This is a genomic window from Aquimarina algiphila, from assembly GCF_007489275.1.
GTDB lineage: Bacteria > Bacteroidota > Bacteroidia > Flavobacteriales > Flavobacteriaceae > Aquimarina > Aquimarina algiphila.
Genome location: NZ_VLNR01000046.1, coordinates 57,672 through 112,380, shown reverse-complemented (window position 1 = coordinate 112,380; position 54,709 = coordinate 57,672). Strand labels below are relative to the sequence as shown.

Here is a 54,709-nt window from a genome sequence, read left to right as displayed (position 1 = left end):
AGGAGAGTCGATGAGAAGAAAAAGAAAAAAATCGTAATTTTAACACTGAAATAAACACGCTTTTGGGAACTGTTTTGCTATGCTCTATTTAAACAGGAATACCCGGGTCAATTTCATAGGAATCTCCATAAAGATCATTATATTCAGGGTGAGTTATTCTTGGGAACTGAGTTTTTTCATTCCAATCTTCTATGGCAGAATATCCTATTGTTTTTCTTCTGGTTGTTTTATAGAAAAGAATTATTTTAATGGGATACAATCCATTTGTATCTCCATCATTTTTATATATTTTTACTGTGGCCTTCATAGAATGAGCGTAAACTGTCGTAAGTTTTTCGTAAGTTTTTAGCGCAAATTAGCAATTTTTTGCATATTTTAGCAATGAAGATGCTCTTAATTATTTTATGAAAACTAACCCCTATGCTAGATGCAAAGGGGTTTTGGTGAAGTGGAGAAGATGGGACTCGAACCCACGACCTCTTGACTGCCAGTCAAGCGCTCTAGCCAGCTGAGCTACATCCCCAATTGTTTTAGTCAGCACCTCGCAACACCAGCAGAGGGATTCTACTATCAAAATCTTTCTTTAGCACCGTATTTTCTTCCCAAAGCTTAGAAAAGAAGCCTCTTTTGCGTCTGAAAACACAAAGGAGGTCGGGATAATTTTCATTAAGATGCTCCAGAACCCCTTGAAACAATGTTGCATTTTCTGAAGATTTATACGATGAAACAATTTCACCTAAATCATTATGAAACTCAGAATCTTCAGGTAAAAATCCGGCAGTTTTTACTTGAAGTAATTTCATTTTAGCATTGAACGTATCTAATACTTCTTTTATAGGAATCAAGGCATTGTTCTTGTTTATGATACCTGATTTAATGGCCATAAGGACATTGTTAATCGGTTGAAAAGTATACATTTCAGGAATGATAAGTACAGGTATTTCAGTCTTTTTTACTAAACTTCCTGTAATTTCACCCAGAAAATAAGGAACCTTAATATCACTTATTTCAGCCCCCAGAATAATTAAATCAATAGCGTGTTGTAAATTAAACTTTGGGATAGCTTCTAGAATTTCTTCTTCTAACGGCAATGCAATAATATCAACACCTTTTTTATCAATTTTTGCAATTTCTTCTTCAATCGTAGATGCCTTAATTTCTTTTAATGCTTTATTTACAGAAGGCAAACTGCCTGATCTTGGTAGTTCCTTAAAAACCTCTACAACATATACTGTCGCATTAAGTTCCTTTGCAAAATCAATAGTATATTGTAACCTTGCTATACTTACAGAATGTTCAGATAAGCCTAGAGGAACTAATATATTCTTCATATACTATTTTGATTTGTGATTTAGCCTATAAAATTACGACTTTAGTGCTTTTACCAAGTAGGTTTTTTGATAAAAAATAAAAACTAAATATTCTAAGGATTTAGAGCGCATTTTAAAAAGATAAAATAAATCTATTTCTTAAAGTTTATTTAAATGTTTATTTGAATAGAATCGAAAGGTGCTAACTGAAATATAAAGTTAGTACTTTTGACTGATGATTCGTAAAGCATTTCTTTCTGATCTGGATATTATTTATCAGCTATCCCAAGCATGTGCTAAAGAGATGATAGCAAATGGTATCTATCAATGGAACGAGGAGTACCCTACTCTAGAGCGTTTTAAAAAAGATATAGAGCTCCATGAGTTATATGTTTTAGAAGAAAAAGATATTAAAGGGATTATTGTACTCACCGAGTTGATTGATGAAGAGTATGTTCCTGTTAAGTGGTTAACCGAAAGCAAGAATAATCTATATGTTCATCGCTTGGCAATCCATCCACAATTTTGGGGACAAGGATATGCACGACAATTGATGGATTTTGCAGAAGAATATGCAAGAGACTATGACTATCAATCTTTGCGGTTAGATACATTTAGCCAAAATAAAAGAAATCAGAAGTTTTATGAAACTAGAGGCTATAAGCGTTTGGGAGATATATACTTTCCAAAACAAAGTACGTATCCGTTTCATTGTTATGAGCTCATTATATGAGTAAAGTAATCGGTTTTAAAAATATTAATCGCTTAGCTGTCCCGGCTATTATCGCTGGTATTGCAGAACCTCTCTTATCCATAACAGATACAGCGATAGTAGGAAATATCCCCGAATATGGAACAGAATCTCTGGCGGCAGTTGGTATTGTGGGGTCTTTTTTGTCAGCACTAATATGGATCTTGGGACAAACCCGAAGTGCTATATCTGCTATTATTTCGCAATATTTAGGAGCAGGTAAAATAGAAGAGGTAAAAACACTACCGGCACAAGCTATTTTCTTTAATGTGTCTTTAAGTATTTTGGTATTAGTGTCTACTGTGTTTTTTGTTGAAGAAATTTTTAAATTATACAATGCCTCAGGATTGATTTTGGAGTATTGCGTGGTATACTATGATATTAGGGTCTGGGGATTTCCACTAACATTATTTACATTTGCCGTTTTTGGTATTTTTAGAGGCCTGCAAAATACATTTTGGCCAATGATTGTAGCTGTTATTGGCGCAGTAGCAAATATTGTTTTAGACTTTATTTTGGTATATGGAATTGATGATTTTATTACTCCAATGGGAATTAGTGGTGCTGCTTGGGCAAGTTTAGTTTCTCAATTTATAATGGCCGTTATAGTTTTTGTATTATTACTAGTTAAAACAGATGTTAGTCTTAGGCTACGTTTTCCACTAAATAAAGAATTAGGTAGATTGGTAACCATGAGTCTTAATCTTTTTGTGCGTTCAATAGCCTTAAACACAGCATTATATTTTGCAACATCTCATGCTACCGATTATGGAGATGAGTATATAGCTGCATATACGATAGCGATGAATATATGGATGTTTACAGCCTTTTTTATTGATGGATATGGTGGTGCAGGTAATATTTTAAGTGGAAAATTATTAGGAGCAAAAGATTATAATTCGTTATGGAAATTAGGAAAACGTGTAAGTTCTTATGGGATTGGCGTTAGTCTAATTTTAGCAATATTTGGATTTATATTTTATTATAAAATAGGAGAAGTATTTACTAGCGAGGTTATTGTACTGGATACATTTTATAGTGTCTTTTTTATTGTTTTAATCGTACAGCCGATTAATGGTTTGGCTTTCGTATTTGACGGAGTTTTTAAAGGCCTGGGTGAGATGGGGTATTTAAGAAATGTGTTACTGGGAGCAACATTTTTAGGGTTTATTCCTACCCTCTATCTATGTGACTATTTTGATTTAAAATTGTACGGAATTTGGATTGCATTTACTGTATGGGCTCTTTTTAGAGGGGTAGCACTCGTCATAAAATTCAGAAATAAGTTCCTGCCTTTAATTGCTTCTAATAGAAATTAAAAAGAAGCATATACAATAGTAAAGGAGCATATATAAGAATTAAAAAAATTCCAATTCGTAATCTGTTTTTTTCAAAAAATTGTTCCATCATCATCAGTTTTTAGTAAGATCCCCATTTTAAAGTAAAAGACGAATTCTATTACAGATAGTTGCGATTGATTACGTATCTGTAATAAAATATTATCTATTTTTATAGAAAAGTAGTAACAAAAATGATACCAGAATCCATAGGAAGTCTCTATACACATATCGAAAATACTGTTGCAACAATAGAATTTGGTCACCCTGCCAGTAACTCTTTTCCGTCAGAATTATTAGTAAGATTAGAAAAGGCTTTTGATGAATTATCTAATGATGAATCGGCTCATGTGATTATTCTTAAATCAGAAGGAGACCGAGCTTTTTGTGCAGGGGCCTCGTTTGACGAATTAATTACTATTGATAATCTTAAGGAAGGAAAAAAATTCTTTTCTGGCTTTGCGAATGTAATTAATGCTATGCGAACATGCAAAAAACCTATCATTGGTAGAATACAAGGAAAAACCGTTGGAGGAGGAGTAGGATTAGCCGCTGCTTGTGATTATTGTTTGGCCTCAGAATCTGCATCGATTAAATTAAGTGAACTAACTATTGGGATTGGTCCATTTGTAATAGAGCCTGCAGTATCAAGAAAAATTGGACTTGCAGCTTTTGAAGCACTTGCATGGGATGCTTCACAATGGAAAAATGCATATTGGGCTAAAGAAAAAGGATTATATTCCAGAGTTTTTGAAACCGTAGCAGAATTGGATAAAGAAGTACAGATGTTTGCAGAGAGACTTGCCAAGTATAATCCCAAAGCAATACAGCAAATGAAAGAAACGTTATGGAAAGGAACAGACCATTGGAGTGAATTGTTAATAAAGCGTGCAGAAATCTCAGGTGAACTTGTACTATCTGAATTCACAAAGAAAGCATTAGAAAAATTCAAAAAATAAATAATGGAGATATTAAATTTTTTAGGAGGAAATGGATTGTTTCTTATTTTGGGAATCATATTAGTAGTGGTTTACTTTATAAATAAGAGAAAGAGAAGGTAATCTTCCGTAACTTTGCCAAAAATTACAAAGTAAGTGATGAGTAAAATTCGTATCACCAAACAATTTTCTTTTGAAACAGGTCATGCCTTATATGGATATGATGGCAAATGTAGAAATGTTCACGGACATAGTTATAAGTTAAGTGTTACCGTGATTGGAACACCTATCTCTGATACATCACATGTTAAGCTAGGCATGGTAATTGATTTTGGGGATCTAAAAAAAATCGTAAAAGAGGATATAGAAGATGTTTTTGATCATGCTACAGTGTTTAATAAGAATACTCCGCATGTAGAATTAGCAAAAGAACTTCAGGATAGGGGGCACAATGTTATTTTAGTAGATTATCAGCCTACCAGTGAGAATATGGTAATTGATTTTTCTAAAAAAATAAAGGCTCGATTACCAGAAAACATTAAACTACATTCTCTCAAGCTTCAGGAAACAGAGACTTCGTATGCAGAATGGTATGCCTCAGACAATCAATAGATAATATGTCTTGTGATGCTTTTCTTATTTTTACCTTTAAATTAAAATTATGAACCTTCCAGAAGGGAAAAAAATATATTTTGCCAGTGATAATCATTTGGGAGCTCCAACAACAGAAAAGAGTTTTCCCAGAGAACAAAAGTTTGTAAAATGGCTAGACGAGGTTAAAGAAGATGCTGCAGCTATTTTTTTATTAGGAGATCTATTCGATTTCTGGTTCGAATATAAAACAGTGGTTCCTAAAGGTTTTACCAGAACATTAGGGAAACTGGCAGAAATTACAGATTCTGGAATACCTGTATATTATTTTGTTGGTAATCATGACTTATGGATGAATGGATATTTTGAAGAGGAGTTAAGTATCCCGGTGTATCATAAACCCCAGGAATTTACATTTAATGAAACAACTTTTTTTATAGGGCATGGTGACGGTTTAGGGCCTGGAGATAAGGGATATAAACGCATGAAAAAAGTATTTACTAATCCTGTGGCTAAATGGTTCTTTAGATGGTTGCATCCTGATTTGGGAGTAAAACTAGCACAATATTTATCAGTTAAAAACAAATTGATTTCTGGTGATGAAGATGTTACCTTTTTGGGAGAGGATAATGAATGGCTAGTGCAATATTGTAAAAGAAAATTAGAGAACAAACATAGGGATCATTTTATATTTGGGCATAGACACCTTCCTATGGAAATACAATTAGAAGAAAACTCAAGATATACCAATTTGGGAGATTGGATTATCCATTATACTTATGCCGTTTTTGACGGAAAAGAATTGAAATTAAGTACGTTTAAATAATAAAAAAAGGGAAGTATCTTAAAAATTACTTCCCTTTTTTGTATTATAATAACATGCGTTTATTCTATCATTATTTGTTTTACAATAGAGTTTTCGCCTAATTTAACATTAACTAAATACAAGCCTCTTACATTAATAGAATTTCGTAGTTCGTTGAGTAAGATAGATGTAGATCCTTTTTTTAGCATTCCTAAATCCTTTTTTTGGATGCTTTTCCCATTTAGACTCATAATTTCTATGGAGCCATGAACGTCTGCTGGAACATCTATTTGTAGACTTAGGTTATCAGCAATTACAGGGTTGGGATATAGACTGATACTTTGCTTAGTGTCACTAGCTATTTGTAGGCTATTGGTTTTGTTATTAAGACCTTTGATAATGAATTTTTCCCATGAACCAATAGCATTTCGATTACAGAAAATTCCCATATCTCTTCCATTCTCATGACTTACATATTTACCGTTATTACCTTTTATTGCATATAGATCTCCTCCTAGCGATTCTAACGTAAATTTTTCCCAAGCTCCTACAGCATTACGATTACAGTTCATAGCTTTGTTTCCATTTTCAGAACTTACATATTTACCATTGTTACCTTTTATACTTACAGTACCATTCCCAGAGGATTGTACAGTAAATTTTTCACCTGCGCCTGCAGAATTACGATTTGCTCGCATTGACCGAGAACCTCCTTCAGAGCTTATAAATTTATTAATACTCTGCCCATTAAAAGTAACATTACTACCTCCTGTTGGTGGATTTGGAGGGTTTCCGCCACCACCAAACCTTGGTCTGGATGATAACCAATTGAGGTCAAATCTTGGTCCTTTTTGGTTACATCCATTAGGTCCTAAATCAGTACGTCCTGGACATCCTGCTTCGTCTGGAGCATCATTTGCCGGACCATTTCCACATTGGATGTCATTATATGGGGCATCGCCATTTCTATAAGCTCTGTATTGAGGATGTTTTTTTAGCTCGTCACATACAGCACGAAGGTTTCTCTTAACCCCGTTAATAGTAACAGAAGCAACATTAATATCATCTAGATTGTGATCAAAAGTAGTATCACACCAGCAAAAGCCATTTGCAGCATAACTGTCTGTCCAACTAGGATGTCGGGGATTCCATTGCATTTTTGAATTATTTTCTTGCTGAGTTGATTGGGATATTGCAAGATGTGTCGTAAGACAAGCAATTAGAAATGTTAGAATACATAGTTTACGTTTCATAATAATATCTTTAAGTTAGTAACTTTAAAGGTCATATTATAAAAGCAGGTTTTAAGGTTTGTAAGGGGTACATTAGGAGTACAAAACAATAAAAGGGAATACATAAAGCATACTTTGCCTTAAAAAAAGATAAACGATAATTTAACCATTTACTTCGGGTTATAGTGCATCAGAAAGCCGAATACCGATCATTTCTGTTGCTTTAAGTTCAGAATGATGTTCAAAAAATATGATGGTATCACGCAAAACTGCTTCAATCAGATAATGGTTTCCTTTAAAATACGAATTTTTTACCCGTGCTTTTAATTTAGCATTGGTATCAACTAATAGTTGATGTGGGTAAACGAGAATGATATCTTGACTTTCTGAATTTGTAAACCAAGAGGTTTGTATTTGGTTTACTTCTCCAAAAAGAGAGGCGATGTAATAGTTAGAAGGGTTTTTATATAAAGAGATCGTATTTTCTTTAGTCAAGATTTCACCTTGATGAATCACGATAGTTTCATCTGCAAAAGATAGAATATCTGTCTTATCATGAGTCGCGGTAATACTGGTAATTTTGTTGCGTTTTAGATATCTAAAAAGGTTTCTTCGTAAAGAACTTCGTCTAAAGTTATCGATATTGCCAAAAGGTTCATCAAGCAATAATAATTCTGGTCTTTTTGCCAGAGCTTTTGCCAAAGCAACTCTTTGTTTTTGCCCTCCGCTTAAATTTTCAACTTTAATGTCAGCAAAATGAGTCATCTCTACAATTTCAAGTAATTCATTTACCCGACCTTGTTTGAGTTCTGGTTCAAAATTAGAAAGATATTGACCAATATTTTCTGCAACACTTCGATAGGGTGATAATTCAAAACCTTGAGAGAGATATTTCATATTTTCTTCTCCCGGAACTAAATTGAAAAGAGGCCCTAATATTTTTTTGTCATTCCAGGATAATTCTCCTTCTTGGACGTCCAAAAGTCCATAAATGATTTTTAATAAGGTACTTTTACCACAGCCACTTGCTCCAATCAAAGCAATATGCTGCCCTTTTTTGATAGTGAAACTAACATTTTTTAAGACAGGTAATTCGTCATAAGCAAAGGAAATATTCTGGACTTTAAGCATATTCAAATATATTGACTCTTGACCAAATAAAAAACCCACTTTTAGTTTATAAAAGTGGGTAGATAAAAAAATATTTGTTGTAATAAGACTCAGTCAATTACTTTTGAGGATTTAATATTAAAAACAATTGTATTTTGATAAAATTTATCCTTTTACTTTTTTATTAATTTTTTCAGGTAACACTTCATATCCCATATTGTATAAAGTAAAGCCAAAAATATCAGCGTATTGCTCGATGGTTTTACTTACAGGTGTTCCTGCACCATGACCAGCATTCGTCTCAATTCTAATTAGTGTTGGATTATCGCCAGATTGTTTTTCCTGAAGTTCTGCTGCGAACTTAAAAGAATGAGCAGGTACAACACGATCATCATGATCTCCTGTTGTTACCAATGTGGCAGGATAGTGTGTCCCTTCTTTTACATTATGTATAGGAGAGTATCCTTTTATATATTCGAACATCTCTTTATTATCCTCAGCTGTACCATAATCGTATGCCCATCCTGCTCCTGCTGTAAAGGTATGATAACGTAGCATGTCTAATACACCAACCGCAGGTAAAGCTACTCTCATCAAATCAGGGCGTTGTGTCATTGTTGCACCAACTAATAACCCTCCATTAGATCCTCCGCGAATTGCAAGGTAGTCACTCGAGGTATAGTTGTTTTCTATTAAATATTCTGCTGCTGCAATAAAATCATTAAAAACATTTTGCTTTTGTAGTTTTGTACCTGCAACATGCCATTTTTTGCCATATTCGCCACCACCTCTTAGATTCGGGACAGCATAGACTCCTCCTTGCTCCATCCATACAGCATTTGCAATACTAAACGCAGGAGTTAGACTTATATTAAACCCTCCATAACCATATAGTATTGTTGGATTTTTTCCGTTGAGTTCAATACCTTTTTTATAGGTAATAATCATAGGTACCTTTGTACCATCTTTGGAAGTGTAAAACACTTGCTTACTTTCGTAATGATCTGGATTAAAATCTATTTTTGGTTTTCGATATAATGTTGAAGTACCCTCTGCAATGTTATATTTATAGATGCTACTTGGTGTTTTATAATTAGTAAAAGAATAGTATAATTCCTTTTCTTTTTTCTTCGTGCCAAATCCATTAGCGCTTCCGACTCCTGGCAATTTTACTTCTCTGATTAATTTACCTTCATAATCATATTGTAATACTTTAGATACTGCATCCACCATATATTCTGCGAAGAAATATCCACCTCCTGTATTGGGGCTAAGTACATTTTCGGTTTCAGGAATAAAATCTACCCAGTTTTCTGGAGTAGGATTGGCAGCATCTACTGCTACTATTTTTTGATTAGGAGCGTTTAGGTTTGTAACAAGATAGAGCTTAGATCCAACATTTTCTATAACATAAGTGTCACTATCAGTGTGATCTAAAATGGTAATTAACTTACTATCTGGTTTTGTTAGGTCCTTAATGAATAGTTTATTTCCTGATGTAGATACACTTGCAGAAATGATAAGATAGGCATCATCTTCTGTTACACTGGCTCCAACATATCTGTGTTTCTCTTCTGGAGTACCTCCAAAAATCAAAGCATCTTCTTTTTGAGTAGTTCCTAGTTTATGATAGTATACTTTATGCTGATCTGTTTTGGCAGAAAGTTCACTTCCTTCTGGCTTATCATAACTAGAATAATAGAATCCTTCATTTCCTTTCCATGACATTCCAGAAAACTTAACATCGATAATAGTATCTTCAACAACTTCTTTGGTCTCAGTATTTTTAACTATTATTTTACGCCAGTCGCTTCCTCCTTCAGAAATAGAATAGGCTACTAATTTTCCATTTTTAGAAAAATTTACACCTCCGAGAGAAGTGGTCCCATCTTTGCTAAACGTATTTGGGTCTAGAAATACTTCTGGTTCATCACCTTCATTCTTAAAACGATAGATCACATATTGATTTTGAAGGCCGTCGTTTTTGTAAAAATAGGTATACTCACCTTCTTTAAATGGTGAGCCTACTTTTTCATAATTCCATAGGTCAGATAGACGTTTTTTCAAATCTGATCTAAAAGGAATATTTTCTAAATACCCAAAAGTGGTTTTATTTTGATTAGCGACCCAATTCTCGGTCTCTTCACTTCGATCATCTTCCAGCCAACGGTAAGGATCTTGTACTTCGATACCAAAATAAGTATCAACGGTATCCACTTTTTTAGTTTCAGGATAATTCAATGCAATGGTAGTTTTTGTGGTTTCTTCTTTAGTTTCATTTTTACATGCTATCATTAGAACTACGATAGATAATGCAAAGAGTGTTTTTCTCATGATGTGTTGTGTTATAATAATTCACAAATCTATCAAAAGAAGATGCTATAAATGCTAAATAAAATATAAAAAAGACTGCTCTGTACAACCTGTGAAGAAACTAAGGGTTTTCTTCCGCATTGCTTTGGGGTTTAGCGACACGTAGGATAACTATACAAGAGCAGTCAGAATTTTCTGTAAGAAACGAAAAATTTTGCTTTTAGAAAAGAGTTTTATACGTGCTCCAGGATTTAAAAATTAAGAAGGCGTTAGCGACAAAGACAAATGCTCCTGGTCCTATGTTTGCAGGATCCAAAGTAGCATGAAATAGAATAATATTTACTGAAATTGGTGCAAGTAGAATTAAAGCAAATGGTACAGCCTTTTTTGTAAGCAACAAAAGTCCGACAAGTACTTCTATAATTCCTACAGTTTTAAGCACATAGCTATCAGCAAGAGCACCAAAGAAAATACCAGCATCAGGATTAGCAAATTCAAAACCGGGAATAAATCCAATAAATTTATTACTTCCAAAAACGACAAGCATCGCTCCTAATACTATTCTTAACACTAAAATTAATGTATTCATTTGTTCTGTTTTTTTGGGATTAAATTGCTGTATTAGAGGAAGAAATGTTAAAAACCTTACAAATGTCAAGGAAAACCAGAGTTAAAAAAATACCTTTCGTATCTGTAAATACATAAAGTTGATTTGTTTCTATATTGAGAAACGATGTCAAGAATTTTTATGGGGCTAACCTTATTAATTATTTTAAAACTAATGAAACTATTACATCTTTTAAGACTTACTTTTTTTGCTTGTATTTTATGTGTTCCTTCTATCAAAGCACAAGACTATTTTTTTAAAGACAAAGCACCTTTTAACCCAGAAATCCCTTCTCCAGAGGAATTTCTTGGATATGCTATCGGAGAACAACACACACGTCACGATCAAATCGTAGCGTATTTAACTAAACTTTCTGAAGTTTCTGATAGAGCTACTATTACCAGTTATGGAAAAACCCATGAAAATAGAAAACTAGTAATTCTTACGGTTTCTTCACCGGAAAACCTTAATAAACTTTCAGAGCTTAAACAACAACATTTGGCATTTACAAAACCATCTGAATCACCTACGAATTATGATGAAGTACCCATTTTTGTTCAGCTTGGATATAATGTTCATGGTAATGAACCATCTGGTTCTGAAGCTGCTATACTAATGGCATATACCTTGGTAGCTTCTAATAGTCCTGAAGTAAAAAATTATATAGAGAATGCTGTACTATTTATTGATCCTACCATTAATCCTGATGGTCGTGATCGACATACGCAATGGGCAAATCAGTATAAAGGAAACCCTTTGGTGAGTGACGGATATGATGCTGAGCATAACGAAGCTTGGCCTCGTGGGCGCACCAATCATTATTGGTTTGATCTTAATCGAGATTGGTTATTAGGGATTAATCCAGAAAGTCGGGGAAAATTAAAATGGTACCATGAGTGGTATCCTAACGTGGTAACTGATTTTCACGAGATGGGAACAAATAGCAACTATTTCTTTGAACCTATGAAACCGATTGGTTCTCAGGATCCTATTATGCCTAAGGAAAATTATGAAGGTTTAAACGATTTATTCGCTCCATACTTTTCTAAAGGATTAGATAATATAGGCTCATTTTATTTTACTAAAGAAGCCTTTGATGGAACATATCCGGGGTATGGTTCTTCTTATCCTGACCTACAAGGAGGGTTGGCATTATTGTTTGAACAGGCAAGTTCTAGAGGGCATTTACAAGATACTGATTACGGAACCATATCGTTTCCTTTTACTATTAGAAATCAGTATATCTCTAGCATTGCTACGGTTAAAGCAGCTGTAGAAAATAAAGGACGATTACGTAAATATCAACAGGATTTTTTCAAATCTGCTGTTGAGAATACTTTAAAAAAGGGAAGTGAAGCCTATGAGTTTGGAGATGCTTATGATCAAAATAGAAATAAAGCGTTTATTGATAAATTATTGCTTCATAAGATTAAGGTGTATAAAAAAGGAAATCGATTTGTAGTTCCTGTAAAACAGCCTCAACAACGTATGGTACAAACTGTTTTCGAAACATATAATAAGTATCGGGATAGTGTGTTTTATGATGCTTCGGCTTGGAGTTTGGTGAATTTTTATAATATAAAATATCAAGCTACAAAATCTAGTGACTTTGGTGAGGAAATCACTTCAACAAATGGATTGGTAAATGTTTCTACGGTCCCGAGGTCTAATTATGCATATGTTATGGATTGGGATGATTATAATGCTCCTGCAGCTTTATATTTTATGCAATCAAAAGGATTAAAGGTTGCATCGGCTTTTAAACCTTTTAGTAGTATAACTTCAGAAGGAAATAGAAGTTTTAATTATGGTAGTGTCATGATACCTGTAAGTAAACAAAAGAAAACGAGTGATGAGGTATATGCTATTATTAAAAAGGCGCAAGCTAAGTTTGATGTACCTATATATTTTGCTAATTCAGGTTTTAGTGCGTCAGGGATTGATTTAGGAAGTCAAAATTTTAGAAAGTTGAATACTCCCAAAGCTCTATTACTGGTAGGAGAAGGAGTAAATTCTTATGAGGCTGGCGAAGTTTGGCACTTATTAGATACAAGAATGCATATGCCTATTACCAAATTAAGAATGAATAGATTTGGAGCTGTTCCCTTAAAAAAATACAATACTTTGGTTATGGTGTCGGGTAGGTATAGTCAATTGGATTCTCTTAAACGGAAAAAAATAAAAGACTGGGTCTCCCAGGGAAATACTTTGATAACTATAGCCGGAGCATCAAAATGGGTAATTGATAAAAAACTGGTAAAAGAGAAATTTACCAAAAAAGAGAAAGACACATCCAATACTAAAGCAGTAAAAAGGCTGCGATATGCTGATGCTCAAGAAAATATAGGGCGAGAAGAGTTAGGAGGTGCCATTTTTGAGGTTGATTTGGATATTACACATCCTCTGGGTTTTGGATATCGAGATTCTTCGGTTCCTGTATATAAAAATAATGAGGTATTTCTTGCTCCTAGTAAAAACCCATATGCTACGGTAGCAAAATATACCGATGATCCACATATTGATGGATATATTTCTACTGATAACTATGAAAACTATCTAAAACCTTCTGCATCATTAATTGTAAGCAAATTAGGAAGAGGACGTGTAATTATGTTTGCCGATAACCCTAATTTTAGAGGGTCATGGTATGGAACCAATAGATTGTTTTTGAATGCGTTGTTTTTAGGGAATCATATATTTGTTCCTAAAATAAAAGAGTAATTAGAATTATTAGGATGAATTAAAAATAAAACCTCCTTGCTTTATTGAAACAAGGAGGTTTACTATATCATTATAATGCTTATTAGCCTATAAGATTATGTTCAACAAGATGCTCTCCTATTTGAACTGCATTGGTAGCAGCACCTTTGCGAAGATTATCTGCAACAATCCACATATTTAATGCATTTTCTCTAGAGTGATCTCTTCGAATTCTACCTACGAAAACATCATTTTTGCCTTCTGCATAAATTGGCATCGGATAGGTATTAGTGTCTGGATTATCTTGTACAGTAACCCCAGAGGTTTCATTAAGAACCTTTCTAACATCGTTTTCATTAAAGTCACTATCAAATTCTAGATTGACACTTTCACTATGCCCTCCTACTACAGGAATACGTATCGCAGTTGCAGTAACTGCAATTGTACGATCATCAAGGATTTTCTGAGTCTCATTAACCAATTTCATTTCCTCTTTGGTATATCCATTCTCCTGAAATACATCACAGTGTGGAATCGCATTACGGTGAATAGGATAAGGATATGCCATTTCTCCTTTTTCACCAGCATATTCGTTTTCTAATTGCTGTACCGCTTTTACTCCGGTACCTGTGATAGATTGGTACGTAGAAATAATGGCACGTTTTATTTTATATTTATTGTGTAATGGTCCCAAAGCCATAACTAACTGTATGGTCGAACAATTAGGGTTAGCAATAATCTTATCTTCTTTTGTAAGTGTTTTGGCATTAATTTCTGGAACTACCAATTTTTTTGTAGGATCCATTCTCCAGGCAGATGAGTTATCAATAACCGTTATTCCAGCTTCTGCAAATTTTGGTGCCCATTCTAGAGAGGTGTCTCCTCCTGCAGAGAATAATGCTACATCAGGTTTCATTTCGATAGCAGTAGTAAGACCTACTACAGAAAATGTTTTGTCTTTATAAGAAATTTGTTTTCCGATAGATCGTTCTGATGCTACAGGAATTAATTCTGTTACTGGGAAATTACGTTCCTCTAATACTTTTAACATTACGGTTCCTACCAGTCCGGTAGCACCTACAACGGCTACTTTCATAATTCGATTGATTTTTGGCTTTTGCTTATGCAAAAATCGTATAAACTCTTTTAAACTCTGGCAAATGTGCGTAATATTTCTAATATGACAAGTGTTTATATATAAAAATACTAAAATTTGCATTATTTGTTATATATATAACATTTTGTAAAAAAGAACCACCCGATCAAGGGTGGTTTAGTTAGAATATGTAGTATAGCGGTAGCTATAGAAAAATCATGTTCTTTTAGAAATTATTTTTTAAGTAAATCTCTAATTTCTGCAAGTAGCTCTTCTTGTGTTGGACCCGCTGGTGGTGCAGGAGCTGCCTCTTCTTCTTTTTTCTGACTTCTTTCGTAAGCTTTTAATACCATAAAAATACAAAATCCAATAATGATAAAATCGATTACTGTTTGTACAAAAGAACCATAATTTATGGTTACAGGAGCAATTGCCTCTCCAGCTTCATTTACAGCAGCTTCTGTAAGTTGAAATTTAAGATCGGTAAAGTTCACTTTGCCTAATAGTAAACCAATAGGAGGCATTAATACATCGTTAGTAAAGGAAGTTACTATTTTCCCAAATGCTCCACCTACGATTACCGCGGTAGCTAGATTTATAATGTCACCTTTTAATAAGAAAGATTTAAAATCTTTTAAAAACCCCATGTTTAATTAGATTTAGATAGTTAGTAGATGTCTAATTTAACAAAAAAATAAGAGATCGATTAAGATTACAAGTGTTATTCCTATGAGGTTTTCGATGAAAATCAATTATCATCGATAACAATACGTTTTACTCTTGGGGAAATAGCGGTAAGTAACTCATAGGAAATTGTTCCGGAGTTTTCGGCTACTTTTGATGCACTATACTTAGTATCAAAAATAATAACTTCATCTCCTTCTCTGCAGTTGATATTAGTAACATCCACCATGATCATATCCATACAGACATTGCCAATAATATAGGCTTGGGTATTGTTAATGGTAACGAATCCTTTTTTATTACCATATTGTCTGCTAATGCCATCAGCATGTCCAATGGGGATGGTGGCAGTTTTTGTATGTTTTGTAGCTATAAATGCTCTATTATACCCTAGTGATTCTCCAGATTCTAAATTATGGATTTGCGAAATTACAGATTTTAGACTAGCCACAGGTTTTAATTCAGGGTCATATTTTGCATCATTCCCATAACCATACAACCCTATTCCGGCTCTGACCATATCAAAATGTGCTTCAGGGTAGTTAAGAATTCCAGAAGTGTTAGATTGATGAAGAATAGGTTTATACCCTAATCTATCATTCATTTCTGTAGTAATTTTTTTAAAAGAATTAATTTGTTTTAAAGTAAATTCCTTTTCTGAGAGATCTTCGCTGGCAGCCAGATGAGAAAGAAGAGCAACTACTTTAATCGCAGTAGTATTGTTAATAGTTTCAAGAATATGATCGACATCATCTTCAGAGAAACCAATTCTATTTAATCCAGTATTAAATTTGATATGAACAGGATATTCTTTTTTACCTAATGAGTTTGCTGCTGCTGTAAAGGTCTTAAGTACTCTAGAGCTGTAAAGGCTGGGTTCTAACTGGTTCTCTATTAATTTTTGAAAATTTACTGGTTGAGGGTGCAGTACCAAAATTGGAGTTGTTATTCCAGATTCACGAAGCGCTATTCCTTCTGCAACATAAGCAACTGCAAAGTAATCTGCTCCTACTTTTTCAAGATGTTTAGCAATTGCTCCAGCATCACTACCATAACCAGAAGCTTTTACTACAGCTAACATCTTCACATTAGGATTGACCTTGCTTTTTAAATAGTTAAAATTGTGAGTAAGGTGTGCCAGATTAATTTCCAGAACCGTTTCTTTTACGTTACTCATTAGATTTATGTGATTTTTTGGATACTTCTTTAGGATCTGTAACATCCATTTGTTTTACTTTTTCTTTGAGCATTGCTTTGTAATATGCTGCTCTACTAAGAGGTTCATACTCATCGGTTTCTCCCAACAAAACCAAATCGTCTTTTGTAGATTTTCTATAGCTGAATTGGGCTAGGTTTCCTGTTCTGGTACAGACAGCATGTACTTTGGTTACATATTCTGCGGTAGCCATTAGTGCCGGCATTGGACCAAAAGGATTTCCTTTAAAGTCCATATCCAATCCTGCAACAATAACCCTAATTCCTTTATTAGCCAAATCATTACATACTGCAACGATTTCGTCATCAAAGAATTGAGCCTCATCAATTCCGACTACGTCACAGGTATCTGCCAGGATTCTAATATTAGCAGCTGCGGGAACTGGAGTAGATCGAATTTCATTTGAATCATGAGAAACAACCATTTCATCGTCATACCGAATATCGATAGCGGGTTTAAAAATTTCAACATTTTGTTTAGCAAATTGAGCGCGTTTTAACCTGCGAATCAATTCTTCAGTTTTACCTGAGAACATAGAACCACAGATTACCTCTATCCACCCAAATTGCTCCTTATGATTTACTGTATTTTCGAGAAACATTTTGTATTTTTCAGCATCAATTAAAGAAATCCCTTCTCCTTAAAACCAAATGAATTTTAAAATGATTGATGAAAGCATAGTCACCCATTTATATCTTTATTTGGTATTACTCTAAAGATGAGGTAAATTTATTAAAAAACAAAAAGCAGTATCACAAACGAATAAGAAAGTTATGAAGAAGAAATTGGAAGCGGAGCTTATAAGTATTGCTCATAGAATACTACAACTTAAAGATAAAACTACTTTACCTCAGCTACAGGAAGAGGCAAGGATACTGTATGAGAAGTTGACTATCCTTAATTTTTCTGAAACTCATTTTGCAGGACCACAACCTACCATTGGCCAGATTAAGACAGCTTTAGATACTGATGAATCAGAAGCATTAAAAGAAGTGCGACAAAAAATAAAAGCAATTATAGAGCCAGAGCCTGTAGTAACAGAAACAATAGAAGAAAAACCAGAATTAGACCAACCGCCTGTGCAGGTTGAGAACCAAGAACAGGAAAAGAAAGAAGATATTTCTGCTTTAGAGCATAAACCAGAACTGGTAATTGAAGAGATTAATGCCCGGGTTACCGAAGATCTTTTTGTTCCCGCAACAACTCCAACAGAAGAACATAGTTCTTTTTCAGATGCTTCATCATCTCAATCCGCCTATGAAAAAAATGACAGAGAAGAAAGCATATCTACTATAGGTTCTGATCCATTTGATAAAATAGATGATGATAAACCTAAATCACTTAATGATCAACTTAGAAAAGAGATTCATATCGGATTAAACGATAGATTAGCTTTTATTAAATATCTTTTTGAAGGGAGTGCATCCGATTATAATCGTGTTTTGTCTCAACTTAGTACATTAAGAAATAAGAGTGAGGCAGAAGAATTCATTGCAAATATGATAAAACCAGATTATCATAACTGGGAAGGAAAAGATGAATATGAAGAACGATTTATGGATATTGTTCTTGGTAAATTTGATCACTAAATATAAAATTATAAACATATGAAAATTGTATATTGGATTGCTACAGTGGCTTTATGTGCTATTATGTTGTATTCTGCTCAGATGTATTTTTTTAAAACAGAAATGATAAAAGGTTTCTTTGAAAGTTTTAATTATCCAACATATATTGTAATTCCGTTAGCAGTAGCTAAATTATTAGGAATAGCAGCTATCCTTACCAATAGGATAAAATGGATTAAAGAATGGGCATATGCAGGATTTTTCTTTGATTTGGTATTGGCAAGTTTAGCACATCATTATGCCGGACACGGTATAGGGCTATCTATATACGCAATCATAATTCTTATTATTTCTTATACTATTGGTAAAAAGGTAAGACCATAATTAATCCTTTAAATGAAATGTATTTACCAAAAGCACTGCTATTTGGTTTTTAATATACGATATGTCTAAACTATACCTTGTCCCCACACCTATCGGAAATCTGGAAGATATGACTTTTAGAGCTATTAATGTGCTAAAAGATGTAGACTTGATTCTTGCTGAAGATACCCGTACCAGTGGGAAATTATTAAAACATTTTGAGATCTCAACTCCTATGCAAAGCCATCATATGCATAATGAGCATAAAACTATAGATCGAGTTATCCAGAAGTTAAAAAGTGGCGATGTTATTGCGTTAATAAGCGATGCAGGAACTCCAGCGATCAGTGATCCCGGTTTTTTATTGACAAGAGCTTGTGTAGAAAATGGAATAGCAGTAGAATGTTTACCGGGTGCAACAGCCTTTGTTCCAGCATTGGTGAATAGTGGACTGCCAAATGATAAATTTGTTTTTGAAGGGTTTTTACCGGTAAAAAAAGGAAGACAAACTCGGTTAAAATTTTTGGCAGAAGAAACCAGAACTATGATTTTTTATGAATCACCACATAAGTTAGTAAAAACACTAAGTAGTTTTATGACATATTTTGGTGAAGATCGCCAGGTTTCTGTATCCAGAGAGTTGAGTAAATTATACGAAGAAACCATTCGAGGGACAGCTAAGGAGGTAACTCAACATTTTGAAAATAAACCTCCAAAAGGTGAGATTGTAATCATCGTAGAAGGTAATAAATAGTAATAAAAGATAAATTTAATAATGACAATTACAACATTTGTTGAAAAGCTAAAACAAGAACCTAAAACAGTCAAATTTGAAGAAACCATTGCTGTGATTGACACTCACTACGATTTTACTCCAACGTTATTTGTCAATGGTAATATCACAAATCAAGCAGGTGAGAATTCTGGCTCTTGTAAAGTGTTCTCTTTTGCAAAACTGCATCAACTTAATGAAGAAGAGACATTGTCTTGTTTTGGAAAATATTATCAGGATGTATTAAACACTCCAACAAACAATGATCATCAGAATATCAGGAACTTTATAAAAACAGGATGGGAAGGAATTTCATTTGAAGGTGAAGCATTACTCAAAAAGTAATAACACCAAGTTATTTATAAACGTTTTTATAATTTTAAATACCGTTATTTCGTTCTATCAACTTAATAATGCTTTATACACTAAACTATAAAACGTTTGAAACAAAAACCATTACTTGCTGTTATAGGTACTAGCTTGCTTGTTTTTTTGCTATGGCAACTACCCTATTTTGGATATATACAATATCCATTGTTATTATTAGGGACCTGGTTTCATGAAATGGGCCACGGACTAACCGCATTATTGCTTGGGGGAGAATTCATTTATCTGGAGATTTATGAGAACGGAGGAGGTGTAGCCTATTCTAATGTTTCATCGAGTTATTTACCATATACGCTTGCCAGAGCACTAACTGCTGCAGGAGGGTTATTAGGACCCGCTATCTCAGGAGCTATTCTTATTGCTTCTGCCAGAGACAAAGTCAGTTCCAAAATTACCTTGTGGTTATTGATTATAATCATGGTATTATCGCTGTGCCTTTGGATTCATGCACTGTTAGCATTAATCATTTTGAGTGTTTTTGCTGCGATTTTGTTTTTTATCGCTATTCTTAGAGTAAGAAATCTTGAAGCGTTTACACTTTTGTTTCTTGGGACACAATGTGTGTTGAGTACCTATTTACAAATAGGATATTTGTTTACAAAACAATTTGAACGTGATGGAAAAATCCAGTATTCAGATACACAGATGATTGCAGCTCATTTGCCAGGTGTCTATTGGATGTGGGCCATCTTAATTCTTTTGATTACCATCTATCTGTTATATAAAAGTTATCGGTATTATTTAAAGAAATAAGGACTATGATTGGAACTTCATTTTAATTTTAGATTCATTTAGATGCATACGTTGTGAGGGTAGACTTTGAAATAAAATATCTTAAATGTCAGAAATAAAGCCCGTGGTAAATACGTGTTTTAATACCATATAGTACTTGTTAACATGTTGGTAATTAGTTATGAGTCGTTTTTTTGATTAGCTTTAGTATTTATATTAGTAAACCACTAAACAAACACAAAATGAAAGACGTAATCACACAAAAAGACGAAGTAATCACTCCAGAGATTTTCGAATCAAGAACCGAAGAGTGGTGCAGAGAAGATGTATTGAAATTAGCACATCATTTTCACAAATTTGAAAAAGCCAAAGGGCAATATCATCGCGTAGCGCGTTTTGATATGAAACAAGGAAACCTAGAAGAATTTAAAGCCATCGGAAAAATTGAAAAACTCACCGTGTTTTTATCACTTAAAGAAGGATATCGAGAGAAACTTACATTTAGCCCCATTCTTAAAGTAATATATGATGGAAATAAAAGTAAAGAATATGAGCTAAAACCTAAAACAAAATTAGATATTGAACGAGAAAGAAGAGAAATAGGAGGAGGAAAGATAGCTGCAGAGATTGTGCCTGATACCTTTAAAGAAATGATTTGTAAAAACTGGGAAGATGCTGAGATACATATCATAGATGATCTGTTTCATTGCTGGGGTAAAAAAGACCAATTAGATGAAGAATCTATAATACGTGTAGAACGTTTTGAGATAGACAGAATGGTAGAGTATATTGATGGGTTACGAGATAGTTTATTGGGTGTTAGTCTCTATCCCGGAATTGACATGAATAAGTTTAATAAGAAAGAAATGATTTCTTTTACCCCGGTACTAGGATTTCAAATAGATGGGTCTCAAAATAAAGAAAAATCAGGATTTGGTCTTAAAGGAGTTTTTGAATTTGCATCGAATGAGATTTTTGCCGAATATCTTAGTCCTTGTCCTCCAACTTGTACACAAGAATGAGCGTATAATTATTTGAAAATATTGATTTCATGAGTGAAGAGTTGTTCGAAATTATTAGATTAATCTCATTATTGATTGTAGGGCTTCCATTTATAGTTGCACTATTTAAATTCAAAATATTGAATAAGACACAAATTGTCTTATTCTATTTACTATTAATTATAATTTTAGTTGAGATTATTTCTCTTTTCTTTTGGTATAAAAAAATAAATAATTTACCAATATATCATTTATATACAATAATAGAGTTTGCTATTATTTCCAAGATTTATGCTGAAGAATTGAAATCAATATTTTCAAAGAATTTTTTTTTAGTTTTAGTCTTAATGTTTGCGGTATTTAGTGTTTTAAATACTTTGTTTTTTCAAAACATCTTTACGTTTAATTCTAATGCTATTACAGTATCTGGCTTAATCGTTATCTTTTTTGCATTAAGTTATTTTTATGCATTATTAAAAGAAGTAAAATATAGAACGCTGGAAAGCAATCCTATGTTTTGGATCAATTCGGGGTTCTTGATTTATTTTTCCAGCAACCTGATTCTGTTTTATATGAATAATACTTTATTTAAAGGAGTAACAGAAGCTAGTTTAATCCTTTGGGGGCTTCATGCTATTGTTAATATCGTTCTTACTATTTTCTATACAATTGCATTATGGGTAAATCCAAAGAAACAGAATACATAAAGTTTCAATTGATGAGGAGATATCCCTCTTTATTTTGAATTATATTTATATACCTTTTAAAACCTAAAATTATGAAAACAAATCATGTAGTATTTATAATCCTGTTAGGATTAGTTATGGCTTGTCAAAAAGAAGAAACTCCTAATACCTTGGAGCAACAAGATTTGACGTTAAACTGGAAAACTGTGAACCCAGAAAAGGTTTTTGGCAATCCAGAAGATGGATTTAATATTTCTAAAGATGCGTTAAAGCAAGCCTTAAGTTTACCTAATGTATCTACCGTTCGTTTTATTTTGGAAGTAGAGGATGAACAGCTACAAATTCGGGTAGCAGGGGTGAATTCCAATGGGGATATTACAAAAGGGGTGTTAGCAAAACCAGTCTCAGTGCAAAAAGAAGTGCATAAACTATTTACAGAGAAATCAAAACAGTTTGAAACAACGGCATTATCCAAAGCAGTAGCTTCTCATGTTTTACAACCTGGTGATGCAGTAGATTTCGTTTTGACCTGGCAACAAAAAATAAAAGGAAAATCGCTGCAAGAAACAGTTGCTTATGATGGGGAACGTATTCAATATTTTAGTATGCCTGCTGAAGCAATAGAGCATATGCTAGAAAGTAGATCTAAGAGTATAAACCTGGTTTGGGGAGTTAATCCAAAAGGAAAGTTTACCACAGTATTTTTACCAGAGTTTACAGAAGGGAAGGCGTTATTGAAATCAGGAGAGTTTATTTATGAGTATTCAAAGCCTTGTCCACCAACTTGTACGCCACCTGAGTAAACTAATTTTGATATGGTGCTTTGCTAGTTTATAAAATCACTTTATGGTAGAATCAGAACAAGAAATAACCTTAAAGATTATAATCATTGGTATGGTAGTGATTTTTTTACTATCCTTATCGGTGATTATATTCTTTATTCTCTACCAACGTAGATTATTGGCACAACAACAAAAACATCAAAAAATAGAATCTGATTATCAAAAAGAATTACTAAAAACATCTATCTTAAGCCAGGAAGAAGAACGTACCCGAATTGCCAAAGAATTGCATGATGATGTGGGAGCGATGTTAACCACAACCAAATTGTATTTTGGACAGATCACCCCAGAGTTACCTCCAGACGAACTTAAAGATATTGCTAAAAAAACAAGTGGTTTTTTAGACGATATGATCCATAGTGTACGTAGTATTTCTCAGGATTTAAGACCAGTAGTTTTAGAAAAACTGGGACTTATTGAGGCAATACAAAGTTTGGTGCAAACCATCAATGAGTCTGGGAAAATTTCTGCTGGTTTTCAAAATAATACAGTAAAAACGATTATCAAAACAAAAGAACTCAATATATATCGTATTGTTCAGGAGTTGGTTACAAATACACTAAAACATGCAGAAGCAACAACGATAAAAATCCAATTAAAAAATGACAAAAATGTATTGGTAATTCTATATGAAGATGATGGAAAAGGATTAAAAGGAGAAAATATGCTGCATAAAAAAGGATTGGGACTTAAAAATATAGAAAGTAGGTTATCTGTACTCTCAGGAACATCGCAATTTATAAATAAGAGTAAAGGAATGAAGGTTAAAGTCGAGATACCGATTTAATCCCTCATAGAGGGTTCAATTCTCTTAGGCTTGTCTCAAAAACAAAATATATTTTCAGAAGCATACCCTGTGAGCTTGCTCCGAGGTTGTTGATGTAAAGAGAATATAACAGCAATGACTAAATAACATTAATTATACACGATCATGGAAACTATAAAACTAGGACTGATTGATGATCATAACTTATTTCGGGAAGGAATAAAATCATTATTAAAAAAAATGCCAGGGATTACCTTGGTATTAGAAGCTGTTAGCGGTAAAGATTTATTGGCACAACTAAACAATGTGGTTCCAGATGTTATCTTATTAGATTTGGAGATGGAAGATATGAATGGAGTAGATGCAACGCTTAAGCTACAGGAGCGATATCCTGATCTTAAAATCATTATTCTTACTATGCATAAAGAAGAACGAATGATATCGTATTTGATGGAAGTAGGCGCTAATGGATATTTGTTAAAAGATACCAATCAAGAAGAATTAGAAACAGCAATACGATCGACATATGAAAAAGGCTTTTATTTTAATTCTTTTGTATCAGAAGCATTGTTAAAAGGACTAAAACATAAAACGACCAAACCCCCTGCTATAGGAAAAGATTATCATCTTACCTCTAGAGAATTAGAAGTTTTAGAAGGAATTACTCATGAGTTTACCACATCCGAGATTGCAGAACAACTTTTTCTAAGTGTTAGAACTATTGAAGGACATCGAAAAAACTTAATGAATAAATTAGGTGTAAAAAACACAGCAGGATTGATTGTTAAAGCTGTAAAAGAGAAGATTATTTCGGTGTGATACCATCAAAAATAAACCTCGCAGGTTTTTAAAATCAGCGAGGTTTACTATTCATATTTTAAACATGCTTTCCTTTTTCCCAACCATGTTTACCAAGATATTGTTCGCCAGATTCGATAGCACCTTCTTCGACCATAGTACCCATAGAATCGTTCCATCGATTTAGATACCCAAATAAAGAAATCACTCCTAGCATTTCTACAATCTCTCCTTCATCCCAGTATTTATATAACTCTTTTTTGATGTTATCATCAACAGCGTTAGGAATGACAGATGCTGCAAGCGAAAAATCAAGCGCTATGCGTTCTGCATCACTAAAAGCAGGGTGAGTTTTATATTCCCAAATATTATCTAACTGTTCTTGTTCTGCCCCATAACGCTCTGCAGCACGTATAGCATGTGCCTGGCAATATCGACACCCTGTAGCGTTACTACTTACCCAGGCAATCATACGTTTGAGGGCAGAAGTTACTCTCCCTTCATTAGCCATTACAGCTTTATTAAGGTTAATAAATGCCTTAGAAATTGCTGGCCTTCTTTGCATGGTAAGTACTGAATTGGGGCAAAAACCTAAGGTCTCATTAAAAAATTCTGCTAATTCTCTGGTTTCTGGATCGTGATCAGCAGACAATGGTGTTACTAATGCCATGTGTATATGTGTTTTGAGTTTAAATGTAAAATTTTAAGCGAGACAAAATACAAAACTAATGTCAAATCAAGAGTGGTCAAGATGTTTTTTGTACTTTGGATTTTTTAATATCGGAATTTACCGCACTAATGAGATGGACACTACAACCAAAACCGGATACAACAACAATACAACATTTGGCTGAAGCCCTTAATGTAGATACTATTATAGCTTCTTTACTGATACAAAGAGGGATAGAAACCTTTGATCAGGCTAAAAAATTCTTTAGGCCCTCTCTGGATGATCTTCATGATCCTTTTTTGATGAAAGATATGGATCTGGCGGTTTCCAGAATCCAAAAGGCACTTGCAGAAGGTGAAAATATAATGGTATATGGGGATTATGATGTAGATGGAACAACCTCAGTGGCATTATTATCATCTTATCTAAAAACATTATCAGAACAAATTGCAACTTATATCCCAGATCGATATGAAGAGGGGTATGGGATTTCATATAAAGGTATCGACTATGCTCATGATAATGATATTTCTTTGATTGTAGCCTTAGATTGCGGGATTAAGGCGATCGAAAAAGTAGCGTATGCCAAAGAAAAAGGAATAGATTTTGTTATTTGTGATCATCATAGGCCAGGAGATAAAATTCCTGATGCTATCGCAGTTTTGGATCCAAAACGTGAAGACTGTGAATATCCATATAAAGAATTATGCGGTTGTGGAGTAGGTTTTAAGTTGATTCAAGCCATAGCAGAGGGACAAGATCAAACCATAAATGATTTATTACCATATCTAGATCTAGTGGCTACTGCAATAGGAGCAGATATTGTGCCGGTTACTGGAGAAAATCGTATACTAGCATATTATGGTTTACAAGTCATTAATACAAATCCAAGGATAGGGTTTAAAGCAATGTTATCAGAAGTCAAAAAAGAAACATTGACAATAACAGACGTTGTATTTATGATCGCTCCAAGAATTAATGCTGCAGGGAGAATGAAACATGGATTGCATGCGGTAAACTTATTAACTGAAGAAAATCTTGAAACGGCATTACAATACGCTTCAGAAATAGAAGCCTATAATAGCGATAGGAAAGATGCAGATAAAAAAATTACTCAGGAAGCATTAGCACAAATACTGGAAAATAATGAACAAGATCGATATACTACTGTAGTGTATGAGGAAAATTGGCATAAAGGAGTAATAGGTATTGTAGCATCTAGATTAACAGAAACATATTATCGCCCTACATTGGTGTTTACTAAAAGTGGTTCAAAACTGGCAGCTTCTGCGCGATCAGTAAAAGGATTTGATGTCTATAATGCTTTACATGCCTGTTCTGATTATATAGAGCAATTTGGCGGACATAAATATGCTGCGGGACTTACGTTATTAGAAGAACAGTATCCATCTTTTAAAAATAAATTTGAAGAAGTTGTATCGACAACTATTGATAAAAAGATGCTAATTCCGGAGATCACGATTGATACGCTGTTAGAATTAGACCAAATTACTCCCAGGTTTTATAGGATATTAAAACAATTTGGGCCGCATGGTCCAGGAAACATGACGCCGGTTTTTATGACCGAAGGAGTAAAAGATACAGGATATGGGAAATGTGTGGGAGCAGATGAAAAACATCTGAAATGTAAAGCGCAAAAAAATGAAGTTGCAATAGGATGTATTGGTTTTGGTCTTGGACCAAAGTATAATCTAATTAACCAGAAACAATATTTTAAGACGGCGTATACTATTGATGAAAACGAATGGAATGGAGAAGTATCACTTCAATTAAAACTGAAAGATATAAATTAACTTATTTTTATTTAGATTTATTATAAATAGTTGTTATTTTTGATGTAAATATGTATCGGGATGAGTGCTATAGATAAAATTTACAGTAATGAGTTAGGTATTTCTTTCTTTTGGAAACAAGAAAATCACATTTCAATACCCAGAGTTCAATTGGTGTTTAAGGATATTGGTTTTTTACTTTCTCTAAATGAGCTAAAAGATTTTTCTAGTGCTTGTATAACCACTCTTCAATCCCAATGTTGTAGTCAATGTAAAGATACTCAACATTGCAGATCTTTATTATTAAATACACCTTCGGATAAAATAGATCTTGCCGTAAATAAGGAAGAACTTCTTCAAATACAGGAACTCATTAATGGGACTATCTATAAAGTAGAGCTGCAAAACTGGATGAATAATTTGCCTCTTAACTGATATTTTAGTCTTCTTTAGTTAAGAAATTGACAATTTTATATGTAATTTCTTTTGCTTTGGTTTCCTGTAAAAAATGTTTCTCATCTATAAAATGGATGTCTTCACTATTCACTTTTAACGCATTAGCCGCTCTGGTCTGTTGTGGAGGCCATTGTAGCATAGTGTCATGTATTCCCCATATTACAGATACGGGAATATCGATATTTTCAAAAACGTCTGAGTAATCAGGTAAATCATTGCATGTTTGACTAAAAAAGTAGTACATAGCATTGGTTTTACCTTCTAGAAGAGGTGTTTTATATCCTTCGACATCTAATTGATTTAAGGTATTCTCCTTTAGGCCCTGATCAAATAAGTTTTTTAATAACGTATTAGTTGTTACTCCATTTCTATAGCCCCACATTGCCGTCTTGGCCAGACCACCTGGTTTCATACGTACAGGAGGATAAAACCCTGCTTCATAAATAATGGTATTAAGGACAATAAGGTTTTCAATTTTCTCAGGAGCTTGTTTCATTAATTCCCAGGTCCATAACCCTCCGGCATCATGCATAACATGAGTCCAGGTATCCTCTCCTAATGCTTCCATAAGTTGTAGTAAGCGTTTTGCATGATTTTCTGCATTATAAATCTCAAACCCCTCTGGAGAATCACTCGATCCATATCCAAGCATATCTGGAACGATTACGCGATATCCGTTGGCAACTAATGGATCTATCATTTTACGATATAACCAACCCGATGTAGGAACCCCATGTAATAATACAATTGCAGGTCCTTTTCCTCTATCTATATATTTTATTAGACCATCATCGGTAGGGTATAATCTTTGATCTGCCCTAAAACCTTCATAGGTGATCTGGTTTTTTCTAACTTCAGTGTTTTGATAAGGTTTACACGAAAAAAGTAATATCCCTATAAGGACTAATACTGAAATCTTTTTCATAGCATTCATGATTTATGAGGTAGCAATTTAATTAAAATCCTTTTTGTATGCTATTTCTTAGAAGATTTGATCAAAAAAAGTAAAAGACCTGTCTAAAAAAATGTTTTTTGGATAGGTCTTTTTATGAAGATTCTTTTAATTAGTTATTTTATATGTTTCTTTATCGTTTTTAATGATAAATAAACCTTTTGGTAGTTTGCTAATGACCTTTTTTTCTTCAATTCTATTTCTTACTAAATGAGTTGATTTTAAAAGACCACTAAATGTGTAAACTCTTACTATATAAGAGTTTAAAGGGCTTTCGTTCAAGAAAAAACTATTTTTACCTCTACCAATACCCGATTTCACTTCCATAGGAATACTTACAAAATTATTACTATTGTTAGAATCGTTGCTTTCTGGTTCTACATCAATTACTAAATAATATTTACCTGGTTGACGACCGAAATCCGATATTGTAAATATTGGATTAACAATAAATTCATCACCAGATTTTAAACTTGGCAGATTTATTGTTTTATTATTTGCCTTAATACCGAAAAGACTATTGTAATTATCGGAAAGATAAAAATTAATTTTAGTTGGTTTAGATGCTGTTCTACCAACATTTTTAATTAAAAATTGGGTCTGAACGGTATTTCCTTCTGTAGTCATTAAATGTTTATTGATAGGAAATGTTCCTCCTGCAAAGTTAGGGTTTAATATGTTTAATTGCGAAGGACATGTTACGCAAGAGCTGTAAACAAAAACATCAGAATCAAGAAGTTGTAGATTGTAATCACTAGTATCTACAGGATCAGGGCCACCACCATTATCATTACAAGTTATTGATATTGGTCCAAATACTTCGGGGCTTCCAGTTGCGTAAGGTGAAAACTGATTAGCAATACTAGAGGCACTCTTTACATTCCAATAATAAGTTCCTATACCTCGTATATTCATACGGTAAACCCTTTCTACTTTCAACTGTACAGGTGACAATAGATTAATGTTTTCTACTAATGGATTAGAGTTTTTACATTGATTGCTTATAGCACTTTCCTCTGTCTCCCCCCTTGGTTCGAGCAGATATTTCTTAAAACCATCAAGATTACACCTAAATAATTTTAAATCTTTACGCCAACTAGCACCGCTGGAAATACGTTTTCGATAAGCTACAACCTTAATATCATAGTAATTAAAGTCAGAAACATTAATTACAGGTGTGTCATAAATACTAGCTCTATGTCTAAAAGAATGTTGGTAAATAGGTATAAGAGTAGGGTTGTCACCAGCAGTTTCAAGCTTATTTCTAGTAACGATGATATCAACTCGTTGTACTCTCCCATCGTTATTTTTGATTCTAATTTTGAAACTCTTTTTACAAACCTCATTAGATTCAAATACTTCATCAATGATTTGAATTTCTTGAGAATAATTATTTAGACTAATGCCAAATAATAATAAAATAAATAGTAGTTTTTTCATAATAATTAGGTTTTAAGATTAGTAAGTAAATCTAATTATTATGAAAAAAATTAACTGAATTTATATGTTAAGAATGTGTGAAAAATAGTACAGTTTAGCCCAATGTTTTTGGTCCTATTATTTTACCTCAAAAATGAATCTGTAAAGAAAGATGTTACAATTCATCTTCTGATAATACAACTAAAAAATCATCTTTATCCAACTCAATAACTTGGTTCTTATCCAGATTTAAGGTTACCCCAAAATTCTCATCTGCATTTTTACTTTGATTACCTTTTCTAATTCCAAGGCAAATTTCATCACGCAAATCGGCTAATCCAATCAAGTCACCAAAAGTTGTTTTAAGGGGAAATTGATTAGTATATAATTGAATGGACTTTACATAAATCTCACTTCCGTCTTCAGAAAATATATCTTCGTAGAATTTCATAATCAAAGGCTCCTCACTCAATTGTGCCAAAATCATGGTGATTAACTTATTACTAATGATAAAATCATCTACATCAGTTTGTGTAATGATTTCCTGATTGTCAGAATTAAGAACCTGTGTGATAATTTTTGTATGCACATCTGGCGTAGCCATTTTAATTTTTCTTAAGAGTAAAAGAATAATCAGGGTATCAGAATCAATTCTGTCTGCTCGTTGTTCATTAAACTCTTGTGATAGAATGATAATATTATCATAATCAAATGGATTAGTTGCCTGAAGGCTATCCATTAATAACGGATCTGCATCGGTTAGGGTAATTTTAAATTCTGAATATATTGTTTTGAGCTCCTCTACACGATTGATAAATTCCTCATTTGGATTCTTGAAATAGATATCAAAAGAAGATCCTTCTGTAAGATAATCGGCAGATTCACTGATAAATATCTCTGCTACACTATGCCAACCTAATATTAGAATAGACTTTTGACCCTGCTCTAATTTGGTGTCTATTAGTTCAATTTTGGAAAATTCATGAATCGATTGTGTTTCAAAATTGATAGTTGAATCGTCTTCTGCAAGAATAATGATCTGATCTTCTGATTTCATTTTGTAATCTCTTCCAGGGCGAAGTGTCATTCCGTCTTCTTCATTATATACCCCCAAAGGAATTCCGTCCTTAAAGTGGAGTGGCAAATCACCAAAACTGATGTTATTCCAATTACTTTCATAGAAATAAATTTCACAACCATCAAATGATAGAATTTCATTATATACCATTTCAAGACCACTAGTCAATGAGGTTTGTACCAATAGTTTACCCATAATTTCCCAGGAGTCCAAAGCAATAATATTTTCGTCATGAAAATAACCAATGAGTTCTCTTTTATCCTCATTAAAAATTTCTGCAATGATTGGTAATTCGTTTTTCCCGTCCTGACATGAAATAATAGCCATTATAGATTTTACTGACTGGACATCAGAATTTATTTTTTCATCCTGAAAAGCACTTTCTGAACAGTTTGCTAATAAAATAACAGATTTTGCGGCTTTTATACTAACCCTTTTTAATTCATTGATATTAGCATAATCCCCGGTGGTGGTGATAATACTTGTTGTCTTTTTATCTGGAATTCGTTTAGCAATTAAATCGTCCATTTCTTCCTTATCCTCATCAGAAAGAATAACTATAGAGGCATAGCTTTCGCTTTCATTTGCCAGAATTAATTCTCTTATAATATCTACTACTCTTTCATTCCAACCCAGTATTAAGGTATGATTCTCTTCTATTACTTTTCCTCTACCTTTTCTAAAATTGTAGAATACTTTTTCTAAGGCTGTTGTAATAAAGGCAATTAACATCGATAAAATTACTACTCCAATAACTCCCGATAAAATTGTAGTAATTTTTAACCAGGTTGGAGCAACATTGTCCTGATTCATATTACCGGGATCAGTCATCTGTAACCAAGTAAGCCAGATGTCATCAAAAAAACTATCTGTATAAGCTAATTCTGGCCATAGGGATATCATAATCCATCTTAAAAAGACCATTAGGGTGAATAGGACTATAAAAACTACAAATAAACTTACGAAAATTGAGGATCCCCCTCGGTTAAGATACTTCTCAAAACGGTACCTTAGTTTGTCTTTAAAATTTGCTTGCATGGTATATGTTAGAATGTTTTTGGTTGGTGTTTTTAATAACAACAAAAAGTAATTATCTCATGACTACCAAAGTAAACAATAAAAATGAAAGAAATAAATTGCTGGGGTAACCGAGATTATGGTTATGTTATTTCTTTATTAAGAACGGCTGATATTAATAGACTTTTGCTATCAAAACTTTACTTCCATTAAAGCTAAAGGTGTCCCCAATAGCTTTTCCCAACAGCAATTTTCCGATGGGTGAGTTGGCTGCAATTGCATAATAGGATTTGTTTTCTACAGATAACTTTCCAACAGAAATACTTATAAAATAATGAGCTTGAGAAGTCATCACTAAGCTTCCTAATCGAATATGTTCTGAAGAAGAAAGGGTAATTTTTGCCAAAATTTCTTGCAATTTTTGCACTTCTGCTAATTGCGCACCTGCTTTTTCACGTTCTAATTGTAACATAGCGCGACCTGTTTCGTGTTTATCTCCAGCAGTACTTTTGGTTTCAGAAGTTAGAGATTCCTGAATACCTTCAATGGTTTTTTGAATACGATGTAATCGCTCATTTACATAGTTTTGACATTGATCTAATAGTACTGATTTAATCCGGTTAGCAATCATAATGTATTCTGATTTTAATCAATTTTGGGTTTTAATAGAAAATAAAGAGGGTAGCTAAGCATAGGGGGGTTCGTCAAATATCTCAAATAGACCTTTTACTCATCTTTAAGCACTAAAGTACCATAATTACGCATTTGTATAGTAATCCATCGTTTTCTTTTTTGAATATATCCAGAAGCTGGATTTGCTAGAAATTTTATTGGATTAGGAAGGATTGCTGCAATTGCAGTTGCCTGATCTCGATTAAGTGCAATGGCAGAGGTATTAAACCAAAATTGTGACGCTGCTTGCGCACCATAAATCCCGTTACCCATTTCGATGCTATTAAGATATACTTCAAGGATACGTTCTTTACTCCAAAAGGTTTCAATTAAAAATGTAAAATAGGTTTCAAACCCTTTTCGTACCCAACTGCGATGTGGCCATAAGAATACATTTTTGGCAGTTTGTTGAGAAATAGTACTGGCACCACGTAATCGTTTCCCTGATTTATGCTCGGCCATCGCTTTTTCAATTGCTTTTTTATCAAAGCCATTATGTTCAACAAATCGTTGGTCTTCACTGCAGATAACAGCCAATTGTAAATGAGTAGAAATTTTTGATAATTGTACCCATTGATGTTTAATGACATATTCATTGTCGGATTGCCATTTTCGTATGACCATTAATGGAGTGGCAGGGACATTAATCCATTTATATATCAGTACCCAGAAGACACTTAGTATAATAAATGCCATACTGCTTTTAACGATAAAACGGAGTGTTTTTTGCATAACTCAATAAATTTAACTTATAAAAGATCTGCTAATTCTGTGCCAACTAGACTCCCTATAGCAACACCCATTCCGCCTTGACGTACACCACAAAAAACATGCTGTGATAATGGTTTGATTATAGATTTTTTTTGATCTCCAACTCCCATAATTCCACTCCATCTACGATCAATCTCAAATTTGGTATCAGGTAAAATAACCTCATGTAAAATCTCTTCTAGCTTCTGTTGAATCAATTGGGTTTGGCCTAAATTGGTAGTCTCTTCTGTCTTAAAATCTAAGTTGCGACCTCCTCCAAATAGAATTCTGTTATCTATATTTCTAAAGTAATAATAGCCTTTATCAAGATGAAATGTCCCTTTGATATGCAGGTTTTACTTGCTTAATTCCTAATTGTGAAGCAAAACCATTTGTAGCAATTAATAATTTATGAGTAGAAAATGTAAATTTATCAGTTTTTATTTCAACAGCAGTATTATTATCCTCAAAATTTGTAACGGTACAATTATTAAGAATTTTGATATTAGAATTTTGTGCTTTTTGCTGTAATGCTTCCATCATTTGCCCGGTATTGATCTGACCTTCGAATTGATTAAGAATGTATTTTGGTTGAATGTTATTAAAGTTGAAAATATTCTCTTTACTGCAGAAAACATCACTTTTAAAAATAGGTTTTAATAGGCTGTTGATTTGTTCTATTTTTGAAAGGCAATCTTCATACAATATTTTGTCATGTGTGGTAAAAAGTTCATATCCTCCATATTGTACATAATCAATAATTTGATCTCCTAAGTGTTGGCGTAATAACTGAAGCCCCTGATATCTTTTTTGGATAAGCCGAAGTACTTCTGCTTCAGTATGTGAATTGAGATCATCCAAAATTTCTGATAGACTTCCAAAACAAGCAAACCCTGCATTTTTTGTGCTGGCTCCATTGGGTAACATCCCACGTTCTAAAATCAAGATTTTGGCTTTAGGGAATTTGGTTCGTAACCTTAAAGCACAGGATAATCCAACAATTCCACTTCCTATAATGGTAAAATTGATATTGGATAACCAGGTCTTATATTCCCAATAGCTAAGATTCGTCTCGTTCATGCTTTACTTTCGATATGATCAAAAGTACGTCAAAAATGTTCACATATTTTATTTCTTGTTTTAATATTGTTTGCTATTCCTGAAATGTTGTAGAGTATATCAGATTCTAAGAGTAAAGGCTATGTTTCAATATAAGTTCTTGGGTTAAGAGACTTAATTTTATAATTTATGGTGTCCTAAAATTCTGATTAATTTTTCTAAGTTATTATTTTTACCTTTCTCTAAGATATTTTTACCATAAGTGGTCCAGAAGTCATGGTTTTCAAGAAATTCTTTATTAATCATATACCATTCAAAATCATTGATATGGTAGTTGAAATAGATACCCCATTCTTTTCTTAACAATGGGTTTCTATAAAAAAAAGAAGGAGTTCCAATATGCATTAAATCAGCATCGCAAAGTACTTGTGCTAATTTGGTCTTAGGTATTTGAGGTACTTTTGTAGCTTCAATACAATTGCAAATTGTATCAATATGTTTTTTTGACATTCCTTCTTTAATCAAAAACTTTTTGGCAATATTCATGCTTTCTTTTTCATGGTTTTTATAACAAATACTATATCCAGTATCATGAAACCATGCAGCTATGGTAAGCCATTCAATTTCTTCCTCAGTAAGTTTTAATTCTCTAGAAATAAGCAGCACATTTAATACTACATCTTGTGTGTGTTCCAGATTATGAAAAGGTAATTGTTTACAATTTTTTTGTAATATTTTTTCACAATATGCTTCAACTCTTTTTATCATAAGGAATACTTTATATATGTTGTTATTGAAGAAATGGTTACTTTATTTAAGACCCCGAATATTTTGCTCGGGGTCTCTTATATAAGGTATTTTTAGTTATTCCAGAACCGGGATTTGTAAGTATGATTTATATTTTCCTCCCGTATAAATTGTGGTATTCCCCTTGTTTAATATTCCTTTATGTTCTTCTTGTGATTCTACGATATCATTTCCCTGTATCACTAATCTCAATATTTCTCCTGATTTAAATTTAACAGTGGTAGGCCATATCTCTACTTGTACCTCTACAATTTCGTTTGGACTAATTTTCTGGATATGATCATGCGTGTGAAATGGAATCTCTACTGTAGATTTGTTTTTGTCTAATGCACGATGAGATACGCGTAGCCAACCTGAAGCAATCTGACCTTTCTCTTCAGCGGGCCCTTGAAAATGTATGATTTCTCCAATAGTGTTCTCTTTTTGGATACCTACAAACAAATCTATATCATCTGCTATATCAGAACTTACAAATAAATTTAGTTTTATGCTTCCAACAATATCCGTATCTTCATTAAAGTGATACTTAAATATGACCCTTTGTTTTTCTGTAATTAGTTCTGGTTCTTCAATTACTGTTGCATCATAAGAGGTTGTGTTTTCATTAATATTGGGATGCGTACTCATAGTCATTGTTTCTGCATTGAGATACATTTTGGTTAACTCTCTTCCTAGAATAGGCCATTCACTGGCAGTTTTAACAGATCCTTTGTAAAATGCTTCTCTCAATTCATAGCGAATAGGAGCTTGATTTAAAATACCAGAATCTTCATCTTTTAAAAATTGATCAAAGAACATTTTTTGTCTCGAAGTTGCGTCTTCAGAATAGTAATATTCCCATTTTTTTCTCCCAAAGAGTTCTAACCATTTATTAGGTGATCCGATTTTTTGGAACCCATTGATTGTACCTCTTGTATGAAGCCCATGATCCTGAATACTTACCGCAACATATGCAGGAACTTTAATTTGTGATAGCGTGCTCCCTAAATCCAAATCTTGATAAACCTGTGCTGTTGACAATGGATTTTTATTAATTTCATTTTGCAAGTGTCTATACCCTGTGTTTTCTGAGGAAAGATTACTAAGTATTCTATAATTAAACCAAAGATCAATAAACGTGCTAGAGATACCACCATGATATGTTGCATCACGATATATATCTGTGAACCCTTCATAAGGCATAATAGCTTTAAGATGTGGAGGGTTCATTGCAGCTACTCTCCATTGAGATAGACCAAAATATGAAACTCCATTTAAACCAACTTTTCCTGAAGACCAATTCTGAACTCCTGCCCATTCAATAGCATCATAAAAATCTTGTGCTTCACCACTTTCTAATAGAACAACTGTACCAGGGGATTTACCAGTGCCTCGACTGTCGACAGCAATAACTACATAACCATTTTTTACCCAATATGCAGGATCAGGGGTTTCAAACGCTGCATATTCTGAAACTTGAACATTACCGTCGTCTTGCGGATCATATTCTGCAGGTAAGTCATCCTTGCCGTAAGGACCTAAAGACATAATTACAGGAAATTGACCTTCTGCATCTGGTCGATACACATTAGCAGATAAAAAGATACCATCTCTCATTTTTATCTGGACATCATTTTCAATTAACATTTTGTATTCGATAGGTGGTATTGGATTACCGGTAAGGTCATCTTCATAGGTACAATTACTTGCTAAAAAAATAAAGACTGTTATTATTAAAAATTTTAATGTGCTTTGTAACATAATAGTGGAGTTTAAATTCTTTTGAGTTTATTTTTGATTAAACTTGGTTACTGTAGTGCACTATTGGATCCAAACAGAAACTAACTTTATGAAAACAAAGTTATTAGAGTGGGTTAAGACATTATGCCTCTAAAAGGTAATTAAATGCTCCAAAAAGCCATAATTGAAGATGGTGAGGTATTAAGCTTTATTACTGTTCACTTCACTGGGGAGAAAATTATATTTCTTTTTAAAAATTTTTGAAAACTGACTGAGATTTGAGTATCCAACAATATATCCAATATCAGAGACAGAATATTCTTTTTTTTGAAGTAATTCAAGAGCCTTTTCCATTTTGAAGTTTAAATAATATTGATACGGGCTATCTCCAAAAACCTGTTTAAATAATTGTTTGAACTTACTTAGGCTCATGCCTGCTTGTTCTGCTAATACCGCGTTAGAAGGTTTTTCGTGCCAATTATGCTCTATTGTTTTTCTAACTCTTAACAAGTTTTCCAAATCTTGGGGATTAATATATGCGTCTTTTCCTATAACAGATCTTGCTTCTATTTTCTTGAAAAAGTTAGCTAGAAGTCTTAATACATTAGAGAATAAGGATATTTTATTAATGTTTTCTGAAGATTGAGTAATTTCTTTTAAAATAGTATTAAAATTAAAATCTAAATTTTCATATAAATAGATAGGACCTTGCTTGCCAAAAAACTTTTGGAGATTATTTGCCTTATTTTCTGCGCCCAAAACATTTTGATGCAGCCATTTTTTTGAGAAAGTAATATTGAAAATGCTGACAGGAATATTTGCAGGTATAATTGATTCAGATTCAGTCATTGAAGAATATAGCATAATACTATAAAAATCGAATCCTAATGATTGAACCATAGTATCTATTTTCTCTTTTATGTTTATACTGGAAAAGTAAAAATTAAGTATAAAATGGTCATTGGTTTTTGTTGCTATCCTCTTTAATTTTAGATTACTGGCTAAGGTTACGTTTATAAATGTAATAGCAAGCCCTTCTTGAATATTAACAACGTCAATAGTACCTTTGCCAGATTTTTCTTGTAAAATCAACTTCTTTCCTTTCAATTTTGAAAACGTATTCTTATGGATAACCTCTTGCCATTTTTGAGGGCTAGTTATGCTATAGACTATTTCGTTTTTCAAATCCAAAGCTTTTTTAATAAGTTAAATTACAGATACAATGTCATGTCAGACAGGATCAAATGGTAAAAAAAAGCCTCATTTCTGAGGCTTTATATTTGTAGTTATTTTGGATCTTCCATTTCGAAATCTTCCATAAATTTCGTTGTATAATTACCTGCAACATAATCGGGGTGATCCATAAGTTGTCTATGAAAAGGAACGGTGGTTTTTATCCCTTCTACAACAAACTCATCTAATGCTCTTTTCATTTTATTGATCGCTTCTTCACGTGTTTGTGCAGTAGTGATCAATTTAGCGATCATAGAATCATAATTAGGTGGAATGATATATCCACTATATACATGAGTATCTACTCGTACCCCATGTCCTCCAGGAATGTGTAAATTGGTGATTTTTCCAGGTGAAGGTCTAAAATCTTTATATGGATCTTCTGCATTAATTCTACATTCTATAGAGTGTAGTTGTGGGAAATAATTTTTACCAGAAATAGGGATTCCGGCGGCAACAAGAATTTGTTCTCGTATTAAATCATAATCAACAACCTGCTCTGTAATTGGATGTTCTACCTGGATACGAGTGTTCATTTCCATGAAGTAGAAATTTCGATGTTTGTCCACCAAAAATTCAACTGTTCCAGCACCTTCGTATTTTATGAATTCAGATGCTTTTACAGCAGCTTCTCCCATTTTCTTACGCAATTCATCTGTCATGAATGGCGAAGGAGTCTCTTCAGTAAGTTTTTGGTGCCTACGTTGTACAGAACAATCTCTTTCTGATAAATGACATGCTCTACCGTTGCTATCTCCTACGATCTGAATTTCTATATGACGTGGCTCTTCAATGAGTTTTTCCATGTACATACCGTCATTACCAAAGGAAGCTGCAGCCTCTTGTCTTGCACTATCCCATGCTTTTCTTAGTTCTTCTTTTTCCCATACGGCTCGCATACCTTTTCCTCCACCTCCTGCAGTAGCTTTGAGCATTACAGGATATCCCATTTCATCAGCAAGTTTTTCTGTTTCTTCAAAAGAGTCCAGAATACCTTCACTTCCAGGAATGGTTGGCACCCCTGCAGCTTTCATAGTGGCTTTTGCAGAAGCTTTATCACCCATTCGGTCTATCATTTCTGCACTAGCACCGATAAATTTTATCTCGTGCTCTTCACAAATTTTAGAGAATTTAGCATTCTCAGAAAGAAAACCATAACCGGGGTGTATAGCATCAGCATTTGTGATTTCTGCAGCTGCAATGATGTTGGACATTTTAAGATACGATTCACTACTGGGTGCAGGTCCTATACAAACCGCTTCGTCTGCGAAACGTACATGTAGGCTTTCTGCATCTGCAGTAGAATAAACTGCAACGGATTTTATACCCATTTCTTTGCAGGTTCTGATTACTCGCATGGCAATCTCACCTCTATTTGCAATTAGAATTTTTTTAAACATAACTTTTAAAATTTAAAAATCTCAAATTCCAAGTTCCAAATTCCAGTATAACCGGATTTTGGGATTTGTATATTGGAATTTTAAAATTGGGTTATGATGGGTCTATTAAGAATAGTGGTTGATCGAATTCTACTGGAGAAGAGTCGTCAACTAATACTTTTACAATTTTACCAGAAACTTCACTTTCAATTTCATTAAAAAGTTTCATAGCCTCGATAATACAAAGTACATCTCCTTCTTTTATAGTGTCGCCAACTTCTACAAATGTTGGTTTGTCTGGAGATGGTTTCCTATATAGAGTTCCTATAATAGGAGATTTAATAGTTAGGTATTTTGAATCATCCTCTGAAGGACTACTTTCTGTTGCGGCAGGAGTAGTTGCAGGAGGTGTTGTTTGCACAGGTGTTACGGCCTGAGGAGTAACAGGGTTACTAACAGGTAAATGCTGTACAATTGTAGTTTCTTTGCTTTCGTCTGATGCAGTCTTGATGGTGATTTTAATGTCGTCCATCTCTAACTTTACTTCGCTTGCGCCTGATTTGGCCACGAATTTAATTAAATTCTGAATTTCTTTTAAATCCATAATGTGGGTATTGTGTGTTTTAGTTGTTTAGGAGTTATAGGCCCATTTAAGATAAATAGAACCCCAAGTAAAGCCTCCACCGAATGAAGCAAATACTATGTTATCCCCTTTTTTGAGTTGTTTTTCGTAATCGTGTAATAGTAGTGGCAACGTTGCTGAGGTAGTGTTACCATATCGTTGAATATTCATGAGTACTTTACTCTGATCTAGTTCCATTCTTTTGGCAGTAGCATCTATAATACGTTTATTAGCTTGATGTGCAACAAGCCAATTAACGTCCTCACCAGTAAGGTTATTACGTTCCAGAATTTTTGTACTGGCATCTGCCATATTAGAAACAGCATATTTAAATACCGTTTTTCCATCTTGTTGCACAAAATGTTGTCTTTTGGCAACAGTTTCTTCTGTTGGAGGAAGGATAGATCCTCCTGCTTCAATTTTAAGAAACTCCCTTCCTATACCATCAGTACGCAGATATTCATCTTGTAGCCCCAAACCTTCATGATTTGGTTCAAAAAGAGCTGCTCCACCACCATCTCCAAAGATAATACAGGTAGTTCGATCAGTATAGTCAATAATAGAAGACATTTTATCTGCTCCTATGAGTAGGACCTTCTTATATCTTCCGGATTCTATATAACTGGCTGCAGTAGACATTCCATATAAAAAACTGGAACAAGCTGCTTGTAGGTCATAAGAAAATGCATTGACAGCTCCAATTTGAGAAGCGGTATATGCTGCTGTGGCAGCAACAGGGAGATCAGGTGTTGCAGTAGCAAAAATCACCATATCGATTGTTGCAGGATCAAGATTTTTTTTGGAAATCAGATCTTCTGCCGCTTTAATACCCAAGTAAGAACTTCCTTTGTCCTTGTCTTTTAGTATTCTTCGCTCTTTTATACCTGTACGACTGGTAATCCATTCGTCGTTAGTTTCGACCATTGTTGCTAATATATCATTAGTTAACACATAGTCTGGCACGTATGCGCCTACAGCTGTGATAGCGGCTGTGATTTTACTCATATCTTAGTTTTAGTTTCACGAACTACAGCACAAAAATGCCCAAAAAGTCGTTGAAATTACTAAATTATACACAAATATGGCGCAAAATAATTGGATTTTGACACATATTCAACTAAAAACAAAAAAACTCTCACATTTGTGAGAGCTATCTTTAAAATTTTAACAGTATTGTTATGCTACTTCTTCCTCAGTATTATCGATAACAATCTGACCACGGTAATATAATTTACCTTCATGCCAGTGTGCTCTGTGATATAGGTGTGCTTCTCCTGTAGTAGGATCAGTAGCTATTTGAGGAACAGTAGCTTTATAATGCGTTCTTCTTTTATCTCTTCTGGTTTTCGATATTTTTCTCTTAGGATGTGCCATTGCTTAGCTATTATTTATCGTTTAATAAGTTTTTTAATTTATCCCAACGAGGATCCGTTTCCTCATCGTTATCTACTATTGTTTTTTCTTTCGGACTTAATTCTTCTAGTTTTTCGAGTATGTCAGATTTTAATGTACCATTTTCTACACCAGGATGAACTCTTTTAGGAGGCATTGCCAAAACAATGAGTTCATAAATATATTGTTGAACGTTTATTTCATATTCTCCATGCGGTAGAATAAGAATGTCTTCGTTTTCATCATTATATTCTGAACCAAACTTCACTACTAAAAACAATTCGTTTTGAATAGGTAAATCAAAAGGTTCGTTGGTGAGATCACAATTTACATTAACAGTTCCTGAAGCTTTAAACCGAAGCTCAAACATAGTTGTCTTCTTGTTAAACTCCAGATCAGCTTTTATTAAAGCCGAATTAAAGTCATCATACTCAAAATGTTCAAAGAACGTGTTTTCAATTTGATACTCAAACTGGTGTAATCCTTGCTTCAGCCCAACGAAAGGAATGGTATACTCTTTAAGTTGTTTCATTTCATCATCAGTTTCAGACGCCTATCGATTCGATAAAGGCGGGTGCAAAGATAATAAAAATTCGTTATGAAAGTATTTTTGTAAACAAAATTATATCAGATTGTTAGTGATTAATCTGGTTTTGGGTTTTAGGGAATAGATTTTAGGATTTTTTAGGTTTATAATTTCTGCTCTCTCCCTGCTTTATTTTGTGGTTTACGAGGTTGTTTCTTTAATGGGTTTTTGGTCAATTCATTATATTCATTTCTGTTTTTAAAAATTTTAAGTGCAGCGAATACAGCTTCTTTAAAAGAACTGTTATCTGCTTGATTTTTTCCTGCAATCTCAAAAGCAGTGCCATGATCTGGTGAAGTACGTACTTTATGTAATCCTGCAGTATAGTTTACCCCTTTACCAAAAGAAAGTGTTTTAAAAGGAATTAAACCTTGATCATGGTAAGAAGCCACTACTGCATCAAAAGCTTTGTAGTTATTAGATCCAAAAAAACTATCTGCAGCATAGGGGCCATATACTAATTTACCAGAATCATTGATTTTTTGAATAGTAGGTTTTAAAACTTCTTCATCTTCTTTACCAATAACACCATTGTCCCCGCTATGCGGATTAATACCCAGTACAGCGATCTTTGGTTTTGAAATACCAAAATCTTGTCGAAGTGCATTATGGATAGTACTTATTTTTTGTTCGATAAGTTCTGGGGTTATGGTTTCAGCAATATCTTTTACTGCAACATGATCTGTAAGTAAACCAACCTTTAGATCATCAGTGATCATAAACATTAAGCTGTTTCCGTTTAATTCCTGATCCAAATAATCAGTATGTCCTGGAAATTTAAACTCTTCTGACTGGATACTATGCTTATTAATTGGTGCTGTTACCAATATGTCAATATCATCATTTTTTAATGCCTTGGTGGCCGCCACAAGTGATTTAATTGCATAACTTCCCACCTTTTCGTCTTCCTGTCCAAAATTAATACTTACTGATTCTTTCCAAACATTCAATACATTGATCTTTCCGTCAAGGATTTGAGAGGTTTTATCGATGCCATGTAAATTGGTATTACTTTTATAGTGTTTCTTGAGAAAAGAAAGAATTTTTACAGAGGCAAAAATTACCGGAGTACAGAAATCTAACATTCGCGAATCTTCAAAAGTTTTGAGAACCACCTCGCTTCCTATGCCGTTAAGATCACCTATCGAAATCCCTAATCTTATTTTTTCTTCTTTCTTCATTATATAAACTACTTTATCAGTATTTTTGAATCTTAAAATCAAGACTCAAACTTCAAGCCACAAATTTAACTAAATAATTCGCATTTATGTTTACAGGAATCATCGAAGAATTAGGAACGATTACTTCTCTACAAATAGATAAAGAAAATCTGGATATTACTGTGCGTGCAAATTTTACTTCAGAACTCAAAATTGATCAAAGTGTAGCGCATAATGGAGTTTGTTTAACGGTGGTATCGATTAAAGAGGATACATATACAGTAACAGCAATCAAAGAAACATTAGATAAAACTAATCTTAATGATCTTACTCAGGGAGCGATTGTAAACCTAGAACGTGGAATGAAGCTTGGAGCTCGGTTAGATGGACATATAGTGCAGGGACATGTAGATCAAATAGCAGTATGTACTGCTGTCGAAGAAGCAGATGGAAGTTGGTATTTTACTTTTACATACGATGCTGCTTTACATAATATTACTATAGAAAAAGGCTCGATTACTGTTAATGGAGTGAGTCTTACTGTAGTGAATTCTAAAAAAAATGAGTTTAGCGTAGCTATTATCCCTTTTACTTATGAACATACAAATTTTAATACGTTCGAAGTAGGAACTGTAGTTAATCTAGAGTTTGATGTTATTGGGAAATATGTAAAAAGAATTACAGAATTAGGGGTTTAATAACTATTATGGCTATAATAAAAGGGTATAAAACAGATGAAAAATTATTTTCTTTTTATTGTATGTACATTTCTATGGTGTTCTTGCACAAATAATACGATCCTTTTTGAGGATGATTTTGAAAACCAAAGTATAGGTAAATTACCAGGTCATCCTTGGGAAAAAACAGGAAATGGTAGTGTCGTTGTAGATACCTTAAGGGCATTTAGTGGTAAAAAATCAGTACATTTTACTTCAGGAGAAGGGTATAAGAATAGAGCTTTTATAGGGATAGATCATATTTTTCCGGTACAGGAAAATCGCTTTTATGGTCGGCTAAAAATGTATGTAGAAGAAGCTCCCCGTGATGGTATTCATTGGACCATGATTCAAAGTTCAGGAAAAGTGAAAGATCATGATTTTTCATCTGAAATAAGATATGGAGGTCAACATCAGAAAAGGTTAATGGCTAATTATGAAACTCAAGGAGTAAAAAGTGATTGTTGGCAACATTCTCAAACCAAAATTCCAGAAGAAAAGTGGTTTACTCTACAATGGATGTTTGATGGAGAAAAGGATACCATGAAATTATGGCTTAACAATGTATTGATCGAGTCTATTATTGTAGTTGATCAAGGAGAAGGTTGCGTGTCGAATGAAATCGATGGTAAATGGAAGTTCCCTGTTTTTGAAAATATGCTCATCGGATGGGTTGATTATCAAACTGGAGGAGGGACCCGGAGCATTTGGATAGATGATGTAGTTTTATCTGAACGTATGATTTCAGACAAGTAGATAGAATCTATTGCTTCTCGTATTTGGCATAGAACCATAATTTAGGTGATTTTGAAGGGTTGTCATTTTGGTAATATCCCCACCCTATAATTTCATAAAACCGGTCAGAGACAGTTTCTTTAAAATACTCAATTTTTTGAGGAGTTTTTTCATTGCGTTCCCAAATTATAGTATTATCACCTTCAGTATTTCCTGCATGTATTACAGTTTCGTCTGGTTTTCTTACAACGCACCACATCTGTCCATTCTGGATTTTATTTACACCTTTACTCACTATTTTTTGTCCAGAATCGGGATAAAAATCGGTAATAGTTACTTTTTGAAAATAAGGAGTTTCTGAAGAGTATACTTGCTCTACTTTTATACTATTAATTTGTTTAAGCTGCCTTTTTTGTATGCTGGATAAAGAAATATGTTGTAGTTCTAATTGTTCTTTGGGGACAGGGTTTTGATCTTCAAATATTAAGAAATCTCCTTTCCAATGGCCATCTAATATGCTAAAAACATTGGCGTAACTTTTATCTTCTTTCGTGACCTTGGGAATATCTTGAATGTTATCAATAGTAGTATCATTTTGACAACTACTGACGATCCAAACTAAAAATAAAATATAAGTGAGATGTACTTGTTTCATATAGTAATAAAAGATATGATTTTATACTAAAATAGAAACAGAAGGGTTATAGTAAAGTGTTGAGAAGTAGAATTGTAATTATACCAATTCTACTTCATTAAATTTAAAAAGTGAAACCCTGTTTCTTTCAATTTTTAAGAGTACTCCTCCTAGATCACTTAGTGTAGAGCAGGATTCGAAATCCAATATTTCACCAAAATATTGACTTTTTGCATCTATTACTTTATACCGCATAATTCTTGATTTGATTTGTTTTCCCATTTTTTTCATTATAGTAGTTCTTTCCCCAAAAAACATACCATAGTGCATCAAATTCTGAAGTAAATGTAACGGTCAACCGTCATTTTTAAAAATAAACTTATCAGGTTTTATTAACAATACTTCTTTTTAAATCATGTTTTGCATCAAGCTTAATACAAAAATCAGCGTCCATAAAATTGTTCTTAACCAGTTGATCTTGATAAGCTTACGAAGTGCAAAAGGAGTGTATAGACTTTTGTTTATTTTCTTGTGAATAGGGACAATAAAAAAGAAGGTGATGATCCAAATACTGTATATAGATAAGCAAATAATAATGTTAAACATTGAAGTGTTTTTTAAGATCTCAATGATACTAATTACTAATTGACCTATCATTAAAGGGATTACTATTAATGTAATTCTTGACGTATATTTTTTATGCCACAGCATAAGTTCTTTATGTCCATAATATGGAAAAGCCGAATAGATAACCAATTGAACTAACCATATCAAAATAACTAATCCAAAATCTAATAGTAGTCGTACTACTTCAAAAATACTCATGTCAGATTAATGCAAGTTCGTTTTAAAATATAGTGATATTCACTTTTATCAATAACTGCTCTTTTCTTGTGATAATGGGGAGAGATTAAAAAGAACAACGGCAAGATAAGAGTTTTTTGTAGCATAGCCTTAGTTTTTAAGATGCTCTTACCACAGTATATCACAGAAGAATTTAATTTTCAATGACTTAGGGGATGTTAAATTTTTCTTATCAGGATCTCAAGCCTTAAATCTGTATACGGATTCTGTCTTTTTTGATGACTTTAAAAATGCTATAATTTCAAAAATATTTAAAATGAATATATTGGAATTATTCCAAATTTTGTAACTTTGTATTGGAATTATTCCAAAGCCAACTGCATCAGTCACTAATTGCTAATTTTAAGAGATTTTCACTTTTTGTTAAGTTAATTTTTTATGGACTTGGCATACGTTTTGCAAAAATATAGATAACAACCCAAATCGTATGACTATGATAATACAGTTACCTAACGCAAATGATTCTTATGTTATGAGTGGTATGAACTATGAAATACAAAACCGAAAATTACAATCGTATAAACATACTTTTGATTATAATTTCTGTAAAAGAAAGTATAATGAGTATGCTCGTATGACGCTGGATCAATTTCGGGAATGTTTGAAAGATCCTCAGAAGTTAGGGGAAATTGGTCATTTATGTTCCTTTATTTTATGGGTTAAAAATAAGGAGAAGCATGAATATAGAGATGCTTTGGGTGATTATGGATTGATTCATTTATTGTTTCATTGTTTAGAGAATAAACACCATGCAGAGATACATGCCGAGTATATCCACGTATTATTTAAGGAAGATATCAAGTTAGTATAGTGGTTAAAAAAAGAAATATTCAATTGTATCTAAATAGTTATAAACGAAGCTTGATATGAACCTTATTAAAAAACTGTACAATGAATACCATAATTATAGTAAAAATCAAGGACCAGAGGATTCCCGGAATGCCACTGGTAAATGCCTCGGGTAAGATATGAATGCCGAGGAGCATATTTAGGTATAAAATAATTCCAGGGATAATATAAATCAATAATGGATTTGAAGCAGCCGGCATTATAAAATTAGACCATTGCACTATTTTTTTTACTTCGATTATATAATACAATAGGTAATATAGAAGTACACAAATCCCAGCAGTATATAAGCACCAGGATGGGGTTGCTCTAATTTTGGATACTTCAAAATACGGGCGTAATCCATATCCAATGGCAAATAAAAACACAGCAAATACAATAGCCTTAAGGTTTAGGATACGTTTTGAGTTGTTTTCGAAGAAAAAGAGTGATGTAATGACTCCTGCAACGACAATAGAAGTATGCGCAAAATGACTACCAATAACTCCTATCCAGGAAAACCCTTCTTTTTGATCCCATTGTGCAGCATGTGCTATATTGATCCCAATACAAATGACTAAGATAACCAACATTCCTATTTTGGTACCCTTAGTAAACCAATAAGCAATAAAGGTGATCAAATATGCCCACCCAATAAGTCCCAGAATCCCCCACCATTTTATAGTCATTCCGATCTCACCCGTATCCTGTACATATAGAAAATACATAATGATCAGAAGCCCTATGGCTCCATATTGCAAACTGTATTGTAACGGTTTAGAAAAGTTTTTGGAGTATTGATTCCAGATCGGAATAGGAAGTGTATAGGCCAGAAAACCCCATAATGCGATAGGAATAAACATTTCTGCTTCATTATATCCGTATTCTGCATTTACCATATAAAGACCCATAACCAATAGCGCAATAGTTCTTTTGATCGTATGTGTCCATATCTTTATAGAAGTTCCTCCCTTCTTTAATCGGGTATTTATGGCAAACGGAATAGACATACCTACAATAAATAAGAATGCCGGAAATACAATATCCACAAAAGTCATACGATCCTCTTCAGCAAGAGCATGTTTCATCCACAAAGGCACGTTTTGTACCCCAGCCAATTCATTTACAAAGATCATTGCAAAAATAGTAATCCCTCTAAATACATCTATAGATGTTATCCTACCAGTGTATAAATTCTCTTTAACAGTCATATACTGTTTTAAAACTACAGAAAGGTAAATAAATTGGAAGTATTAGCAATATAAAATTCTGCAAACTACAGTAAAGAATAGATATTAAACAGGATGTAATGAATGAACGTAATAAAGACTTTCTTAATCCAATCTCAATAGCTTGATTTTTGAGAAAATTCACCTAAAAATTGAGCTAGATACGTATAAATTTCAATTATAAAAGAAGTTTTTTAAAAATACCAGAATAGTATGATGCCGCTTAAAGCCTTATGAAAACTAATGTTTTTAGTCTGTTTGATTGTTTTTATTCAAATTTTAACAAAAAAAGTCTTTAAAAAATTCTCAGTCCCGAAAAATGAAACTGGCTTTTACTATTCTTGTACAAGGAAAACAGAAAACATGGGGAAACCCGTAAAATTTTTGTTGAAAAAACATCGTTTTTTGTGCCGCTAAATACATGTTCGATTATGCTTTTCAAACATAATGATAGGCAAGGGATAAACCTGATATTTGAATATAGTTTTAGTCACAAATTCGTAAAGGGAAAATTAAAATTAGTCACAAAATTAGTATTTATGAAAAAACAACTTCTATGTTTTTTGCTCATGGTATGTGCTATTACTATGGGTCAGGAAACCAATGCACCGAATCCATTACAGGAAGCCTTACAGGTTTTTCCTGTTTCACCAGAAGCGGCAAGTTTGGGAAAATATGGGGATATCCCGGTAAATTTAGCCTCGGGTAAGATCAATTATACTGTGCCGTTATACACCATAAAAGTTGGTGGTTTTGAATGGCCGATTTATCTCTCCTATAATTATGGGGGATTAGTTACCGAACAAGATCATGCGATGACCGGGATGGGTTGGGATTTGATGGCTAACGGAAGAATTACCAAGCAAATTAGAGGAATGGATGATGATTTTGGAGACCAGACCTATAAAGCCAGTACAATAGTACCTTATCTTCAGGGAGCATTCGGTAGCCTTCCTTCAAATGAGTTCAGTGAAAAACAGTATGGCATCTTTAAAAACATTGCTGATAATAACTATGATGCAGAACAAGATAAATATAACATTAGTGTACCTGGTCTTGATGGTAGTTTTGTCTTTAATGAAATAGGAGATGTTGTATTTCTGAACCATAGAAATTATACCATAGAAAAGAATGGAGATATTTTTATAGTGACTAATGATAGCGGAATCCGATATCATTTTGAGATTCATGAAACAGGAACGCATCACTATAGTTCAGGTTCTGAGTCGGTGACCCATACTTCACCGGTTAGTTATTTACTCACAAGAGTACAACTACCCAATAATAAGGGGGATGTTTATTTTACCTATGGTCCAGCAGAGATTTATACCAAACGTGTATATTCTGAATCAGAAACCTCGGGATTTGCCATTGCTACAGAAACCCAGATGGGATATAAGGATAACATCCTAACCAGGCATCGACTTCAAAAAATTACGTTTCCCAATGGTGAAGTACGTTTTGATACTAGCAATGCCACCGACCAGGGGGTAGCTACTTTAGCACTTAATGGATTGTCAGTGTGGGATGCAAACCGGCAAATCATGAAGTATGATTTTACCTATAATGATGCTTCAAAAAACAGGAAAACACTTTTAGGGATTACCAGAAGTAATGGAGATGATATATTGCCATGGTATCAGTTCGAATATTATCCTTTCCCAAATACCCTTCCTGCAAGTAGTAATTATAAATATCAGGATTTTTGGGGATATTATAATGGTATTGCAGGTTCGCTATTATCTGCAGAAAGCAGGGAGATTGACGCTTTAAAAACGCGATCAGGAGCTTTAAAAAAGATTACCTATCCTACAGGAGGCTATAGTGAGATCACCTATGAACAAAATAGAGTCCTAGCTACTGGTGATGTTGGGACAGAGAATTGTAGCTATTCTCATAATAAAACGATTACCAAAATTATTAGATCAGAGATCGGAGTTTTTGACAAGGTATTAGATACTGTAATAGAGGTACCGGCAAACCAGATTGTTAGCGCGTATGCAAGAGTAGTATTAGGAGAAGGTGTAAATAATAGTTTTATAGGTGCTGAGGTAGATTTTGACATTACCACTGTAGGAGAGGCATGTACCTATGAGAATATAAATCTTAATTTTACGGCATATGGAGAAACTATTCCATGCGAACCAGGAGTAGCATGTCCCGATACCTACGAGGATTCTAAAAGCCAAACCGGTTTTTCCTCTGATGGACAAGTTCGTATTCATGCCAGGATAAGTACTCCTATTGGGACTAGTGCTTATGTACAGTATACTATAAAATATGAAGATCGTACCCAAACCGATGATCCCCATCCCTATAAATATGTAGGAGGAATTCGCGTTAGCCAGACCACAGATTGCGATGGTGAAGGTAACTGTAAAACTAAAAATTATAGCTACCGCTTAGGGGATGGTAAACATAGTGGAATCCTGGCAGGATCCCCTGCAGTATTTCAATATACCACCACTCATAGAAATAACCTTCATGTAGTTACCAAATTACATAAAATGGCTAAGAGTATGTCTGATGTTACTAGTTACCAGGGGAGCCCGGTGTTATATAAGCAGGTTGAAATCATAGAAGAGGACGGTACTAATGGAAAAACCAGAAACCAATACTCGGTCTCTAGTAATGGAGCAATTAATTTTCCTTTTGCCACAGCCATAAATAACGATTGGAAAAAAGGAAAAATGCTTAAAAGCGAAGTGTTTAAAAATCAACAAGGAGCATATCTTATACAACGTGAAACTATAAACGAATATGCCGAGGTATACCCTTATGGCAGAAGTATTCATAGTACGATAAAAGCTTATGGGATGGTTGTAGGAAGAGATCAATTTAATCAATCAGGCGACAATGGTTCCAGCGTATCCCAAAATTCTGAAAGGGATTATGCTCATAACTTTTATGTAGACTATCCTAAAGAACATAAGCTAATTAAAACCACTACCCGAGAGTTTTTGGATGATAAAATAGTGACTAATGAGACCTCGTATACCTATGACAATCCTTATGGTCAGCTAAAAACACAGACCACAACAGATAGTGATAACAAAACGTTGACGACCACCTATAGTTATCCTTATGATAAAAATAGTACAGTAAATAATCTTTTGGTAGCTCAAAACAGGATTACGACCCCTGTAGAAACACAGAGCAAAGAAAACACCACTATTCTTGGGACTCAGGTTACAGAATTTATCGATTGGGGGAATGGTATGGTGCTTCCCGGGATCACTAAGGTGGCCAAAGGAGGTGATACCCCAGAGCCACGTTTAACTTATCATAACTATGATGCCCAGGGGAATCCTCTAGAGGTTTCTCAGGTCGATGGGCGTCATATTATGTATATCTGGGGGTATAACAACACCCAACCCATTGCAAAAATTGATAATGCAAGTTATACGGGGATACCTGCAGCAGTAACGACACTGATCAATCAGTTAAAAACAACTTCAGATACAGAAGATACGGCTACTGAAGAAACGACCATGCGTACTCTGTTTAAAAACCTAAGAGAGCATGCCTATTTTGCCAATGCACAGATCAGCGGATATACCTATGATCCATTAATCGGGGTAACCAGTATGACCAATCCACAAGGACAAACGGCATATTATAGGTATGATGATATGAACCGAATGCAATATGCATTAGATCAGGATCAGCATGTGGTACAGCAAGTACGCTATAACTATCAAGGTCAGCAGTCTGACGCTTTGGGCGGAGTCATTATCGATACTCCGGGTGATCAGCCTAAGGTTCCTGATCAGCCTGCAACCTTTACTGCGAATACTTCTGGTAGTGGGAGTGCTAACCTATATACATGGAGTGTGAATGGTGCACAAGAACAATGTGGTAGTGGAGTAAGTTTTACCAAAACCTTTACTAGTGAAGGTACTTATGAAGTAAAGGTATTGGCCTACAATACAGAAACCAAACACAGAGTAAGTCATACCATGAGTGTAATAGTAAAATATCCTGAACTAACTACACCATTGGTTAATGCAAATTATACACATATTGTAAAAGGAACCAATGTTGATTTTAGTGCATCGAGCATAGGAGGTGGTACAGGTAACCTTCGCTATGAATGGTATCTCAATAACGTAAAACAAACATCGACAACAACTACCTTTAGATACAATCCTAATACAGCAGGAACTTATAACGTGTATTTTAAAGTGATTGATAATGAAAGCGGAAAATCAGTAAATAGTGCCATACGAAAACTATATGCGTATCATCCTTTAAATACCCCCAATGTAAGTGCCTCAAAAGCACATATAGAGCGAGGAACAACTACAACATTTACAGCTTCTAATATAGGTGGGGGTTCAGGATCTCGAAGGTATGAATGGTATGTGAATAATGTAAAGCAAAGTGCTACAGGGACATCATACTCTTATCATTTCCCTAATACAGGAACATATACTATTAAATTTAAAGTAGTAGACTTAACGATGCAGAATGCAAATGCTAAATGGGGAGCTAATAGCCCAGTCTTGAAAGTATATCCTAAAATGGTTGTCAGTACAAGCCAGTCTGCTACTTCGGTCTCAGGTTCTAGTGCAAGCGTATCGTTTAATGTAACAGGTATTTCTGGGGGTTCAGGATCACGTCAAACCACATGGAGAGCCTTTAAAGCTGTTAGTCCATCACAAACTGCTGGCTCAGGTACTGGGACACAGTTCAGTTTTTCCAATTTTGCAACAGGGACTCATGAGTATAATATTACGGCTACAGTTAAGGATAACCTAACAGGTAAACAGGTCACAAGACTCATGGTGGTCGTATCCAGTATTTCTGATGAAGATTGCCCAAATTGTGGACCACAACATTAATCTCATAAAGAATAAAACAAGATGAAAAAACAAATTATATATAGCATAGTGATGCTACTTATGGGATTGCAAATGCAGGCCCAGGTAGTGTTGTCTGATAAGAATTATGTCCATACCACGGTTCCTCAAACCGCAGTAACCATTACTGATATGGAAAATGTGAGTTGTGCCAATGCGAATGATGTAGATAATACCATCGAGAGTGTTACCTACTATGATGGCCTGGGAAGACCCATACAACAAAGAGCGATTAAAGCCTCTCCCGATGGTAAAGATATCGTTACCCATATGCAGTATGACGCCTATGGTAGACAAGCCAAGCAACATTTGCCTTTTGAGGCGAACAATACAGTGGGGAGTTATAAAACTGTAGATGTCAATACCGATATCAATGCGTATTATAAAAATACATATTCAGATGACTTTCCTGGGATTACTACTAATTTGGGAGATGTTAATGCGTATAGTGAAAGTGTGTTTGAGGCCTCCCCTCTAAATAGAGTTACAGAACAAGGTGCACCTGGAAAAGCATGGAAAGCTGATCCCAACAGCGATACCGATCATACGATCAAATTTGACTGGGGTACCAATGTGGTTAATGAAGTAGTGAATTTTACCGTAACTTTTACAGGAGGTGATACCGAAAAGCCAGCACTGATACAAGACAATTATTATGCAGTCGATCAACTCTATGTAACCATTACCAAGGATGAGAACTGGACACCTGCAGATGGAGATTTACATACGACCAAAGAGTATAAAGACAAACAAGGACGTGTAGTGTTAAAGAGAACCTATGCTTCGACACCTTCAGCAACATCAGAAGCACATGATACCTATTATGTCTATGACAGCTATGGTAATCTTACCTATGTGATTCCACCAAAAGTGAACACCGCAGATGGAGTAAGTACCACTGAGCTTGCCGAATTGTGTTACCAATACACATACGATCACAGAAATAGATTGATAGAAAAGAAAATCCCGGGAAAAGGAAAGGAATATATTATTTACAACACATTAGATCAACCTGTACTTACTCAAGATGCAAATCTAAGAGCAAAAAGTAGATGGTTGTTCACTAAATATGATGCTTTTGGTAGAGTAGCATATACTGGAATAATAGAAAATGGTAGCACAGTGGCTTTACTACGAAACAAAACAAGTTCGTCTACCTATAAAGCTTATGAAACCAAAACACCAAGCCCAATTACCATTGCAGGGACGCCAGTATATTATACCAAAGATGCATATCCTGTAAGTATATATAAAGTACTTACTATTAATTATTATGATGATTATACTTTTAATATCGATGGATTAACCCATCCAGGAACGGTATACGGAAAAACGATTGATACCAATATCAAGTCTTTACCCACAGGAAGTAAAGTACAGGTATTAGATACCAATGATTGGATTACTACAGTAACCTATTATGATGATAAATCAAGACCAATATATGTAGCCAGTAAGAATGATTATCTAAA

At 33.8% G+C, this 54,709-nt stretch carries 52 protein-coding genes, 1 tRNA gene and 1 pseudogene (1 of these 54 running past the window's edge); 23 read left to right on the top strand and 31 right to left on the bottom strand.

The features are described from left to right. Positions 1–88: 88 nt before the first annotated feature. The 3 genes from FOF46_RS19945 to FOF46_RS19935 form a co-directional block, all read right to left on the bottom strand. A complete protein-coding gene (locus tag FOF46_RS19945; RefSeq protein ID WP_143917656.1) occupies positions 89–307 on the bottom strand; it encodes a hypothetical protein in 219 nt (72 codons plus the stop codon). 142 nt (positions 308–449) lie between these two features. After that, positions 450–523: transfer RNA gene (locus tag FOF46_RS19940), tRNA-Ala, on the bottom strand. A gap of 7 nt (positions 524–530) precedes the next feature. Further along, positions 531–1,331 (bottom strand): universal stress protein, encoded by an 801-nt coding sequence (locus FOF46_RS19935; RefSeq protein WP_143917655.1) that lies wholly within the window; start codon positions 1,329–1,331, stop codon positions 531–533. A 214-nt stretch (positions 1,332–1,545) separates the two neighbouring features. On the opposite strand from FOF46_RS19935, the gene FOF46_RS19930 reads away from it, so the two are divergent. The 5 genes from FOF46_RS19930 (at position 1,546) to FOF46_RS19910 (ending at position 5,753) form a co-directional block, all read left to right on the top strand. Beyond that, positions 1,546–2,043 carry a GNAT family N-acetyltransferase gene (locus tag FOF46_RS19930; protein WP_143917654.1) on the top strand — a complete coding sequence of 166 codons (498 nt, stop codon included), beginning with the start codon at positions 1,546–1,548 and terminating at the stop codon, positions 2,041–2,043. Beyond that, on the top strand, positions 2,040–3,380 hold the full coding sequence (locus FOF46_RS19925) for an MATE family efflux transporter (RefSeq protein WP_109436386.1): 1,341 nt from the start codon (positions 2,040–2,042) through the stop codon (positions 3,378–3,380). The genes FOF46_RS19930 and FOF46_RS19925 overlap by 4 nt, the downstream gene beginning before the upstream one ends. A gap of 212 nt (positions 3,381–3,592) precedes the next feature. After that, complete coding sequence (locus FOF46_RS19920; protein WP_143917653.1) at positions 3,593–4,357, top strand: enoyl-CoA hydratase/isomerase family protein; 765 nt, start codon at positions 3,593–3,595, stop codon at positions 4,355–4,357. Between the two features lie 138 nt (positions 4,358–4,495). Continuing rightward, positions 4,496–4,948, top strand: a complete 453-nt coding sequence (locus FOF46_RS19915; RefSeq protein WP_143917652.1) for a 6-pyruvoyl trahydropterin synthase family protein — start codon at positions 4,496–4,498, stop codon at positions 4,946–4,948. A 49-nt stretch (positions 4,949–4,997) separates the two neighbouring features. Then, positions 4,998–5,753: a UDP-2,3-diacylglucosamine diphosphatase gene (locus FOF46_RS19910; protein WP_109436389.1), complete on the top strand. Its 756-nt coding sequence runs from the start codon at positions 4,998–5,000 to the stop codon at positions 5,751–5,753. Between the two features lie 59 nt (positions 5,754–5,812). Here the strand turns inward: FOF46_RS19910 and FOF46_RS19905 are convergent, their stop codons facing one another. The 4 genes from FOF46_RS19905 to FOF46_RS19890 all read right to left on the bottom strand — a co-directional run bounded on the left by FOF46_RS19905 (position 5,813) and on the right by FOF46_RS19890 (position 10,976). Beyond that, a complete protein-coding gene (locus FOF46_RS19905; protein ID WP_143917651.1) occupies positions 5,813–6,985 on the bottom strand; it encodes a T9SS type A sorting domain-containing protein in 1,173 nt (390 codons plus the stop codon). Positions 6,986–7,144: 159 nt separating this feature from the next. Beyond that, positions 7,145–8,095, bottom strand: coding sequence for an ABC transporter ATP-binding protein (locus tag FOF46_RS19900; protein WP_109436391.1), 951 nt, complete (start codon positions 8,093–8,095; stop codon positions 7,145–7,147). Between the two features lie 144 nt (positions 8,096–8,239). Next, positions 8,240–10,408: a prolyl oligopeptidase family serine peptidase gene (locus FOF46_RS19895; protein WP_143917650.1), complete on the bottom strand. Its 2,169-nt coding sequence runs from the start codon at positions 10,406–10,408 to the stop codon at positions 8,240–8,242. A 199-nt stretch (positions 10,409–10,607) separates the two neighbouring features. Beyond that, positions 10,608–10,976, bottom strand: coding sequence for a DoxX family membrane protein (locus FOF46_RS19890; RefSeq protein ID WP_109436468.1), 369 nt, complete (start codon positions 10,974–10,976; stop codon positions 10,608–10,610). Positions 10,977–11,168: 192 nt separating this feature from the next. On the opposite strand from FOF46_RS19890, the gene FOF46_RS19885 reads away from it, so the two are divergent. Then, on the top strand, positions 11,169–13,715 hold the full coding sequence (locus FOF46_RS19885) for a M14 family zinc carboxypeptidase (RefSeq protein ID WP_143917649.1): 2,547 nt from the start codon (positions 11,169–11,171) through the stop codon (positions 13,713–13,715). An 82-nt stretch (positions 13,716–13,797) separates the two neighbouring features. Here FOF46_RS19885 and FOF46_RS19880 read toward each other — a convergent pair whose 3' ends face one another. From FOF46_RS19880 to FOF46_RS19865, 4 genes are all read right to left on the bottom strand, one after another. Next, positions 13,798–14,790 (bottom strand): aspartate-semialdehyde dehydrogenase, encoded by a 993-nt coding sequence (locus FOF46_RS19880; protein WP_109436393.1) that lies wholly within the window; start codon positions 14,788–14,790, stop codon positions 13,798–13,800. Between the two features lie 233 nt (positions 14,791–15,023). Then, positions 15,024–15,437, bottom strand: a complete 414-nt coding sequence (gene mscL / locus FOF46_RS19875; RefSeq protein WP_109436394.1) for a large-conductance mechanosensitive channel protein MscL — start codon at positions 15,435–15,437, stop codon at positions 15,024–15,026. Positions 15,438–15,538: 101 nt separating this feature from the next. Further along, positions 15,539–16,651: an alanine racemase gene (gene alr, locus FOF46_RS19870; RefSeq protein ID WP_143917648.1), complete on the bottom strand. Its 1,113-nt coding sequence runs from the start codon at positions 16,649–16,651 to the stop codon at positions 15,539–15,541. Then, positions 16,644–17,291, bottom strand: a complete 648-nt coding sequence (locus FOF46_RS19865; RefSeq protein WP_109436396.1) for a thymidine kinase — start codon at positions 17,289–17,291, stop codon at positions 16,644–16,646. Before FOF46_RS19865 ends, alr begins: the two co-directional genes overlap by 8 nt. Positions 17,292–17,463: 172 nt before the next feature. Here FOF46_RS19865 and FOF46_RS19860 point away from each other — a divergent pair, with 172 nt between their 5' ends. The 10 genes from FOF46_RS19860 (at position 17,464) to FOF46_RS19815 (ending at position 24,626) form a co-directional block, all read left to right on the top strand. Then, positions 17,464–18,279: a hypothetical protein gene (locus tag FOF46_RS19860; protein WP_143917647.1), complete on the top strand. Its 816-nt coding sequence runs from the start codon at positions 17,464–17,466 to the stop codon at positions 18,277–18,279. A gap of 18 nt (positions 18,280–18,297) precedes the next feature. Beyond that, a complete protein-coding gene (locus tag FOF46_RS19855; RefSeq protein WP_109436398.1) occupies positions 18,298–18,642 on the top strand; it encodes a DoxX family protein in 345 nt (114 codons plus the stop codon). A gap of 61 nt (positions 18,643–18,703) precedes the next feature. Further along, positions 18,704–19,375, top strand: coding sequence for a 16S rRNA (cytidine(1402)-2'-O)-methyltransferase (rsmI, locus tag FOF46_RS19850; RefSeq protein WP_109436399.1), 672 nt, complete (start codon positions 18,704–18,706; stop codon positions 19,373–19,375). Positions 19,376–19,396: 21 nt separating this feature from the next. Beyond that, the gene (locus tag FOF46_RS19845) at positions 19,397–19,738 is read left to right on the top strand and encodes a HopJ type III effector protein (RefSeq protein WP_109436400.1); all 342 of its coding nucleotides are present in this window, start codon (positions 19,397–19,399) and stop codon (positions 19,736–19,738) included. 96 nt (positions 19,739–19,834) lie between these two features. Then, positions 19,835–20,533: a M50 family metallopeptidase gene (locus FOF46_RS19840; protein WP_143917646.1), complete on the top strand. Its 699-nt coding sequence runs from the start codon at positions 19,835–19,837 to the stop codon at positions 20,531–20,533. Between the two features lie 221 nt (positions 20,534–20,754). Further along, complete coding sequence (locus tag FOF46_RS19835; RefSeq protein ID WP_143917645.1) at positions 20,755–21,534, top strand: hypothetical protein; 780 nt, start codon at positions 20,755–20,757, stop codon at positions 21,532–21,534. A 29-nt stretch (positions 21,535–21,563) separates the two neighbouring features. Beyond that, positions 21,564–22,220 (top strand): hypothetical protein, encoded by a 657-nt coding sequence (locus FOF46_RS19830; RefSeq protein ID WP_143917644.1) that lies wholly within the window; start codon positions 21,564–21,566, stop codon positions 22,218–22,220. A gap of 71 nt (positions 22,221–22,291) precedes the next feature. Then, complete coding sequence (locus FOF46_RS19825; protein WP_143917643.1) at positions 22,292–23,002, top strand: hypothetical protein; 711 nt, start codon at positions 22,292–22,294, stop codon at positions 23,000–23,002. A 43-nt stretch (positions 23,003–23,045) separates the two neighbouring features. Continuing rightward, entirely contained in the window at positions 23,046–23,828 is a 783-nt protein-coding gene (locus FOF46_RS19820; RefSeq protein ID WP_143917642.1) for a sensor histidine kinase, read from the top strand. A 144-nt stretch (positions 23,829–23,972) separates the two neighbouring features. Then, the gene (locus FOF46_RS19815) at positions 23,973–24,626 is read left to right on the top strand and encodes a response regulator transcription factor (RefSeq protein ID WP_109436406.1); all 654 of its coding nucleotides are present in this window, start codon (positions 23,973–23,975) and stop codon (positions 24,624–24,626) included. A 58-nt stretch (positions 24,627–24,684) separates the two neighbouring features. Here the strand turns inward: FOF46_RS19815 and FOF46_RS19810 are convergent, their stop codons facing one another. After that, positions 24,685–25,275, bottom strand: a complete 591-nt coding sequence (locus FOF46_RS19810; protein ID WP_109436407.1) for a carboxymuconolactone decarboxylase family protein — start codon at positions 25,273–25,275, stop codon at positions 24,685–24,687. Between the two features lie 128 nt (positions 25,276–25,403). Here FOF46_RS19810 and recJ point away from each other — a divergent pair, with 128 nt between their 5' ends. Both recJ and FOF46_RS19800 read left to right on the top strand, forming a co-directional pair. Continuing rightward, positions 25,404–27,089: a single-stranded-DNA-specific exonuclease RecJ gene (gene recJ, locus FOF46_RS19805; RefSeq protein ID WP_143917641.1), complete on the top strand. Its 1,686-nt coding sequence runs from the start codon at positions 25,404–25,406 to the stop codon at positions 27,087–27,089. A gap of 60 nt (positions 27,090–27,149) precedes the next feature. After that, a complete protein-coding gene (locus tag FOF46_RS19800; RefSeq protein ID WP_143917640.1) occupies positions 27,150–27,503 on the top strand; it encodes a hypothetical protein in 354 nt (117 codons plus the stop codon). 4 nt (positions 27,504–27,507) lie between these two features. Here FOF46_RS19800 and FOF46_RS19795 read toward each other — a convergent pair whose 3' ends face one another. The 15 genes and pseudogenes from FOF46_RS19795 to pdxA form a co-directional block, all read right to left on the bottom strand. Beyond that, positions 27,508–28,449: an alpha/beta fold hydrolase gene (locus FOF46_RS19795; protein WP_143917639.1), complete on the bottom strand. Its 942-nt coding sequence runs from the start codon at positions 28,447–28,449 to the stop codon at positions 27,508–27,510. A gap of 135 nt (positions 28,450–28,584) precedes the next feature. Further along, positions 28,585–29,916, bottom strand: coding sequence for a CARDB domain-containing protein (locus tag FOF46_RS19790; RefSeq protein WP_143917638.1), 1,332 nt, complete (start codon positions 29,914–29,916; stop codon positions 28,585–28,587). A gap of 154 nt (positions 29,917–30,070) precedes the next feature. After that, positions 30,071–31,876 (bottom strand): CASTOR/POLLUX-related putative ion channel, encoded by a 1,806-nt coding sequence (locus tag FOF46_RS19785; RefSeq protein ID WP_244299672.1) that lies wholly within the window; start codon positions 31,874–31,876, stop codon positions 30,071–30,073. A gap of 289 nt (positions 31,877–32,165) precedes the next feature. Beyond that, positions 32,166–32,621 carry a 3-oxoacyl-ACP synthase gene (locus FOF46_RS19780; protein WP_143917636.1) on the bottom strand — a complete coding sequence of 152 codons (456 nt, stop codon included), beginning with the start codon at positions 32,619–32,621 and terminating at the stop codon, positions 32,166–32,168. Positions 32,622–32,716: 95 nt separating this feature from the next. Further along, positions 32,717–33,394 (bottom strand): monofunctional biosynthetic peptidoglycan transglycosylase, encoded by a 678-nt coding sequence (gene mtgA / locus FOF46_RS19775; RefSeq protein WP_143917635.1) that lies wholly within the window; start codon positions 33,392–33,394, stop codon positions 32,717–32,719. A gap of 17 nt (positions 33,395–33,411) precedes the next feature. Next, positions 33,412–34,492 (bottom strand): annotated as a pseudogene (locus tag FOF46_RS19770) (NAD(P)/FAD-dependent oxidoreductase). A gap of 159 nt (positions 34,493–34,651) precedes the next feature. Beyond that, the gene (locus FOF46_RS19765) at positions 34,652–35,239 is read right to left on the bottom strand and encodes an HD domain-containing protein (protein WP_143917634.1); all 588 of its coding nucleotides are present in this window, start codon (positions 35,237–35,239) and stop codon (positions 34,652–34,654) included. Between the two features lie 96 nt (positions 35,240–35,335). Beyond that, the gene (locus FOF46_RS19760; RefSeq protein ID WP_143917633.1) at positions 35,336–37,018 is read right to left on the bottom strand and encodes a CocE/NonD family hydrolase; all 1,683 of its coding nucleotides are present in this window, start codon (positions 37,016–37,018) and stop codon (positions 35,336–35,338) included. Positions 37,019–37,198: 180 nt separating this feature from the next. After that, entirely contained in the window at positions 37,199–38,182 is a 984-nt protein-coding gene (locus tag FOF46_RS19755) for a helix-turn-helix domain-containing protein (protein WP_143917632.1), read from the bottom strand. Between the two features lie 101 nt (positions 38,183–38,283). Next, the gene (gene accC, locus FOF46_RS19750; RefSeq protein WP_109436417.1) at positions 38,284–39,630 is read right to left on the bottom strand and encodes an acetyl-CoA carboxylase biotin carboxylase subunit; all 1,347 of its coding nucleotides are present in this window, start codon (positions 39,628–39,630) and stop codon (positions 38,284–38,286) included. Between the two features lie 91 nt (positions 39,631–39,721). Then, positions 39,722–40,213, bottom strand: coding sequence for an acetyl-CoA carboxylase biotin carboxyl carrier protein (accB, locus tag FOF46_RS19745; protein WP_109436418.1), 492 nt, complete (start codon positions 40,211–40,213; stop codon positions 39,722–39,724). A gap of 27 nt (positions 40,214–40,240) precedes the next feature. Continuing rightward, positions 40,241–41,236 carry a beta-ketoacyl-ACP synthase III gene (locus FOF46_RS19740; protein WP_109436419.1) on the bottom strand — a complete coding sequence of 332 codons (996 nt, stop codon included), beginning with the start codon at positions 41,234–41,236 and terminating at the stop codon, positions 40,241–40,243. A gap of 171 nt (positions 41,237–41,407) precedes the next feature. After that, positions 41,408–41,605: a 50S ribosomal protein L32 gene (gene rpmF, locus FOF46_RS19735; RefSeq protein ID WP_025743674.1), complete on the bottom strand. Its 198-nt coding sequence runs from the start codon at positions 41,603–41,605 to the stop codon at positions 41,408–41,410. A 10-nt stretch (positions 41,606–41,615) separates the two neighbouring features. Beyond that, entirely contained in the window at positions 41,616–42,155 is a 540-nt protein-coding gene (locus FOF46_RS19730; RefSeq protein ID WP_109436420.1) for a YceD family protein, read from the bottom strand. 158 nt (positions 42,156–42,313) lie between these two features. Beyond that, complete coding sequence (gene pdxA, locus FOF46_RS19725) at positions 42,314–43,390, bottom strand: 4-hydroxythreonine-4-phosphate dehydrogenase PdxA (RefSeq protein WP_109436421.1); 1,077 nt, start codon at positions 43,388–43,390, stop codon at positions 42,314–42,316. 86 nt (positions 43,391–43,476) lie between these two features. On the opposite strand from pdxA, the gene FOF46_RS19720 reads away from it, so the two are divergent. Both FOF46_RS19720 and FOF46_RS19715 read left to right on the top strand, forming a co-directional pair. Next, positions 43,477–44,067 carry a riboflavin synthase gene (locus FOF46_RS19720; RefSeq protein WP_143917631.1) on the top strand — a complete coding sequence of 197 codons (591 nt, stop codon included), beginning with the start codon at positions 43,477–43,479 and terminating at the stop codon, positions 44,065–44,067. A gap of 36 nt (positions 44,068–44,103) precedes the next feature. Then, positions 44,104–44,841, top strand: a complete 738-nt coding sequence (locus FOF46_RS19715) for a hypothetical protein (RefSeq protein ID WP_143917630.1) — start codon at positions 44,104–44,106, stop codon at positions 44,839–44,841. Positions 44,842–44,848: 7 nt separating this feature from the next. Here FOF46_RS19715 and FOF46_RS19710 read toward each other — a convergent pair whose 3' ends face one another. The 3 genes from FOF46_RS19710 to FOF46_RS19700 form a co-directional block, all read right to left on the bottom strand. Then, positions 44,849–45,475 (bottom strand): hypothetical protein, encoded by a 627-nt coding sequence (locus tag FOF46_RS19710; RefSeq protein WP_143917629.1) that lies wholly within the window; start codon positions 45,473–45,475, stop codon positions 44,849–44,851. A 78-nt stretch (positions 45,476–45,553) separates the two neighbouring features. Continuing rightward, positions 45,554–45,709, bottom strand: coding sequence for a hypothetical protein (locus tag FOF46_RS19705; protein WP_208746799.1), 156 nt, complete (start codon positions 45,707–45,709; stop codon positions 45,554–45,556). 153 nt (positions 45,710–45,862) lie between these two features. Next, positions 45,863–46,279, bottom strand: coding sequence for a hypothetical protein (locus tag FOF46_RS19700; RefSeq protein WP_143917627.1), 417 nt, complete (start codon positions 46,277–46,279; stop codon positions 45,863–45,865). Positions 46,280–46,751: 472 nt separating this feature from the next. Between FOF46_RS19700 and FOF46_RS19695 the strand changes: the two genes are divergently transcribed. Further along, positions 46,752–47,129 carry a hypothetical protein gene (locus FOF46_RS19695; RefSeq protein WP_109436427.1) on the top strand — a complete coding sequence of 126 codons (378 nt, stop codon included), beginning with the start codon at positions 46,752–46,754 and terminating at the stop codon, positions 47,127–47,129. Positions 47,130–47,166: 37 nt separating this feature from the next. Here the strand turns inward: FOF46_RS19695 and FOF46_RS19690 are convergent, their stop codons facing one another. After that, positions 47,167–48,357, bottom strand: coding sequence for a heparan-alpha-glucosaminide N-acetyltransferase domain-containing protein (locus FOF46_RS19690; RefSeq protein WP_143917626.1), 1,191 nt, complete (start codon positions 48,355–48,357; stop codon positions 47,167–47,169). Positions 48,358–48,914: 557 nt separating this feature from the next. Between FOF46_RS19690 and FOF46_RS19685 the strand changes: the two genes are divergently transcribed. Further along, positions 48,915–53,219 (top strand): PKD domain-containing protein, encoded by a 4,305-nt coding sequence (locus FOF46_RS19685; protein WP_167571895.1) that lies wholly within the window; start codon positions 48,915–48,917, stop codon positions 53,217–53,219. Between the two features lie 21 nt (positions 53,220–53,240). Further along, positions 53,241–54,709, top strand: partial view of a DUF6443 domain-containing protein gene (locus tag FOF46_RS32615; protein WP_143917624.1) — the 5' portion only. The gene runs 1,126 nt beyond the window's last position; 1,469 of the gene's 2,595 nt are visible here — the first part of the coding sequence; it begins with the start codon at positions 53,241–53,243; its stop codon lies beyond the right edge, outside the window.

Excerpts from the sequence above, each read along its gene's own strand:
- FOF46_RS19945 (WP_143917656.1), bottom strand. The coding sequence starts at position 307 with ATGAAGGCCACAGTAAAAATATATAAAAATGATGGAGATACAAATGGA.
- FOF46_RS19935 (WP_143917655.1), bottom strand. The coding sequence starts at position 1,331 with ATGAAGAATATATTAGTTCCTCTAGGCTTATCTGAACATTCTGTAAGT.
- FOF46_RS19930 (WP_143917654.1), top strand. The coding sequence starts at position 1,546 with ATGATTCGTAAAGCATTTCTTTCTGATCTGGATATTATTTATCAGCTA.
- FOF46_RS19925 (WP_109436386.1), top strand. The coding sequence starts at position 2,040 with ATGAGTAAAGTAATCGGTTTTAAAAATATTAATCGCTTAGCTGTCCCG.
- FOF46_RS19920 (WP_143917653.1), top strand. The coding sequence starts at position 3,593 with ATGATACCAGAATCCATAGGAAGTCTCTATACACATATCGAAAATACT.
- FOF46_RS19915 (WP_143917652.1), top strand. The coding sequence starts at position 4,496 with ATGAGTAAAATTCGTATCACCAAACAATTTTCTTTTGAAACAGGTCAT.
- FOF46_RS19910 (WP_109436389.1), top strand. The coding sequence starts at position 4,998 with ATGAACCTTCCAGAAGGGAAAAAAATATATTTTGCCAGTGATAATCAT.
- FOF46_RS19905 (WP_143917651.1), bottom strand. The coding sequence starts at position 6,985 with ATGAAACGTAAACTATGTATTCTAACATTTCTAATTGCTTGTCTTACG.
- FOF46_RS19900 (WP_109436391.1), bottom strand. The coding sequence starts at position 8,095 with ATGCTTAAAGTCCAGAATATTTCCTTTGCTTATGACGAATTACCTGTC.
- FOF46_RS19895 (WP_143917650.1), bottom strand. The coding sequence starts at position 10,408 with ATGAGAAAAACACTCTTTGCATTATCTATCGTAGTTCTAATGATAGCA.
- FOF46_RS19890 (WP_109436468.1), bottom strand. The coding sequence starts at position 10,976 with ATGAATACATTAATTTTAGTGTTAAGAATAGTATTAGGAGCGATGCTT.
- FOF46_RS19885 (WP_143917649.1), top strand. The coding sequence starts at position 11,169 with ATGAAACTATTACATCTTTTAAGACTTACTTTTTTTGCTTGTATTTTA.
- FOF46_RS19880 (WP_109436393.1), bottom strand. The coding sequence starts at position 14,790 with ATGAAAGTAGCCGTTGTAGGTGCTACCGGACTGGTAGGAACCGTAATG.
- mscL (WP_109436394.1), bottom strand. The coding sequence starts at position 15,437 with ATGGGGTTTTTAAAAGATTTTAAATCTTTCTTATTAAAAGGTGACATT.
- alr (WP_143917648.1), bottom strand. The coding sequence starts at position 16,651 with ATGAGTAACGTAAAAGAAACGGTTCTGGAAATTAATCTGGCACACCTT.
- FOF46_RS19865 (WP_109436396.1), bottom strand. The coding sequence starts at position 17,291 with ATGTTTCTCGAAAATACAGTAAATCATAAGGAGCAATTTGGGTGGATA.
- FOF46_RS19860 (WP_143917647.1), top strand. The coding sequence starts at position 17,464 with ATGAAGAAGAAATTGGAAGCGGAGCTTATAAGTATTGCTCATAGAATA.
- FOF46_RS19855 (WP_109436398.1), top strand. The coding sequence starts at position 18,298 with ATGAAAATTGTATATTGGATTGCTACAGTGGCTTTATGTGCTATTATG.
- rsmI (WP_109436399.1), top strand. The coding sequence starts at position 18,704 with ATGTCTAAACTATACCTTGTCCCCACACCTATCGGAAATCTGGAAGAT.
- FOF46_RS19845 (WP_109436400.1), top strand. The coding sequence starts at position 19,397 with ATGACAATTACAACATTTGTTGAAAAGCTAAAACAAGAACCTAAAACA.
- FOF46_RS19835 (WP_143917645.1), top strand. The coding sequence starts at position 20,755 with ATGAAAGACGTAATCACACAAAAAGACGAAGTAATCACTCCAGAGATT.
- FOF46_RS19830 (WP_143917644.1), top strand. The coding sequence starts at position 21,564 with ATGAGTGAAGAGTTGTTCGAAATTATTAGATTAATCTCATTATTGATT.
- FOF46_RS19825 (WP_143917643.1), top strand. The coding sequence starts at position 22,292 with ATGAAAACAAATCATGTAGTATTTATAATCCTGTTAGGATTAGTTATG.
- FOF46_RS19820 (WP_143917642.1), top strand. The coding sequence starts at position 23,046 with ATGGTAGAATCAGAACAAGAAATAACCTTAAAGATTATAATCATTGGT.
- FOF46_RS19815 (WP_109436406.1), top strand. The coding sequence starts at position 23,973 with ATGGAAACTATAAAACTAGGACTGATTGATGATCATAACTTATTTCGG.
- FOF46_RS19810 (WP_109436407.1), bottom strand. The coding sequence starts at position 25,275 with ATGGCATTAGTAACACCATTGTCTGCTGATCACGATCCAGAAACCAGA.
- recJ (WP_143917641.1), top strand. The coding sequence starts at position 25,404 with ATGAGATGGACACTACAACCAAAACCGGATACAACAACAATACAACAT.
- FOF46_RS19800 (WP_143917640.1), top strand. The coding sequence starts at position 27,150 with ATGAGTGCTATAGATAAAATTTACAGTAATGAGTTAGGTATTTCTTTC.
- FOF46_RS19795 (WP_143917639.1), bottom strand. The coding sequence starts at position 28,449 with ATGAAAAAGATTTCAGTATTAGTCCTTATAGGGATATTACTTTTTTCG.
- FOF46_RS19790 (WP_143917638.1), bottom strand. The coding sequence starts at position 29,916 with ATGAAAAAACTACTATTTATTTTATTATTATTTGGCATTAGTCTAAAT.
- FOF46_RS19785 (WP_244299672.1), bottom strand. The coding sequence starts at position 31,876 with ATGATATCCCTATGGCCAGAATTAGCTTATACAGATAGTTTTTTTGAT.
- FOF46_RS19780 (WP_143917636.1), bottom strand. The coding sequence starts at position 32,621 with ATGATTGCTAACCGGATTAAATCAGTACTATTAGATCAATGTCAAAAC.
- mtgA (WP_143917635.1), bottom strand. The coding sequence starts at position 33,394 with ATGCAAAAAACACTCCGTTTTATCGTTAAAAGCAGTATGGCATTTATT.
- FOF46_RS19765 (WP_143917634.1), bottom strand. The coding sequence starts at position 35,239 with ATGATAAAAAGAGTTGAAGCATATTGTGAAAAAATATTACAAAAAAAT.
- FOF46_RS19760 (WP_143917633.1), bottom strand. The coding sequence starts at position 37,018 with ATGTTACAAAGCACATTAAAATTTTTAATAATAACAGTCTTTATTTTT.
- accC (WP_109436417.1), bottom strand. The coding sequence starts at position 39,630 with ATGTTTAAAAAAATTCTAATTGCAAATAGAGGTGAGATTGCCATGCGA.
- accB (WP_109436418.1), bottom strand. The coding sequence starts at position 40,213 with ATGGATTTAAAAGAAATTCAGAATTTAATTAAATTCGTGGCCAAATCA.
- FOF46_RS19740 (WP_109436419.1), bottom strand. The coding sequence starts at position 41,236 with ATGAGTAAAATCACAGCCGCTATCACAGCTGTAGGCGCATACGTGCCA.
- rpmF (WP_025743674.1), bottom strand. The coding sequence starts at position 41,605 with ATGGCACATCCTAAGAGAAAAATATCGAAAACCAGAAGAGATAAAAGA.
- FOF46_RS19730 (WP_109436420.1), bottom strand. The coding sequence starts at position 42,155 with ATGAAACAACTTAAAGAGTATACCATTCCTTTCGTTGGGCTGAAGCAA.
- pdxA (WP_109436421.1), bottom strand. The coding sequence starts at position 43,390 with ATGAAGAAAGAAGAAAAAATAAGATTAGGGATTTCGATAGGTGATCTT.
- FOF46_RS19720 (WP_143917631.1), top strand. The coding sequence starts at position 43,477 with ATGTTTACAGGAATCATCGAAGAATTAGGAACGATTACTTCTCTACAA.
- FOF46_RS19715 (WP_143917630.1), top strand. The coding sequence starts at position 44,104 with ATGAAAAATTATTTTCTTTTTATTGTATGTACATTTCTATGGTGTTCT.
- FOF46_RS19710 (WP_143917629.1), bottom strand. The coding sequence starts at position 45,475 with ATGAAACAAGTACATCTCACTTATATTTTATTTTTAGTTTGGATCGTC.
- FOF46_RS19705 (WP_208746799.1), bottom strand. The coding sequence starts at position 45,709 with ATGCGGTATAAAGTAATAGATGCAAAAAGTCAATATTTTGGTGAAATA.
- FOF46_RS19700 (WP_143917627.1), bottom strand. The coding sequence starts at position 46,279 with ATGAGTATTTTTGAAGTAGTACGACTACTATTAGATTTTGGATTAGTT.
- FOF46_RS19695 (WP_109436427.1), top strand. The coding sequence starts at position 46,752 with ATGATAATACAGTTACCTAACGCAAATGATTCTTATGTTATGAGTGGT.
- FOF46_RS19690 (WP_143917626.1), bottom strand. The coding sequence starts at position 48,357 with ATGACTGTTAAAGAGAATTTATACACTGGTAGGATAACATCTATAGAT.
- FOF46_RS19685 (WP_167571895.1), top strand. The coding sequence starts at position 48,915 with ATGAAAAAACAACTTCTATGTTTTTTGCTCATGGTATGTGCTATTACT.